Below are 54,955 nucleotides of genomic sequence, written 5' to 3'. Positions count from 1 at the left end.
CGCCGCCCCTGAGGCTGCCGGCGGGTACGGTGCCCTCGGGTGGGCATTCGTGCCGCAGGACCTGGCATGTCGCCGCCTGGAACCTTGCGGAGACATCGGTGGGCAGGCCCGATGCCAGCAAGGCGCCGACAAGGACCGCGACCAGCAAAGACACGACCAGATACGACAGGGCTCCCTCACCACGGTCGGTATTCGCCGACAGATGACCTCGCCGGGTCAAATATCCGATCACAGCGTCCTTCCAACCCGCCGTTCGGGCCGGTCAACGAAGCGCCGACGGTGTCCGGGCACCCTTGAGATAAAGCCGGCCGGCGGTCACACCCCGCGTCGGGCCCGCGGAGCCCATCAGCCGGGTTGGAATTGATCTGAAATCAATTGCCCACCACCGCAACCAAGGTACTGATCGAGATCCCGGCTTTCCAGAGCCTCAGGACCCAACCGAATTTAGGACCTTCGTGGAAGGTCCTGGCCACGGCGGGGATAGTGCGCGAGGGCGGTGGCCGAGCTGAGTCACACCTCGACCACCGCCGGAGCGATCGGCCTTACAACAGGATCCCGATGAGCGCGGCCGTCAGTGCGCCGAGAGACAGGTATCTCGCGGTTTGAAAGAGCACGCTATGACCCCTGATCGACACGTCGGCGATCCGCGTCGCGTTACGTCCGACGGCCGGCAGGAGATACGGAACCGAACGCGCGACTGCGAAGACCCCGATGACGGTCAGGCCCATCAGGACGTCGCCGAGTATCACCGGCGTGATGACGGCGATATGGAACACCCCATAGGGGGCGTCGGTCAGGAAGCCGAAGCCCAGCGAGCGTCCCCACCGTTGCGCGGCGGTGGAGTCGTTGCCGTTGACCAGCTCGGTCGGCACCAGCCAGCGGAAGGACAGCTTGCGATGCCATCCGCCGACGAGTTCACTGAGCGTGACGCTCGCGAGCACCGTCACCGCGATCGTGCGACGCACATCGTGATCCAGTGGCAATGACCAGGACAGCGCCGACAGCGCGACCACGATGACCGCGAGTATCCCGGCGCCGACGGCCAGTCCGCCGACGAAACTCGAGATCCATCCCTTCGGCGACGCGTACAGCGTGCCCGCAGCATTCATCCCTCAAGCCGTACCGAAGGAAAGGACGCCGGCGATGCCCGCCAGCAGGATTGCCATGTACGTCATCTGCCCGCCGCTCAGAAATGGGTGGTCGACTTGCAGCCGCACACCGCGGAGGTGCACACGATCGGCCCGATTCCGCCCCAGACGCAGTCGCGGCACCTCGTCCGGCTGCCAGCGGCCGTGCCGCTGTACCACCAGCCGCTGCTGTACGGGCACATTCCCGTACCGCATCCACGGTGATCGCTCGTGGTACAGGTACGCCAGCCGCTGGGACAGGTGGAGTCGGCGCCACACCCGCTGCAGTAACGCCCGTTGGGCGGATAGCAGGTGCCGTGGTGCGCCTGGGCGGCACGGACGTCGACCCCTACGACGACGCCGGCCACGGCGGCCGCAACGCCGCCGGCCCTCCCGAGGAACGCCCTGCGCCCGAAGCGCCGGGTCGCTCTCGCTGCGATCAGCTGGAATTTCTCATCTCGTCGCGATGACTTCATGGTCCCTTACCGCCTCCTCATTCTCCTCGGCGAAATTGATCTCTTTGATCGGAGCCAGTACGTCGATGAGCTGATCGCGGCCGTTGAGCAGTCCCTTCGCCGTCACGACCCCGCGGCCGTCTATCACGAACGCGAAGGGGTTGACCTCCACGTCGTAAGCGTGGGCGATCTCCTCGGTCGCGCTCACGACGGGGCCGCTGATACCGCGTTTGTCGGCATAGCCGGTGACGTCCATGACATCTCTTCCGAAGATGAAGTGGACCACCGGGATCTCGTAGCGATCCTCTACGTGCTTGATGTCCGGATAGATGCGCGCGCATTCACGGCATGTCGTCGATCCGAAGAACAACAGCTTGGGACGACCGTCATGAGGGTCGACCACCTCGCCGGTGCGCGCGTCGAGCAGTTGCAGTTCGGGCAGCCGGCGCCCGACGGAGATGCCGCTGTCGTTGGCGCCTCTCGCGGTGCCCATGACGAATACGCCGAGCTGCCGGAACAGCACGGCCGTGAGGATCAGATTCACGGCGGTCACGGCGAGGCTGATTCCGGCGATCACCGCGATGACGATTGACATGCACTGATCCCTTCAGGTGTCGTTCGGCTGGGAAGTGGGCTGTAGGTCCGGGAACCCCATGGCCCAGGGTCGGTACCGATCGGCTCGCTCGCGGTATTCCTCGAGCAACGGTCGGTAGATGGGCACGGTCACCATCGCGAAGAAGGCCACGATGGCCATCGTCGAGACGAGGTAGAGCCGGATCGTCAGCGGCGGCGCATTCTGGTCCGCGAACGTGGCGGCGCAGGCCATGGCGGCGAACCCCAGGTCGGCGAAGGCGAGACCGAACCCGAGCCGCCCGGATCGGGATCTACCCCAGCAACCGCAGTCGGCGGGGCCTCGACGAATCCGCAGCGTCAGCACCGCGATCCCCATGAGGGCGTACAGCATGGCGATCAGGTAGAGCACGACGGAGGTCGGCTTCACCACGAACGCCGTACAGAGCAGTGCCTGGACGAGGGTGAGACCACGGTCGACCGATGTCGGCAGGATCGAGCGCGGTTCGTCGCCCCAGACCCAGTCCCAGCTCTTGCCGGCGATCGAGGCGATCAGAGGCGCGCACACCAGCATGGCGAGTGGATAGAACATCCGAAGAGACCGGCTGCTATGCCACGGTGACGGTCGCGGTGACCGTCGTACTCAGCAGTTCTCCCGATACGGGGTAACCCTCCACCGCGCGGACGATACGACGAAGAGCGGGAAGATCATCGATGTGCCCGATGACAGGCGCAGCGGGCCTTACATCCTGGACTTCGGAGAGGAACACGGCGAGCTCGGGCTCGGTGAGCATGCCGCCGTCAGGGGCGGCGCAGATGACGATTTCTCCGGCGCGGTAGGTGGCACCGTACTTCCCCTTCATGGCGGGGTCGGGTCTTCTCGGCGGCTCGGGGAACTCGGCGGCCGAGTCCGTCGCGCTCTGGGTCTCATTGCCGAAACGCTGCAGGAGGTCGGCGAGAGGCGATCGACCGATCTGCATCTGCAGAACGAACTCGGGAGAATACCGGGTGATGGTGGAAACCGCATCCCCGGGCGACCGCATCAACGATCGGGCGACGAACTCGTCGAGTACCCGCGCTTTGCGTACCCGGATCGTTCCAACGGACTTGTCTGTGGCACCCTCTACGATCATCTTACGCACCCCTTCATCCTCGTAATTCAGGCCTTTCGGGGATATCACTAAAATAATGCGATTTTGCGGTTGCGCAGCGGTTGCACAGCGGCTGCGGCACGGTTTCGCATCGGTTGCGCAGCGAGGTTCGGGCACAGCTGAACCGCCCTTGGCGTGTCGTGGTCATCTACTCCGCCGAGGTATGGGAACAGGTACTTACTCGGGGAGCTCCAGCATGGGTTCGCCACAGGATTGACACTCGGCGTAGATATCGAGGTCGTTGAGGATTTCGGCGTACTCGGGGTGGCCCTTGAGGGCCGCGACGGCGGCGAGCAGGTAGCGGGTGCTGATCTGATCGTGCTCCGCCGCGGCCAGGGTCTCGGCCAGAAGGGTCAGGACCTCGGGGAGGGCCAGCCGATAGGCATCGGCGATGTCGCCCGGCAGGTCAGCCGGGGTCTCTCCGTATTCGCCGGAGCACATGGCCATGAGCCCGACGACGTAGAGGTAATCGTCACGCTGAGCCGGAGGCAGGCCGCGCGCGATGGTGACGAGGTAAGGCGCGGCGGCGTAGGCGGCCGGCCAGGCCGTGCCCTCTGAACACAGAAAAGGCCACAGGTCGTCGAAGCGCTCGCTGTCCGTCGGGTGGGCCAGCAGGTGACGCAGTTCGTCGGGGACGAAAGGGCCGCCCTGCCCTTTGGACCAGTTCCGGTGGTCGAGGGAGAGCCAGCGAGGGTCATCCAGAGGCAGCATGGGCGGGAGTCTAGGCGGGTGTGATCACCCCCCTTGCCGTGCTCCGCACCCGCCGGGAGGAAATCGAGGGCGCCTTCGAGTCCGGCCACTGTTCTAGGAGAGGGGCGTACGCGTCGTTGGGCGGCATGTGCGGTTTGACAGCGGTCGCGGCGGTCACCCCGTCGCTGATGACTGCTGCGGAAAGAACCAGGCGGGGGGCGCCTCATCCGATGAGCGGTCGTGGTCGGCCGCAGCGAAGTCGCCGCAGGCGACCACGCACCCGAGGTTGAACGGCATCCCACCGGACCCGGATCCGACGTTCGTCGGCAGCGACGGGACAGTGGCGCATCCGACGGCACCGGCAAACGGACCTACAGCCCGCTGATCCTTCCGGTCGGAGCGCACTCCGAAACGCTCGACACCTTCGGCGGCGGATCCGGCACCGTCGCCTTCCACGGCCGGCCGACCACATCCGTATTCGGCAAAGCGGTCACCCACGGCTGCATCTGAGCCCACGCTGCTTGTGACCACGGTGACCATGATGGCCGGCACCGGCGCCACCGCGAGCACCCACCAAGCTCGAAGTCACCGACCAGGTGCAGATCGCCGTCTGTGTCCACGACGCCGGACTCGTCTGAGCCGGTTACGTCCCAGCGGGTGCGGATCGCAGCGCGTCGGAAAGCTCGGTGGCGGGTTCGGTGATCCGCTGGTAGGTGGTTGTGGTCTCCTGGGCGATGCGCTGCCAGGGGTAGCGGGAGCGGGCGCGGTCGAGGCCGGCGATGCTCATGGCGCTGCGGTGGGTCGGGTCGGCGAGGAGGCGTCGAAGTTGCTGGGCCAGTTTGTGTGGGTTGCCGGGGGAAACGTGTATTCCGGTCATGTTGTCGTGGATGGTGTCGAGGTGGCAGCCCACGGCGGTGGCCACGACCGGGATGCGGCAGGCCATGGCCTCCAGCGACACGGTGGCGGACGGTTGGTGCCGTTGCAGGGTGAGGACCAGGTCGGCTGATCTGAGCAGCTTGGGGACGTTGTGGTGGGTCACTCGGCCGAGGAAGATCACTCGGTTGATGACGTCGGCCTGTTTGGCCAGGAGTTGTAGTCGGTGCACCTGGGGGTCGGCGTCAAGATCTTCGAGTGGCGGTCCGCCGGCGATGACCAGCTCGGCGCCGGGTACCCAGGCGAGCGCCTCGATGGCGGTGTCGACGCCGTTGTTCTCGGTCAGGTGGGAGAGCATGAGCAGTCGAGGTGCGGTGCTGCGTGGGTAGGTCGGCCCTTTGGGGGTGAATGTGGTGATGTCGACGCCGTAGGGCACGGTCGTGATCGGCAGCCGTGAGATGCCCATGCGCCTCAGTTCGGCGGCCTGCTGGGAGCAGGTGGCGATGACCGCGTCGGCGGTACGGCCGATCGCCCGCTCCAGCCGGATCCGCGGTGCCAGGTCGGTGTCGGTGGCCTGGTGGTTCTTCTTGTGGCGGGGCTCTGTAATGCCCAGGGTGTGGTAGGTCTGCACCACCGGGATGCCCAGGCCGTGTGCGCCGGCCAGCGCGGCCAGGCCGCTCGTCCAGTGGTGTGCGTGGATGATGTCGGGCCGGGAGTTGTTCCACTGCCGAGCGAGGTGGCGGCCGAACTCGGGCGTGTGCGCGAGCAGGTCGTCGGTGGCGAGCGGCCGTGGCGGGCCGGCCGGAACATGCTCGACGCTGACGCCGGCCGCCAAGCGCACCCGGTCGTGGGACTCCGGGGAGTCGCAGCGGGTGTAGACGGTCACGTGGTGGCCGTGGCGACCCAGCTCGCGGGCGAGCTCGGCGACGTGGACGTTGTGCCCGCCGCCGGCCCCGCCGGGTCGGTGTTCGGTCAGCGGGCTGGCGTGCGCAGAGATCATGGCTATCTTCAACGGACTTCCTCCTTGAGGGTCCGAGTAACGCAGCAACCTGGGGCAGCGAATACCGCCCGATGGCGGTCCGCCCGGTGCCTTGCCCAAATGACCGGCCCAGAGCGGGTCACGGGGGTGACCGGCGGGGGGTCGTGGGGGTGGGCCAGTGGACGTCGGTGGCCCAGCCGAGGCGTTCGAAGAGGTGGATGAGTTCGGCGGACAGGTCGATCTGGCCTGGTCGGCGGCCGTGCCGGGCGCAGGCCGGGTCGCTGTGGTGGTCGTTGTGCCAGCTCTCCCCGAATGAGGGCAGGGCCAGCGGCCACAGGTCGGTGGAACGGTCGTGGCGGCGGGTCGGATGCGGTCGGGCACTGGTTGGGCGCCCGTCCTGGGCGCTTCATCCGCGCGAGGGATAGGGACGGGCATTGTCATAGCAGTCATCGCTCACCCTCACCCGGCCAGCCGCACCGGACCGGGTGACCTGATCGGTATTCATGAGTGCCCTCATCCGCAAGCGGAACAACCGCTACTGGGGTCCCGAGCCGCCCGGCGATCAGGGTGATCGTGTAAGACCGACGAGCGACCCGGAGATATCGGCGCAGCCCCAGCAGTGCCCGACGACCCTCAGCAAAAACCATCGGTGAAGCGGCGGACACCGGCAATCCGAGCAAAGCCCATCACCGGGGCCGATCACCTCACACCGAAGACCTACGCGGACCAATGCCACCGGTCACAGAGCCGGGTTCATCTGATGTCTGCCGGGGCTCGGTCTTCCGGACCGGTCGAAGCAGGGCCCGATCGTCCGCAAGCCGGACGCTGCCGGTGACGCCCGACCGCCGGGAGGTCGGTTCCGGATTTAGGGTTCTCCGCCAAGAGAGGAATTATCTAATTATTCTAAAATTCTCGTGTAATGCCCCCCTCGTGGGTATCTAGTGAGGAATGTACTCCTCCAAACAGAAAGGGAGGCTCGTATGAGCTTCGTGCAAATCTTGGAATTTGACACCAAAAAGTCTGGAGAGATCCAGTCACTCATGAACGAGTGGCGCGTTGAGATGTCCGGCAAGAGCATGGTGAGGCACGAGGTCGTGGCAAGGGACCGCACCCTGCCGGACCACTACGTGGCGATCATGGAGTTTCCCTCCTGGGAGGACGCCCAGCGCACCAGCAAACTGGCGGAGACCGGGCGGTTCGCCGCGAAGATGGCCGAACTGTGTGACGGCCCCGTGAAGTTCGTCGACTACGACGTGATCCGCGACGAAAGCTGATCAAAGCCGACAAAAGTTGATCAAACGCTGAGCCTCGGCTCTTGTTAGCTGGAATCGCCAAGGTCGACCTGTGCCCTGGCGCGTGGAAATCGTCCGCGCGTCGTGGTGCAGGTCATTTCTGTTTGCATCTTGATCTATCGTTCACCCCGGATGCGGGAGGATATCGACAGGTTGCCGGTGGTCGACGCCGACATCTGCGAAAGGTTCTCGCCACTCTATTTATTGGAGATTATTAAGAGTAGAGTCGGAATATCCGGAAACGACGACATACCCCCTCTCAGGGATTGCCTGCCAGGCCGGCTCACCCAAAGGGATGTCATGCCGATCTTGGATCGCGCCCGTAGAACCCTCTCCGGCTCCACCGCAACGCAGCCGTCCCGGCTGACCCCCACCCAGGTCAATGGCGCTGGGACCCGCTTCACCCGGCTGCGCCACCTCATCCACCGCGTCATCGGCCGGCACCGCAGCTGAGCACCTGCAGTCGATCACCGTCACATCCGGCAACAGCCCCAAGGGCCGTCCCGCCCGGCCCTTGGGGCGCCGCAGTGGTTTGGGCGTTGCCAACGGACGTCAGAAGGTGATCTCCACTTCAGCGTCGTCGGCACCGCGATCGCGGCTGCATCCGACGCTGCCCGGCGACGGGTGCGTGCTATCCACCACCGACCTCGAGATGGGAGCCACTGTGGTCGACTGGCTGTTCATGATCGGCTTGGCCGGAATCGGGGCCGCCCTGATCCTGGGGATCGGTATCCGCATCGCTGCCGCAGCAGGAGCCCTGCTCATGGTCATGATGTGGAGTGCCGTGCTGCCGCCGGCGAACAATCTCTTCATGGACGACCACCTGATCTACGCCCTGCTCATCATCGGCCTGGCACTGACCAGTGCCGGCGACACTCTGGGCCTGGGCCGCAGGTGGAGCAGCACCAGTCTGGTTCGTTCCCGCCCCATCCTCAAATGACGAGTGCGAAGGAGGGCGACCTCGGGGCGCCCTCCTTCGCGCTGCCGTGGACCTCTACGCGGCCGAAACCGGAAGCGCTCGACGAAGAGGTGAGCGTTTCCGGCGGGGGGTCGGTAGCGCACCCGGCACGCCCAGGTTCGCGGCGTCATCGCAGCGCCAGGAGTCAGACCTGTCACCAGCCGCCCGTTCCGGCCGGTACACAACCCGATCTTCACCGCTGTGGCGCCAGCTGTGTCCTAGCCGGCTGGGCCGTGCTGATCGTGCTGGCCCGGGGTGGCTCACACCCGGAATCCGGCGCGGCCGGCCTCCGTGCCGCCGGCGCCCGGCGGGTCGACGCGCAGCCGGCGGGCTCGGCTGTCCCAGTCGGCCACCCGCAGCGGGATTTGGGGGATGGGGCCCGCAATCGTCGACGAATAACGCCTGAGACCGGGGTACGGCCACGATGACCAGGAAGGTGGCCCGTCATGCCAGAAAACAAGGAACTGATCATCCGATTCCACCCGGTGGGAGGCGAAGACGTCACCATCGCCACCGCCGACTTCGACGACGCGACACAAGCGCTGGAGGCCATCACCCGCGCCCTGGACCACCAACACAGCCTGACCCTGACCCAGGCCCGCTACAACCGCGAGACCGACACCAACGCAGTGGTCATCAATCTGGCCAACGTGGTCTCAGTACGCGTGTCCAGCAAAGACAGCGCCGCCACCGGCCAATACCTCTAACGACCGGCGGTTGCGGTGAGCTACTCAGTGAGGCAGCGCCGGCAGGCCCTACTGTGTCGTCGTCAACGTGAGAACGGCCGCCAGGCACGCCGTGGAACGCCGCCTGCAGCGAGGCCACCGCCGCGTCCGGGTCATCCCCGCTGAGATATGAATTCACGTCGTTGGTCCTTCCAGACGTTGGGGTGTGCACACCGTCCGCGCCCGCTTCCGGCGTGCACACGTCGAGGTGCCACATCACGCCCACGGCTACGAGCCGCCGAGCGCAGGCGGCAGAACGGGCAGGCCGAGCGCGCGTCTGCGGTCCCGCTCGGCCTCGAGATCGGCCAGGCCCGCCGCCACGGCCTCGGGCGGCATCCCGTCCGAACCGTCCGTCACCAGGCCCCCCGGTCGGTCGGAGGCGCAACCGGCGGCCGGTCGCCACACCACGGTGTCAGTGACCGCGTCATAGACCCCGCGGGCGACGAGCCGCTCGTAGACGTACCCGATCCGGGAAAAGCACGGCGTCACCAGATGAATGAGCCCACGAGCACCGCCAGGCGCAAGCCGCAAAGCGTCGCCAGCGCACACGACCGCGCGGGCGTGCTCATCAGTGACACCCAAGCCGCTCAGGGAGCATCGACGTCTTCGATGCCGTTGGAGTGCAGATGAGCAGATGCCTCAGGTCCGTTCAGACGGCCGCTGCCTGGTCTCCTGGTCCTCTAGCAGGGCCGCGTCCAGCGAGACGAGCCCCTGCTGCAAACCGAAGATCGCCGCTTGGGTGCGGTCCTGCAGGCCGAGCTTGGTCAGAATGCTGGAGACGTACGACTTCACCGTTTCTTCGCTGAGCGTGAGCGTACGGGCGATTTCCCGGTTGGAACGCCCCCTCGACAGGGCCGCCAGCACCTCCCGTTCCCGGGGGGACAGCACCCGCATCGGGCCGTGATCCGGCTCGTCTCGTACGCGCTGGACCAACAGCGCCGCCACGCCCGGGTCCAGCACACTGCCGCCCACGGCGGCAGCGCGCACGGCCTCGACCACCCGTTCTACCGCCGTCGTCTTCGGCAGGTACGACAGGGCCCCGGCGCGGACCGCGTCCATCGTCCGGTCGTCGGCCAGAAACGAGGTGAGCACGATCACCGCTGGTTTCGCAGAGCGCTCCCGGAGAGCACGCAGCACCCCCATCCCGTCCAGACCGGGCATCACCATGTCCAGCAGCACCACGTCGGGCTCAATCGCCTGGATCGCGGCCACGGCGCTGTGCCCGTCTGCGCACTCCCCGACGATCTGGATGTCCGATTCCTGCTCCAGCACGAACCGGAGCCCCTGCCGGACCACCTCGTGATCGTCCACGATCAGTACCCGGATCACGACACGCCTCCTGGAATCCGTACCCGCACCGTTGTGCCACACCTGGGAGCACTCGCCACGTCGAACGTGCCGCCGAGTTCGGTGACCCGCTCACGCATCAACTCCAAGCCCATCCCGTGCCGCTCGCCGACCTGCGCCGGATCGAAACCCCGTCCTTGATCGGATATCGCCATCACCACATGGCCCTCGACCTCCGCGACGCTCAGCTCGATGACCTTGGCCGCACCATGCCTGGCCGCGTTGCCGAGCGCCTCCTGCGCCACTCGCAGCACGGCGAGTTCGACCGCCGGCTCCACCTGAAGCTCCCCGATATCGGCCGAGATCCGGATGCCCAGTCGCGCCTCGTAGGACCGGCACAGTTCGCCCAGGGCCGCCACCAGCCCGGCGTCGTCCAGCGTGACGGGCCGCAGCTCCAGGAGCATCGCCCGCATCTCCCGCATCGTGCGATCGACGGTGCGCTCCATCGACTCGGCCTGACGCCGCAGCGCCGACTCGGCCGGCAGCGCCCTGCGCATACCTCCCGCCAGCAGGCTCAACGAGAACAGATCCTGGGACACCGAGTCATGAAGCTCCCTTGCGATCCTGCTCCGTTCGGCCCGCCGCGCCTCGGCGCCCGCGGTATCACGCTCCAGCCGAACCGCCGACTCGAGCCGCTCCGCCATCCAGTTGAACCCTTCCTCCAGCCGGCCGACCTCATCACCGCCCGTTACCGGAACCCGGGTCTGTAGATCACCATCCGCCATGGTGACCGTGCTTTCCGCCAGGCGCCTGATCCGCCGGATGAGACGTCCCGTGCTCAGCAGTCCGAACAACAAGCCCACCGGAAGCAGCAGGACCAGAACGATCAGACCCGGCATCAGGAGACCCTCGACCGGGCCTGTGCTCTTGACCGCGGGCTTTCGTCCAGACTGATCGGTCTTCACCGTGTCCTCTGCGGCAACGCCTTTCGTTTCTTTCCGGGGCTTCTCCAGGGGTAGGCGCAGATGGACCACACCGATCACCCGGGCACCCGTGTTCGGCCCCGTAGTGATCATCACCGGGCGGGTCGCCCACTGGCCCGACTCGCCACGGCCGGTGCGAAGGGACGAGCCGACGGTCCCGGCGGGCAGCGCGGATCCGATCGGCAGGACCTTCGGCGTCGTGCTCGCCACCACCCGCCCATCCGGCGTGGCCACCGCCTCGATGGCCTCCCACGGCCCGTCAGGGAACTTGCGCCGTTTGGCCTCCTGGACCACCGCGAAGTCCGCGAACCCCTGCTCCACCGCAGCGGCCAGCAACACCTCGTCCGATCGCCATTTCCGGCGGTGGGCAAGACTCGTCGCGATCTCACCCAACCTCGTGGCGTCCTCCGCGGTGCCGCCCCTCGTCTTCGCCAGGGCCGCGTCATCCGCCGCATGGGCCGCTCTGTCATCGGCCTCGGCCGCCTCTTCGGAGGCGGCGCGCATCTGGGGCGCGACCAGCGTCAGCAGAACCCCTTCCACCAGCAGAACGGCCGCCGCCGAGACCACCATGTACGACGCCGCCATCCGAGATCGCAGACCGAACCGGGCGAACATGCACCGCCTCCACCATGTAGGGGGGTCACCTGAGATTACCTAGACGGTCCGTAGGGCGTCGGTCGGAGGAACCCGGGCTGCGCGCAGAGCCGGATAAAGCCCGGCGAGTGCGCCTGCCGTGATGGCCACCGCGAGGCCGCCCCAGAGCGCTTGTGGGGGGATGAGGATGGCCCAGCCCCGGTTGTAGGCCATCACGGCGGTGACCGTGGAGCCGAAGAGAAGACCGGCCGCACCGCCCAGCGCGGACAGGACGAGTGATTCGGTGAGGAACTGCGCGGCCACGTGAAGACGCGCGGCGCCGAGGGCACGGCGCAGCCCAATCTCGGAGCGTCGCTCGAGTACCGAGATGACCATCACGTTGGCGATGCCGATGGCGCCGACGAGCAGCGCGATGGCGCCGAGGCCGAGGATGAGGGCGGCACCGGATTCCTTGGCGGCGAGTTGGGCGGTCAGAGCGTCCGAAGGGCGGTTGACGTCGACCCGGGCGGGATCGACGGGGCTGGCGGTCGGGGCGAGGACCTCGAGGACGTCGGAGACATGGTCCGGGTCGGCGCGCAGGTAGACGCGGCTGGGGCGGCCGTCGTAGTCGAGGAGCCGGGTGGCGGCGGCGAAGGAGACCAGGGCCGATCGGTCGATTTCCGGGGCGAAGGGGAACGGCCGGAGGATCCCGGTGACGGTGAACCAGTGCCCGCCGAGCCAGACCCGGGTGGAGGGGCCGACCTGCTTGATGCCGAGCGTCGTCGCGGCCTCGTACCCGAGGACGGTGACGGGATAGGGCCCCGGGTCCAGGAACCGCCCGGTCAGCAATGACCCGTCGAGGGTGGACAACAGCGTGGCATCGCAGGCTCGTACGACCCTCCCGCCGGTCTGGCCCGGCGGGACATGGTCGTTGAGGTAGACCCTGGCGCCCGTCAGTTGGGCGGTGGGCGCGACGGACAGCACCTTGGGCACCTGGCGGATCATCGGCGCGGCCGTGGCCTCGAGCTGGGTCTCGGCCCCGTCCTGGCTTTCGCCGTTGACGACGGTCAGCAGGTTGGTGCCCAGCTGGTCGAGCTGGGTGAGGAGGTTGGACTGGCTGGAGCGGGTGATGCCGAGGACCGCGACGATCGACGCGATGCCGATCGCGATGCCGAGCCCGGAGAGCAGGGCCCGCAACTTGCGGGAGCGCAGACCAAGCGTGCCGGTCGGCAGCAGATCCGCGGCCCGCAGCGTGCTCTTGGGGACGGTGTGTTTCACCGGTGTGCCGGTGCGCTTCACGGGTGTGTTCGTCATGTGATGACCCGACCGTCCCTCAGCTCGATACGGCGACGGCATGCGGCGGCAACGGCCTCTTCGTGGGTGACGATGACGAGGGTGGTGCCCTCGTCATTGAGCTCGCGGATGAGATCGAGGATCTCCGCGCCGGTGGTGGAGTCGAGGTTGCCGGTGGGTTCGTCGGCGAAGACGATCGCGGGGCGGCCGACGACGGCACGGGCGATGGCGACCCGCTGGCGTTCACCACCGGACAGCTTCGTGGCCCGATGGTGCATCCGATGCCCGAGGCCGACCCGGTCGAGTGCGTCGGCGGCGGCCACGCGGCGGCGGGCGGCGGGCACCCCGCGGTAGAGCAGTCCGGTTGCGACGTTGTCGAGTGCCGTCAGTGCTTCGAGGAGGAAGAACTGCTGGAACACCACGCCGACCCGGTAGGCGCGCAGCCCCGCCAGACGCCGGCTCGACAGTGACTCCACGCTGTGCCCGTCAAGGCGGACGGATCCGCTGGTCGGCTTGTCCAGAGCGGCCATCAGATGCAGCAGAGTCGACTTGCCGGATCCGGAGGCGCCCCGGACGGCGACCATGTCGCCCTGCTCGATGGTCAGACTCACCCCGCGTACGGATTCCACGGGAGGTTCGCCGGGGTAGGTCTTCCGTACGTCGCGCAGCTCAAGAACCGTCACGGGGCACCTCGACCTTCTGGCCCTCGGACAGGCCTGGTCCTTCGACCTCGACCAGCCCGGCGGTCTCGTCGAACAGGCCGGTCTCGACGGGCACGTGCCGCGTCGCGGTGCCGTCGACGACGATCACCTTGTACTTGCCGCCCGGCAGGGCGCGCAGCGCCGTCATCGGCACCGCGAGTACGTCCTCGTGGGCCTCCTCAGTGATCGCGACCTGGACCTCGGCCTGGTCGAGGAACCCGCGGATCTTCCCGGTCACCTTTATCGTGATCGGCGCGATCGATTCGTTCTCGCCGCCGGAGCCGCCTCCGTCCGGGCCGTTGCCGGAGTCGTCTCCCCCGCCGGACGTCGGCACCGCGACCGCGCCCACCACGGTGATCTTTCCCCTGACGGTGCCGCCTTCGGGCAGGGTGACGACGACCGGGTCGCCGACCCGCACGCGGGGGATCTCGGCGGGCGACAATTGTGCGGTCACCGCCCGCTCGGCGCTGGTGCCGCGTTCGACCCGGGTGCCGGGCTGCACCCGCGTGCCGATCTTGAGGTCGTGCGTGCTGATCCGTACGGCGGCGGGCGTGAACACGATCTGCCCGAGCGGCACGGTGCCGGTCACCGTCAGACGGGCGTCCTTCTGCCAGGCCCGGATCGCCCAGTAGGTCGCGGTGGAGAAGTGCCTGTCGACCGTCATCGCGGCCCCGTAGCCCAGGGCCTTCAGGTTGGTCTCCAGTTGCCTGACATCGGTGCCGTCGGTCATCCCGGATGAGAACGCCCGCCACGCCGGCCGCCTCCCGTACAGCAACACCACCGGGGAGCCGTCGACCTCGTAGGCGGCCTCGCCGCGTTTCACCACCTGGCCGACCGAGGGAAGCCGGGTGAGCGTCCCCTGGCCGGTGGCGATCACGTCATAGGTTCCTGCGTGCCCGAGCGTGCCGTTGACCTGCCTGCGTTGGGCGACGTCGGTGCGCACCACCGCCGCGGTACTGGTCGTCACCCCGGTCACCGGCCGCTGCCCGCTGTCAGCGGCGCGGCCGCTGGTCACCGCCCAGCCCGCCGCGCCCGCGATCCCGGCCAGCGCGATACCCGTGGCCGCGGCGGCCCTCATTCGCCTCATGTCATTTCCCGCCGGAACCGGGTGGTGCGATGCGGATCTTTCCGCCGGGCACGTACTTGATGCAGGCCTGTTGCTGGGTCTCGACCTGCTTCATGCCGTTCGGAGGGTTCAGCCGGGCCGGCACGGCGAAGCCGCCGTATTCGTCGGGATCCGGCCAGTCGGCGACACCCTGCTGCCGCATGCACTTTGCGAACTGGCGCAACTTCGCCATCTCCGCGGCGGACACCTTCTGGGTGTCCTTCTTCCGGTGGAGCGCCTTTGCCTGCCTCACGAGCGAGTCGCAGGAGGTCTTCGCCCTTCTGGGGACGCCCTGTGAGGGAAAGTCCCACTCGCCGGTCTCAGGGTTTTGAGTCGGATCGGGGAAGTTCGGATAGCCGTTGGCGCGCATGCACGTTGAGACCGCGCGCATCGCCGCGGCCTCGTTCGGGGTCGGGGAGGCAGAGGGACGTCCACCGGAGCCGCCGGCGTCGCCGCCGGAGCCACCGCCGCACCCCGCCACCAGCGCGGTCGCCGCGCACCAGGCGATGAGAAGCTTACGTAGAGTCATGCCCCTACATTCGGCTCTACGGCCCGTCCGGCGCCTCCCCGAAAAGTGGTGACCAGGACACCCAATTCGAGGGGCTCGACCGCTGAGAAAGGTCAGCATGCCCAGGAGCCTCCCCGAGTTCGACCGTAAGATCCTGGGTCTGTTGAAGGCTACGTACACGGCGAGACCCGCCGCGCCCTGCCCAGATCCGCAAATCGATCATCGATTGACATAGCACGCATGCTGGGGTCACGATTTCCCACACCCACCAGAAGTCAGAGGAGCGACCATGGAGGAGACGGCCAGGCAGCGCATCGGTTATGTACCGCTCGAAGCGATGGACGAGCGGATGCAGGAGGAGATTCACCGGTGCGCCAAGGAGGGCACGCCCCGACCGGAGAGCTCGGCGGTTCGGGCGAACGCTCCGAACGCGTTCTGGGCGTTCGCCGACTCATGGAAGGCGCTCTTCCACACCGGTGTGTGCGACCACAGCATCAAAGAACTGTGCAGGGTCTACATCTCGCGCACTGTGAAATGCGAGTTCTGCGGCAACCAACGCTCGATCAAGGCGACCACCGCGGGTCTGCTCGAGCAGCAGTACGACGAACTTCTGAATTTCGAGTCCTCGGCAAAGTACGACGCGCGGCAGAAGGCTGCTCTTGCCTACGCCGAGGCAATCGCATGGCGCCTGGACACCGACGATGCCTTCTGGAAGCGCCTCCACGATCACTTCTCGGAGGCCGAGCTGGTCGAGTTGGGTTGCTTCGTCGCCCTCACCTTCGGGCAGCAGAGCTGGATCCGGCTACTTGGCATCGATCATCACCAGTACATGGCTGGGACGGACGCCTCGATGGCGCCCGGTTTCGAGACCGCGGAGTCCGCAGCGAAGACGAAGGCGTCACCGGACTACTGGGCGAATCCGGGCTGATGTACGACGGCTCACATTGCCGATCAGCCTGTGGGTGACCGAAACAATGGGGTCCGCTCCAGAGGCTCGGGATCGCCGAGACGGCTGCCCGAGCTGCCCCGTGGGTTGGCGATCGTGTCGTGTATGCAAAGTGCCCGACCACCGGTGAGATCGGCTCCACCGTGGCCTGCGCGAGTAGAGGGACTGTCCGGCTCAGCCGGCGGGCGGATCGTCAACCTCGGCCACCAGGGACACCACCTCGTCGAGGTGAGCCGCGGTGGTCAGGTGGCCGAAGCCGGAGAAGACCCGAACGTCGAGGTTCATGGTTCGGCGCACTGCCTGTGCCAGTCGTTGGGGCGGCAGGAACCGGTCATGTTCTCCGACCCCGACTACACACGGCCGCTCGGCGCGACGGGCCAGCAGTTCGGTGGGCAGGGGCGGGGGGGCCAGAGTCGTGCGGCAACAGGTGGCCATGAGGGCCATCCACTCCACCTCGGTCTCGGGCGGGTCCGCGCCGGGGGCGACGAACAACCGGAGCATGCGGCGGGTGTGTTCGGCTGTGGGACGCAGCAGCCAAACGGCCGAAGCCAGTGCCAGTTTCGGGTCCACACTGAGACGGATGAAGCCGGCGGGTGAGACCAGCGCCCGCGCCGTGATTCGTGGCGAGCCGGCGGCCAGCGCCACGGCGGCGCCCAGCGAATTGCCCACCAACACAACCCCGTCGGCATCCATGGCCGCCAGAACCTCATCCAGCGCTCGGCCGTACCAGGCCAGCCGGGCCCGGCGAGGCCGGCGCGGATCGCTGAGTCCGGGCTGACCCGGCAGATCCACCACTGCGGTCGGCCAGTGGACCGACAGCGCCTGCAGCCACGGCAGAGCCACCGCAGCGTTGGAGCCGGTTCCGGGCACCATGACGACCCGCGGCCGTCCGGTTCCGGCGGAAGTGAGTTCCACCCGGCCGACGCTGGTGTCCAAGGTCGCGTTGGTGAGTGGGAAGTCCGCTCGCGCCAAGGCTTCCGAACACCATTTCCGCACCGCGCGTTGACCACGTGGGTTCTTGTAGACGGTCGGCATTGCGCCAGTGTGTCCGGCGGCTCGTGGTCCGTCCAGCCCTGATCAACCAAGGCGGGTCATACCGCGTACATCGCGAACGCCGACAAGGTAAGCGCGCAGCGACGCGCCGATCCATCCGGTGGCTGTGGCTGTGCGGCTGAGGGCGGTTGGTCGAACGTCCAAGGATCCCAACACAAAGGGGGACGAGGCCGATGAACCGCACCATGGGAAACGCTCCCTCCGGATGGATCGACCAGATCTTCTCGAAACCCGACGCCACTCCGATGTCCCGCCGCTCAACCCTGGCCGGCCCAGAACCACACCGATCCGTTCGACATTGGAGGAACTCACCACCCGGCCGTGAGCTCTCCCTTCCGATGTGGCCGCATCAGCGGAGCACGAATCCGGTGCCGAGGTCGTCCGCGGGGTCGAGTTCGAAGCGGTGCTCGCCGGTCCGATACGCCATTCCCGTGACCTCGGGGACGACAGCGGGACGGCCGTCGACGTTGAGCTCCTCGGTGATCCGGGCGTGGAACCGGGTACCGACGATCGAATCGTGAATAAAGGTCTGGCCCCGCTTTAGTTGATCGGTTGATGCGAGAACAGCGACCCGTGAGCAGGTCCCCGAGCCACATGGGGAGCGATCGACCTGGCCATCGGCGAAGACGGTGATGTTGCGCTGGTGCGGGTTTCCGTTGTCGTCGGTGCCAAGGTCGTCGAACAGGATGGTTCCATAGATTCCGCTGAGGCGATCATCGACGGGATGGCGGGCGTGTTCGGTACCGTTCAGCGCCCATTTCACCTCGCGTCCGATCGCGATGAGATCGGAGTAGTTCTCGGGAGTGACGCTCAGTCCGACGCTGTCGGCCCGCAGGTGTGCGTAGATGGCGCCGCCGTAGCCGACGTCGACGACGAGGTCACCACGCGAGGTCGGGACGGTGACCTGCTCGCCCAGACGATAGCTGGGGACACTGACGAAATCGACGCCGGTGATCTGCTGCCCGGTCGTGTGCACCCGGGTCGTCACTCTGCCCGAGGGAACGTCGACGACGACGGCGGTGGTGCCAGAGGGATCAAGGGCGACCCGGCCGGTCTGTACGGCCCAGACACCGAGCGCGATGGTGCCGTGCCCACAGGCGGTCGAGAATCCGTCCTTGTGCCAGAACAGCACCCCGAAGTGAGCACCTGCGTCGTCGGGCGGGGTGATGAATCCGCCGTACATGTCCGCGTGCCCGCGGGGCTCGAAGCACAGCAACTTGCGCAGGTTGTCCACCTCGGCGTCGTCGATGGCGAACATGCGACGGTCCGCGACGGTGGCCCCCTCGATGGCGACCGGAGGATCGGCGACGATGCGGAACGGTTCACCACCGGTGTGGTAGTCGGCGGTGGCTACTCGATACGTTGTCATGGCGTCCTTCTCAATGCCCTCGTTCGTGCCCCATGGTGCGCCGGATGTGACCGCCCGGCCACTGACGACGCTGTGCAGGGCAGGTCAGAATCGCACACCAACGGCCACAATCCGGTATTACTCAGGTCGGAGTGAGCGCCGGCACGCTGACGCTGACTGTGAGACCACCGTCGGTGTTCGGTGCGGCGGACACCTTCGCGTCGTGGGCGTCGGCGATCGCGGCGACGATGGAGAGCCCGAGCCCGACGCCGTCCGATGTGCCTGTGCGAGGCGCGTGCAGCCGCCGGAACGGCTCGAACAACTCGGGGACGCGGTGGGCCGGGACGCCTGGACCGGTGTTACGCACGGTCAAGCCGACGTCGGGCGAGGTGCGGATCAGAACCCGCCCGCCGCGGTGGTTGTGCTTGATCGCGTTGTGCACGAGGTTGCCGGCTAGCCGCGCCAGCAGCACCGGGTCCGCGCTCACGGTCACCGGCTCGAGCTCCACCTCCAGTGCCACGCCACCGGAGTCCGCCAGATCGCGATGCTGGTCGGTGATCTCAACGATGATTCTTTCGAGTTGGACGGGCTCACGGTGGTCGAGGCCACGCTCGCCCTGGGCCAGCATCAGCAGCCCCTCGATGAGCTTCTCGGTACGCAGGTTCGCCTGCAGGAGCTGCTCGCGGGTCTCGGGGATCCGGTCAAGGGAAGGATTTTCAAGCCCTATCTCGATCGCCGCTCGCTGGATCGCCAAGGGGGTGCGCAACTCGTGCGAGGCGTTGGCGACGAACTGGCGCTGGCCGACCGCGGCGCGCTCCAGCCGTTCGAGCATCGCGTCGAAGGTGTCGGCGAGTTCCTTGAGCTCGTCGAGCGGGCCGGCGAGGGCGATCCGCTCGTCCAGGTTGGACAGCGACAGCCGCCGCGCGGTCGCAGTGATGACCTGGAGCGGTCGCAGCACCCTGCCGGCCAGCCACCAGCCGACGGCCACCGCGATGACCGCCAGCACGACGACCGCGATCCAGGTCACGGCCCACTGGTAGGCCAGTACGCTCTGCCCGACGTCCTGGGCCTTCTCCTGCGCCTCCAACTGCTTCAGCTTCTCGAGCTTCGGATCGAAGGACTTACCGCCACCGGAAACCGGGCCGGTGTCCGCCCCCACGTGGATGGTCGTCTGAATGGGGTTGCTGAGACCCACCGCGAGCTTGTCGACGAGCACCCGCTTGAGCAGCACGTTGACGACGATCAGCAGACCGGTCACCGTGACGATGAACAGCCCGGTGTACAGGGCGGTGAGCCGCATCCGCACGGTCCACAGCCGGGATCTCATCGCGGACGGCCAGGCCCTCACAGCCGGTATCCGCCCTGCACCGTCATGATCACCGGGGGTTCACCGAGCTTGGCCCGCAGCTTGCTCATGGTCACCTTGACCACTGTGGTGAAGGGATCGGTGTGCTCGTCCCAGGCGCGTTCCAGCAGCTGCTCGGCGGTCACGACGGCGCCTTGGGCCCGCATGAGCACCTCGAGCACGGCGTACTCCTTGCGGGACAGCGGCAGGAAGCGGCCGTTCCGGGACACCTGCCGATGCGGCGCGTCCAACACGATGCCGTTCCGTTCGAGCACCGGCGGCAGCGCTGGGGCACGGCGCCGACCGAGCGCCTGGACGCGGGCCAGCAGTTCGGCATAGGCGAAGGGCTTGGGCAGGTAATCGTCGGCACCGAGGCCCAGCCCTGCCACCCGTTCGCTGACGGCGCCCGCCGCCGTCAGCATGAGGATGCGCACGTCCGCCCCGTTCTGGGCTAGTTCCCGGCAGACCTGGTCGCCGTGCACCAGCGGCAGGTCCCGGTCCAGTACCAGTACGTCGTAGTCGTTGACCCCGAGCCGCTCCAACGCCGCCGCGCCGTCGTGAACCACGTCCACCGCCATGGCATGCCGGCGCAGACCGTCGGCCACCAGACCGGCCAGCACCCGCTCGTCCTCGGCCACCAGTATGCGCATGGCTCGTTCATAACGCGGATCGCATAACACCGCGGTTAGCGTTCACGGTCACCGCCCCGAAACCGCCGGGCGGCCAGCCTGCACGCATGATGAGATCTCGACACGCCGCAGCGGCCCTGCTGACCGCCCTCGCCCTGGCCGGGCTCACCGGCTGTGACTCCGGCGACGAGCCCGCCGCGCGGCAGAACGGAATCCAGAGCAGAGCCGATGCCCGGGATCAGCAGCTGAAGTTCGTCCAGTGCCTGCGCAAGCAGGGCCTGTCGGTGGCCGACCCGACCCCTGGCGGCCGCGGGTTGGAACTTCGCGGCGATGAGACCAAGATCCAAGCCGCCATGAAGGCATGCAGGCAGTACGACCCGAAGGGGGACGTCGATCCGAACGACCCGGCGGTCATCGACCGGGTGCTCAAGAACCAGCAGTGCCTGCGCAGACACGGCATCGACGCGCCCGACCCGCAGCCGGGGCAGCCCCCGCAGATCCTCGATGACAACGAAGAGAAAGTGGAACAGGCGCGCGACGCCTGCCGTGAGGAGCTGCGTCGCACGAAGAGCAACAACGACAAGGACCCGAAATGACGGCGCTGGACACCGCGCCGCAGGACACGGCCGACATGCCACCCTCTACCCGACGGCGACGGCGCCTGCTGCTCGCGGGTACGAGTGTGGTCGCCCTCGGCACTGCGGGGCTCGGCGTCGTCCTCGGGGACGGCTCCGGCGATGAGGCGCCGGCCGCTCCCACGACCACGACGGCGCCCGTCGAGCGCACCGACCTGGCCGAGCGGACCGAGGTCGACGGGACGCTCGGCTATGCCGGAAGCTTCGCGATCGTCGGCGCCCGGCCGGGCCGGCTCACGTGGATGCCCACCGTGGGGCGGGTGATCCGCCGGGGCGAACGGGTGTACGGGGTGGACGGGCACAGCGTTCCGCTGTTCTACGGTTCGTCGCCTCTGTGGCGGACGCTGGGGCCCGGGATGAGCGATGGCAGGGACGTCCGGCTGCTGGAGACCAACCTCGCCGCGCTCGGTTACGGCGACGGCATGACCGTCGACCGTCATTTCAGCTACGCGACCAAGGCGGCGATCATGGAGTGGCAGGACGACCTCGGGGTCGTCGAGGACGGGATGGTCGAGATCGGGGACGTCGTCGTTCAACCCCGCGCCCTGCGGGTGACCGCGGCGAGCGCCGTGCCCGGCGGGTCCGCCCGCGGCAACCTGATGACGGCCTCCAGCACCACCCGCCAGATCACGGTGAACCTACCGGTGGGCCGGCAGACGCTGGCGCGCAAGGGAGCACAGGTACGGGTCGAGCTGCCCGGCGGCAAGCAGACCAGCGGCCGCATCTCCTCGGTGGGCAGTGTCGCGACGAGCGAGAGCACCGATGAGGAGGGGCCATCGCAGCCAGGTCAGGGCACCCAGACGGCCACGATCCCGGTCTTCATCACACTCACCCGCCCCTCGGCCGCCGGTCGTCTCGACGGCGCGCCCGTCACCGTCGGCTTCAGCACCGGCCTGCATAAGGGCGTACTGGCCGTACCGGTCACCGCCCTGCTCGCCTCGCCGGGTGGTGACTACGCGGTGTCGGTGGTGGACGCCCCGGGCCGTACGCGGCGGGTCCCCGTACGGCTCGGTGCCTTCGCCGAAGGAAAGGTGCAGGTCACCGGTCAACTGACCGCCGGAATGAAGGTGGAGGTGCCGGTCACATGACGGCTCCGGTGGTGGCGCTCCGGGCCGCCTCGAAGAATTATCCGGGTGGCGTACGGGCGCTGCGCGAGGTGTCGCTGGCCATCCGGCCCGGCGAGTCGCTGGCGATCGTCGGGCCGTCCGGCTCCGGCAAGTCCACCTTGCTGCACCTCATGGGCACACTCGATCGGCCCAGCTCCGGGCTGGTCACAGTGCACGGACATGACATCGCCGGGCTGCGCGACGAGCGGCTGGCCGCGATCAGAGCGCACTGGATCGGCTTCGTGTTCCAGCAGTTCTTCATGACCGGTCACCTGTCGGCGCTGGACAACGTGGCGAATGGGCTGCTCTACCGCGGCCTGTCGCCTCGTCGACGGCGCGCCCTGGCGAGCGACTGGCTCGTACGGGTCGGCCTCGGCCATCGCCAGGACCATCTTCCCCATCAGCTGTCCGGCGGAGAGCGGCAGCGGGTGGCCATCGCCAGGGCGGTCGTCGGGCGGCCCTCGCTGCTCCTGGCCGACGAGCCGACCGGCAATCTCGATTCGGCCACCGGCGCCGAGATCGTCGAGCTGCTGCGTGATCTGCACCGGGACGGCACCGCCGTCGTGGTCATCACCCATGACATGGCAGTGGCCGCCACCATGCCACGGCAGGTGGAGATCCTGGACGGACAGATCCGTTCCGACTCGGGCCCCACCGCGGACGACACGGCATACCTCGGCGCAGGACCGGGCCCGGAGGCTCTCTCATGACGGTCATCACCCGTATCACCGACTCTGTACCCCTGCCCGACCCGGCGCGGCTGCGCTCCGGCGATCTGCTGCGGGTCGGGCTCGGCGGGCTGCGCGGCCGACCGCTCCGCGCGGCGCTGTCGGCGCTCGGCATCGCCATCGGGATCGCGGCGGTGGCCGCCGTCCTCGGCATCAGCACGGTCAGCCGTGCCGGGCTGATGCAGCAGATCGAGACCCTCGGCACGAACATGCTCACCGTCGCGCCGGGTAAGACACTGTCCGGCCAGACCGCGTATCTTCCCCGGGACGCCGTCGCAATGGTGCGCCGGATCCCCGGGGTGACATCCGCGTCGGCGGTAGGCACGGTGCCCGGCGCCACCGTACGCCGCACCGACAAGATCCCGGTGGTGGAGACGGGCGGGATCGCGGTGCAGGCCACCAGGCTCGACCTGCTCGCCACCCTCGGCAAAGGCGATGGCCCCGCGCTCAAGACCGGCAGGTTCCTCAACGAGGCAACAGCACGCTACCCCGTCGTCGTGCTGGGGGCGATCGCAGCGGACCGGCTCGGCATCCGGCACGCAGGCGACCAGGTCTTCATCGCCGGCCGCTGGTTCACCGTCAGCGGCATCCTCAACACACTCCCCCTGGCCCCCGCCATCGACCGATCAGCCCTCATCGGCTGGCCCCACGCCACCGGCCTCGGCTTCAACGGGCACCCCACCACCATCTACGAGCGCTCCACCGACTCCACCGTCAACGCGGTCCACGCCGTGCTCGCCGAGACCGTCTCCCCCGAACACCCCGACGAGGTCGACGTGAGCAGACCCTCCGAGGCGCTCACCGCACAACTCGCCGCCGAGTCCACCTTCAACGGGCTGCTCCTCGGGCTCGGTGCCGTCGCCCTCCTCGTCGGCGGGGTGGGCATCGCCAACATCATGGTCATCTCCGTACTCGAACGCCGCCAGGAGATCGGGCTGCGCCGGGCCCTCGGCGCCACCCGCCGCCAGATCCGCCTGCAGTTCCTGGCCGAGTCGGTGACGCTCTCGGCCCTGGGCGGAGCGATCGGACTGCTGCTGGGCCTCGGCACCACCTTGGGCTACGCGATCTACCGCTCCTGGCCGCTCGTCCTCCCCGTAGAAGCCATCGCCGCCGGTACGGCCGCCTCGGTCATCATCGGAGCCCTCGCCGGCCTCTACCCCGCTCGCCGAGCCGCCCTGCTCCCCCCGACCCAGGCCCTGTCGTCCCCCTGAGCGCCACTGCTGAACGCTCCCGCGACGCGTGCATGAACGGCCGGGGCACCGTCGAGAGATTGAGTTGCTCGCCACACTGAGGCACCGCGCGGATGTGGCCGAGCTTTACGATCTACGACTCTTTGGTCCTTACCCAGAGTCGTTCTGCGGGGTGCCCGAATTCGCACGTCACGTGGCGCCTGGCTCCTACCGTCGAATTCTGTCCTGTTTCGACGGTATATCTCGCGGTGGTCCATGTCCTGGAGTGGTTGATATTGTGCCAGGTACACCGACATGAGCGCTGTATCACCATTGCGGAGTTTAGGAGCGTTTGACGTAATTCCATTTTGGATGATTTCTCCGCGGCGGCCCGATATGATCACCCAGTCTCTGCGTCCCCACTGAGAGTGCATATCTCCGGCGACGGCTAAATTCCCACTCGCCAGTGACATGTCGTGGGGTTGCGTACGAAACGTCGCAACGCGGCCTACATGGTTAGCGTGCCATTTCATCCTGCAACGAAAGGTTCCAACATGCGTCCTTCCATCATGCGTGCCACCGTCTTGGGTGCCACCGCGTTGGCCCTCGTCCTCGGGGTCTCCGGCTGTGGCGGTGATGATGTGGACAAGGCGGCTATGGTGAGCAAGCTCAAATCCGAGCCGGACTTCAAAGAGGTCCCGAGCGACGTCGCCGACAAGGTCGTCAACTGCATGGCCGACGTGGCACTGAAGTACGGCGACAAGGCCGATCTCAAGAGTTATGTCGACGGCAAGATCAAGATGGACGCCGTCAAAGGTGTCGGCCCGAACGACAAGCAGTCGGAGGCCGAGGCCGGAAAATGCGCCGAGATGGCGGTCAAGTAGCACTGGCGGAATGATTCGACCTACGGGCGCGCTCCTCGCGGGCGCGCCCGTAGGCGTCGTGGACTCACCCGTTCGATGAGCGCGGTCATTCAGTAAGGCCATTTCAAGGTCGCCTGGGCGTTGATGCGCAGGTTCTGCCGGCCGTACTCGAAGGTGGCGGCCTTGGCCAGGCCGATCACACCGTGCTTGGCGGGTCTCCAGGCCAGGCCCACGGGCCGCACCCGCGGCTTGACGGCGATGCGGGCCAGTGCCTGCTGGTGGTCGGCGGTGAGCGGGTCGAGCACGAACTGCCGCACCGCCCGCACGTGCGTGGGCGCGGCGGCGACGACCACCTCGTAGCCGATGTCGGTGAGGGCGGCGATGTCGAGAACCCGTGACCGGCTCCGTCCCCGCTATGAACGCGACCACAATGGGTCGCATCAGCACCGAGGAGAATCACAATGGCCAAGTACTTGCTGCTCAAGCACTACCGCGGCGCTCCGGCTTCGGCCAACAACGTTGCCCATGGACCAGTGGACGCCGGAGGAGATCTCGGCGCACGTGCAGTACATGGACGACTTCGCCGCCCGGCTCGAGGGGACCGGCGAGTTCGTCGACGGTCAGGCGCTCGCCCCCGAGGGAGCGTGGGTCCGCTACGACGGTGAGGGGCGCCCGCCGGTCACCGACGGACCGTTCGCCGAGACCAAGGACCTCATCGCCGGCTGGATGGTGATCGATGTCGACAGTTACGAGCGCGCCGTCGAGCTGGCCGGGGAACTGTCGGCCGCCCCTGGAGCGGGCGGCAAGCCGATCCACGAGTGGCTCGAGTTGCGCCCGTTCCTGGCCGCGGCGCCCACCATCACGGAGTGACCTCTCAGGTGAACGAGGCCCTGCTGAGGAGCCTCACGCCGAGCGTGCTCGGGATCCTCGTCCGCCGCGGAGCCGACTTCGCGGCGGCCGAGGACGCCGTGCAGGACGCGCTGGTCGAGGCGGTCCGCGTCTGGCCGGCCGACCCGCCGCGGGATGCGAAGGGCTGGCTGGTCACCGTGGCCTGGCGCAAGTTCCTCGACGCGACCCGCGCGGACGCCGCCCGCCGCCGGCGCGAGGACCTCGTCGACGAGGAGCCGGCGCCCGGGCCCGGGCCCGCGGTGGACGACACGCTCCAGCTCTACTTCCTGTGCGCCCACCCGTCGCTGACGCCGTGTCCGCGGTCGCGCTCACGCTGCGCGCCGTCGGCGGGCTGACCACCCGCCAGATCGCCCAGGCCTACCTGGTACCCGAGGCGACCACGGCCGGTGGGACACCGAGTCGATCGCCGAGGGCATCGAGATCCTGCAGGCGGCCCTCGCCCGCGACCGGCTGGGCGAGTTCCAGGCCCAGGCCGCCATCGCTGCACTCCACGCTGACGCGCTCACCGCCGAGGAGACCGACTGGGTGCAGATCGTCGAGTGGTACGACGAGCTCGCGCGTCTGACCGACAGCCCGGTCGTCCGGCTCAACCGCGCGGTGGCCGTCGGCGAGGCCGACGGACCGCGCGCCGGCCTGGCGGCGCTCGCGGCGCTGGACGACTCACTGCCCCGCCACGCCGTGGTGGCGGCGTACCTCCACGAGCGCGACGGCGACCTGGCGACGGCGGCACGGCTGTACGCCGAGGCGGCCCAGAAGGCACCCAACCTCGCCGAGCGCGACCACCTGACGCGCCAGGCCGCCCGGCTCAACGCCCGCCGGTGTCGCTGACGGGTCGCGCTCAGCATCAGCCGCACCGTCGCGGGATCAAACAACCGGCTCCCGGCGAGCCACAACGATCAGTTGGGCACGCATAAGCTGGATCAATGGATACCGAGGCGGTGCGATCGTTCGTCCGCGCGGCCGAGCTCGGACAGCTGCAACACGCGGCCGACGAGCTCGGCGTGACGCAACAGGCCGTGTCGAAGCGGATCGCAACCCTCGAGCGCGGACTCGACGTCCGGTTGTTCACCCGCACCGCCCGAGGGGTCGAGCTGACACTCGACGGCCAAGCCTTCCTCCCGCACGCCCGGAACATCATCACAGGTGTCGATCGCGCCATCACCGCGATCAGACCGGGCTCGCGGGCCCTTCGGATCGACGTTCTCGGCCTGCGATCCGCGCAGGCCGTCATCCTGCACGACTATTGGCGGTCGCATCCCGAAACCGACCTCGACGTGGTGACCATCCGGGTCAACGACCCGCGCGCGGCGGTCGCCGCCGTCCAAGCAGGCGATATCGACGCCTCGTTCCGCACGGTCACCGACCCGGCCACGCTGCCGCGTGACGTGCAAATGATCCACGCGTTCGACTCCCCGCTGGAACTCCTCGTCGGCCCGAGACATCCGCTCGCCTCCGCACGGAAACTGACACCACCCCAGCTGCGCCGGCACCGGATCTGGGTGCCGGGTATCGCGCCACGAAGCGAATGGGCAGAGTTCTACGGTCAGCTCGCCACCGACTTCGACCTCCGCATCGACGCGGCGGGCCCGAACTTCGGCAACGAGGTACTCCAAGACACCCTCGCGGACTCCGCGGACGTGGCCACCCTCGTAGGCGCGCGCGACCGGTACATCTGGCCGACGAGCTACGACCTACGCCGCATCCCGATCGTGAATCCGACGCTCGCGTACCCGCTCTCGCTCATCTTCCCCAGAACGAATCCACACCCAGGACTCCGGGCAATCATCGACCACTTCGGAAGCCTGACACCGCTCCCCGAGACAACCTGGCTCCCATCCTGGGCAACGAAACCACGCCGCAGCGACGGAGACATCGAACACACCCGACGCTAACGGTCGATCAGCTCCTCTTCATGACGCACGCGGCGCGGACGATGGTGGCGGCGGGGCCACTGATGGCGGTGCGAACGCTCCGGCACCCTGGGCGGCACGTGCCGTACGGCATCGTCCGCGTACGGCGAGCACCACCGCCGCCGCGATCGCCAGCGCTCCCACGGCGATGAGGCCGGAGAATCCCACCAGCACGCCCGTGTCATACCGGACCGCCTTGATCTGGACCGGCCCGGGGCCGAAACGGGTTCTTTCCGATATCGCGCCCGCCGACGCCGGTGCGTACGCCGACCGGCCCTCCAGTTTCGCTGCCCGGTCGAGGCCGGCCGGATTGATGACACCGAAGCCGACGCTCGTGTCGTAGCCGGCCTTGGGGTGGTGCGCCGACTCCGCGATCGCGCGTGCGACCAGTTGCGGCGGCAACCTCGGGTACTCCGAGATCACCAGAGCCGCTGTGGCGGCCACGAAGGTCGTCGCCGGGAGCGGCCCCCTCACCCTCCAGAGCGACTCGCCCGGGCCGATGGACGGCAGGTCGATGCCGGGCGCCGAGACCAGCACCCCGCTGTTGACGCCACTGAATTTCGGCAGCCGTTTGCCGTTCACGCCGATCGCCCCGACGCCGATCACGCCGGGTGAAGCGGCCGGCTCCGAGGGCTCCTGCCAGCCCTCCACTGGATCGTTGCCCGCGACGAGGACGGAGCCCTTGCGCTGCGCGTAGAGCACGGCGGCCCGCAGTTCCTCCAGCTCCGAGTCGTCGCCCCAGAACGGCAGCGCCCATATGACCTGCGCACCTTGATCGGCCGCGTAGCGGATGCCCTCGGCGTAGTACCTCGCCATGTTGGCATCATCGAACCAGCTCTTGGCGCCGCGTTCCTCGCTGGAGGGCATGACGCGGACGGGAAGGATCTTCACCCCCGGGGCGAGCCCTCTGATCCCGAGAGGCGACCTGTACGAAGGACCGCTCCCCGCCAGCAGGGTGGCCACCAAAGTGCCGGTGACCTTCTCGGCTCCCTTGGGCTTCACGAAGGCCCTGCCGGGCTTGACCTTGCCGCGCAGCGTGTCGATCCGGCCGTCCACGCCGTCGGCCACGATCGCGACCGTCACGCCACGACCCATGGTGACCTGTTGAGCGGCGCGGATGTCACGACCGAGCCGCCGCACCCACTCCAGCGAGTCGGTGTGCGCGGGGACGGCCGGCACGGAGGCCGGAACGAACACCAGCAGGCATCCGGCGGCGGCCGCCGCCGCACGGTGCACGACCCGGGTCAGCATCGCACGCTCCTCGTCCGGCAAGGGTCATCGGCAGTCATGAACCGATCCACGACCTCGGTGGTGATCTGCCGGGCGAACTCGAACATGTCCTCCTGGCGGTGGTCCTCCTTCAGCGTGCGGCGGCCGTCCGCCCAGCCGGACACGCGGAAGAACACGTAGGGCGTCCTCGCCTGGCTGAGCGCGAGCACCTGTCGCTGCCCTGCGTCGAAGCGCTCCGCGGCGGTCTTGGGGAACCGCACGGGCAGCAGGCCGTAGCGGAGGGTTGCGGGTCAGCTCATGGCCCGACCGCTATGGCACCGGCGGACACGGCCGCGATTCCGGCGACGATCAACGCGGCGATGACGGTGGCACGTCCCCTCCAGCGCGTCCGGCGCGCGCCCTGTGGAGACGCTCCCGGGGGCGCCTCCGGCAGCGGTTCGGGGATCGAGACCGGCTGTTCCCCGGATGGGCCCGGCGGCATAGAAGTTTCCGACACGCTTACTGGACGTGTGGCACGTCATATTAGGTTACATGTCATAAATCACATGCGGCGGGAGCCGACCGCGGCGAGCTGTGACCTGTCGTTCATTCGGGTTATAGCGTCCGTGCGCACTTGGCGTCGAACGTTTCATGGGCCTCGCTCCGGTTTACGCCACTCAGGGTCCGCGCCCTGCTTTTACCCTCGCACAGGCACCCCGGCTTACCAATACGCCAGATCGCGTACCACATATAACGCCAGACGGTGACGACCTTCAGGGGAGTCGGCGCCTATTTTCGACTCGGTAAAGGGACACGAAGACAGGCCCGGCCGCGGCTTGCACCCTGCTTGAGGAACTACCACTGCGCGAGCCGGTGAGATCCGGTCTTCGATCCTCAGCCAAGCCGATCAGGAACGAGGAGTCACTTGCGATGCAGCGCATATTCGCGACGCTCACCACGACGGCTGTTCTCGCCGGCGTCGCGCTGACGGGCTGCGGGTCTTCGGACGGCGGACCTGCGGCGCCGGCACCGGACCGTGACCTCACGCGCGCCGAGGAACTGCGGATCTCCGACGCTGAACAGCGGCTGGTCAAAGGCTGCATGAATCGGCGGGGTTTCTCCTACTGGGACTGGGAGCCGATGACCTTGGAGGAGAGCCGTACGGTCGGCTACGTCCAGGACGACGTCGCCTGGGCGCGCAAGCACGGCTACGGCAGCCGCATCGATGCCAAGGCCACCTGGGCCAGGATCAACAATCCCAACGGCGCCTACACCCGCACGCTCTCGCGCGAGCGCCGCCGGGCCTACGACCAGGCCCTGGACGGCGGCCCGGACGCCCCGGTCCTCACCACACAGATCCCCGGCGGTGGCACCATCAGCCGCCGTGCGGGTGGCTGCGCGAGCCAAGCCCAAAAGCGGCTCTACGGTGATCTTGCGACCTGGTTCCGCATGGACAAGGTCGCCGACAACCTCCGTCGCCTGTACGTACCGGAAGTACTGCGCGACCAGCGCTTCCAGCAGGCTGTGCGGCTCTGGTCGGCCTGCATGCACCGGGCCGGCCATCCCTATGCCGACCCGGCCCAAGCCCGCGAAGCGGCGCGCAAGGGGACCCGGGAGCAGACCGGCGCAACCTTCGACAAGGCGTTCAAGACCGAGACCGAGATCGCGGCAGCCGACGCCACGTGCGCCCGCCAGACCTCACTCAAATCCATCGGCCAAGCCCGGCAGGCCCACTACATCGAGAAACTGACCGGCGAGTACGGCGACGAACTCGCCACCCACCGCCGCCTCCACTGGGCGGCACTGGCCCGCGCAGAGAAGATCGCCGGCCCCCGGCCCTGACCGCACCGGCCCCCGGCCCATCGGCAGTCGCATCCGCCGAGCACAGACTTCCACGGTGACCGGCCGCGGATCAGCACGCCTCCGTGGAGGCGTCCGAACAAGGAGGAATCATGCACAAGATGGGAACGGCTGTCGCCGCACTCGCACTGGCCGCCGCCGGATTGACGGGCACGGCCACAACAGCCCAGGCGGAGAATGTGCGCGCGCAGGAGGCGGGCTGCAGCACCGCGTGGCCAGGGCGCGACGGGTACGTGCGCGCCTGGAAAGACGTCAACTGCGGCGGCACCCTCCTCGGCGCAACCCAGGGCAACGATGCGAACTGGGCCGACGGCTCCGGGGCGTTCAGCGGCAGCGACAACGACAACGCCTCCTCGGTGATGAACAGCGGCTACCTCGGCGGCCGGGACGTGGTCGCCTTCTACATCATGTCCGAGCACCGCGACGAGTCCGGTTACGGCTGCCTCGCCCCGGGTGAGCTCTACGCCGACTGGCTGGGCGACAACTACTACTACAGCTCGACCACCGGCCGCACCGACATCAGCATGGAGAACAGCATCTCGTCCCATCTGTGGGTGTACTCCAGCGGCTGCTCCAGTAGTAGCTGGATCACCTGACGACCGACCCGAACCCAGGGCCCGCCGACGCAGAAACGGCGGGCCCTGCAGCGGAAGCTCGCGAACCACGCCCAGGAGGCTTCACGCTGCTTTCTCCTCGGCCGGGTACCGCTGCCATGGTGGCGGACCGGCTCCGCTCCACCGGGCTCGCCGTGACCACTGGCGTGGGCGGGCACAGGGTCGTCGGCGTCCTCGAAGGCACGTACCCCAAAACGGGTCCATATCCACGCACGGGCCGTCGATGTCAGCGGTTGTGCGGAGCTACCAGGCCGGATTCGTAGGCGAGGACCACGAGTTGGGCGCGGTCGCGGGCGTGGAGCTTGGTCATGGCCCGGTTGATGTGGGTTTTTGCGGTCAGTGGGCTGATCACCATGTGGTCGGCGATCTGGTCGTTGGACAGGCCCTGCGCGACCAGGACGACGGCTTCGCGTTCGCGGTTGGTCAGCTCTTTCAGCCTTGTGTCGGCGCCTGTGCGGGGCGGCTGGGTGACGTACCGGTCGATCAGTTTGCGGGTGATCGACGGTGAGAGCAGGGCGTCGCCGCGCGCGGCAACCCGTACGGCGTGCAGGAGGTCTTCTGGCTGGATGTCCTTGACGAGGAATCCGGCGGCGCCGGCGAGCAGCGCGTCGAAGACGTATTCGTCAAAACCGTAGTTGGTCAGGATGACGACGTGTACTCCGGCCAGGGCCGGGTCGGCGGCGATGCGCCGGGTCGCCTCGATGCCGTCGACGACCGGCATCTGGATGTCGATGAGTGCGATGTCGGGCAGGTGTTGCTTGGTGAGGGCCAGGCCCTGCTTCCCGTCGGCGGCCTCGGCCACCACCTCGATGTCGTCTTCGATGTCGAGGAGCGCGCGGAATCCGCTGCGAAGGAGCGGCTGGTCGTCGACCAGCAGGACACGGATCATGACGTTGGGCCCACCGGGAGTTCGGCCTGGACGGTGAAGCCGCCCTCGCCGCGCGGTTCCGCGCGCAGGCGACCGCCGAGGGCGGTGACTCGTTCGCGCATTCCGAGCAGTCCGACGCCGGGCATCGGGGCGGTGTCGGGGGTGGCCTTGCCGTCGTCATCGACTCGGATGGCGAGGGTGTCCGGTTGGTAATCGATTTGGACCGACGCGGTAGCGGCGGCGGCGTGACGGGCGATGTTGGTGAGCGACTCCTGAACGATCCGGTAGGCGGTCCGGCCCACCGCGGCCGGCATGTCGTGTCGTTGCCCGTCGATCGTCAGCGTCGCGTCCAGGCCGGTCGCACGGGCCCGTTCCACCAGTTCCGGGATGTGGTCGAGACCGTGCGGTGGGGTCTTGTCGTCGTCGCGCAGCGCCTCCAGGGTCGCTCGCAGCTCCCGGTTCGCCTCACGACCGGCCTCCAGGATCGCCAGCAGGGCCTCCGGCACCTGTTCGCCGCGCTTGCGGGCCAGGTGGACGGCGACTTCGGCCTGCACCTTGATGACCGAGATCTGGTGGGTGAGCGAATCGTGCAGCTCCCGCGCGATGTGCAGCCGCTCCTCGCCGGCGCGGCGCCGCGCGGTCTCCTCCCGGGTGCGCTCGGCTTCGTCCGCCCGCCTCTCGGCCTGCCGCAGCGCTTCCCCTGCAGCGCCGGCGGCGATCAGCCAGGCCAGCTCAAGGGCGCCTCGGGCTTGCGCGAACGCCTCGCCCGTGTCGTGCAGGGAGGCCAGGGCCGCGAGCGGGAGAGCGGCCAGCAGGGCCACGGACGCCGCCACCGTGATGATGCGGTGCCCCGCCCGCACGGCGGCGTACACCGCGAACAGGAACGCCACGGCGGGCACGTCGAAACCGGCCGCCTGGTAACCCACCGCGCACAGCCCGGTGACGGCCAGGACGGGAACCGGAGCCCGACGACCGGCAGCCAGCGCCAGGCCGCCGGCCACCAGCAGCGCGTAGCCGAGCAGGTCGAGGTTCGTGGCGGAGTGCTGCTCGGACAGCCCGGTGACCAGCAGGATCGCCGCCACGCAGACGGCGATCGCCCAGTCTCTGATACCGGCCCGATCTGTGCCCATATGCGCACCTTAGCCGGATGTCGCTGCGGGCGACTCCTGCTCGCGGACGAGCGGACGCCTACCGCGCACGCAGTACCTTCGCGGCGCCTGCGGCGTCTGCGGCAGCCGGATGCGCCATCGGCGGCAGCGCGAAGTGCGTCCGTCTGCACGACGACCGGCCGTGCCCCCGGCGGCCATGATCAGCGACACCAGACCATCGGAAAGAGACGTACGAAAGGAGAGGACATGAGGGAATCAGACCATGCCCCCCTGGCAGCGCCCGAGCGCTCCGCCGGGCGGCGGCATACGGATGGAGCTCTGGCGGGACTGGCCCGGTTCTGTTACCGCCGCCGCCGCTTGGTCCTCCTGACCTGGATCGTCGGCGTGATCGCCGTGGCGTTCGCCGGCTTCGGCTACGGCGCCGCCTCCGACAATGACTTCTCCGGTGGAGACTCCGATTCCGCCAAGGCGCAGGTTCTGATCGAGAAGCACTTCCCCGAGCAGCAAGGGGACACGCTGACCCTTGCGATCAAGGCAGCGAAGGGGATCGACGACCCCGCCGCCCGGCAGAAGATCGAGAAGGTCCTCGCCGATCTGGACGCCTCACCCATTACAGGACCGGTGACCTCGCCGTATCAGGACGAGAATTTGGTGACGAAGGATCGTCGTATCGCCCGTACGACCATCCCGCTGACCGACAAGGAGGCGACGAAGGCCGAGGTCGAGCCCCTGGTGACCACGGTCAAAGAAGCCTCCGGTGACGGCGTGACGCTGGGGCTGGGCGGGGAAAGGGCAGAGAAGGCCGAGACACCTCCGCAGGGTCCGGCCGAGAGCGTGGGGGTCCTGGCAGCAGCGGTGATCTTGTTCATCGCCTTCGGGTCACTGGTGGCGATGGGCCTGCCGATCGTGACCGCACTGATGGCGATCCTCGCTGGCATCGCCCTGATGAAGCTGGTGGGGCACGTGGTCCCCTCGCCGGATTTCACTGTGATCCTCGCCGCCATGATCGGGCTCGGTGTCGGGATCGACTACGCACTGTTCATCCTGACCCGCTACAAGGACAGCCTGCAGGACGGCGACGAGCCCGAGAGCGCCACTGTCAAGGCCATCACCACCGCAGGTCGCGCGGTGCTGTTCGCCGGCACGACCGTCGTGATCGCGTTGCTGGGCCTGATCGTCATGGGACAGAGGCTGATGACCGGAGTGGCCGTCTCCACGTCGGTGATCGTGCTGGTGACGATGATCGCCGCGGTGACCCTGCTGCCGGCGTTCCTGGGCTTCACCGGCCACAAGATCAACTCGCTGCGCCTGCCCCGCCGCACGTCCCGCCGGCAGAGGGCCGACGGTGTCCCGTCCCGGGAGCGCCGCACTCTCGCCGAGCGCTGGGCAGGCGTGGTGCAGCGCAGGCCGCTGGTCGCCGCGGTTCTGGCCGGAGGGGTCCTGCTGGTGCTGGCCGCCCCCATGCTGTCGATGCGGCTGAGCCTGCCCGACGCCAGTGTCCAGCCCCACGACAGGAGCAGCTACACCTCACACAAGATCGTCTCCGAGGGCTTCGGTCCCGGCTACGGCGCACCCCTGATCTTCGCCACCGAGGTCGACTCCAAGGACGCCGATCTGCGTCCCGTCGTCGAAGCGGTCGGCAAGACCGAGGGCATCGCCTACGCCACGCAGTCTCGGATCAGCAAGGACGGGCAGGCCGCCACCTTCATGGCCTTCCCCAAGACCGGATACCAGGACGAGGCGACCGCGGACCTGGTGCACGAGCTCCGCGACGACGTGCTGCCCAAGGCACCCGGCGGCGAAGGGGTCTACGTCGGCGGCCCGAACGCCAGCACGATCGACTTCGCCGACGAGGTCGGCTCGCGCCTGCCCCTGATGATCGCGGTCGTCATCGCGATGTCCGTGGTGCTGCTGATCGCGCTGGTCCGGTCGATCACGATCGCGCTGCAGGCCGCCGTGATGAACCTGCTGTCGATCGGCGCCGCCTACGGCGTGCTCGTCGCGGTCGTGCAGTGGGGATGGCTCGGCTCGGCCCTCGGTTTCCCCACCGAAATGCCGATCACGACCTGGGTGCCGATGATGATGTTCCCGGTCCTGTTCGGCCTGTCCATGGACTACGAGGTCTTCCTGATCTCGCGGGTCCGTGAGGAGTACGAGCGCACCGGCGACACCCGGAGGGCCGTCACTCTCGGGCTGGCGCGGACCGCCAAGGTCATCACGGCCGCGGCCGCCATCATGATCGCCGTCTTCACGACCTCCCTGCTCGGCCCCGACGTCGCGGTCAAGCAGGGAGGTCTGGGCATGGCCGTCGCCGTGCTCATCGACGCCACCATCATCCGGATGGTCCTCGTCCCCGCGGTGATGGAGCTGTTCGGCAAGGCCAACTGGTGGATGCCCGGACGCCGGGCACCGAAGGCGACTTCGGCTCCACAGGCCGGCGTCGAGGAAGCGGCCAGAGTCTGATCCTTCCTCGAGTCGGAGTGCGGGAAACCCTCAGGCGGGGTTCCCCGCACTCTTTGCGTGGGGCGGCCGGCGAACTCCTGACCAGCACCCACCTGCCTTTGATCGGTGTGCGGGCGCACCCTGGGGTCAGGCGGGTCGGCGGCGTGCTGGGACGCTGCCTACGGCCAAGACCGCGGCGAGGGCGGCCGCGGCGGTGAGTGCGGTGAACAGGTGGGGGTAGCCGCCGAGGCTGGCGGCGAGTGCGGCGCCCGCCCAGGGGGCCAGGGCGCCGGCGGTGGTGATGGGCGCGGCCAGGATGCCCGATAGCGCGCCGTAGGAGGTGGTGCCCCACCGGTCGGAGATGGCGGTGGCCTGCAGCAGGGTGGCGATTCCCCGGGTCGTGCCTGCTAGGACGGCGACGGCGATGAGGAGCGTGACCGGGCCGGGGAGGACGGCGAGGGTCGCGGTGGTGGTCGTCGAGAGCGCCAGGATCCAGACGGTGCGGGCGCGGACTGTGGTGCGACGAACCAGCGTGCTGTAGCCGAGGCGGCCGGCGACCTGGCCCAACCCGCCCAGTCCCAGCGCCCAGGCAGCGGTGGTGGCGCTGGCGCCGCGCTCGATGAGCAGCGGGATGAGGTTGGTCAACACCGCGAACATGGCGAACGCCGACAAGGTCAGCGCTGCCGTCAGCAGGACGAACGGGCGACTGCGAAGCACGTCCTTCACCGCACCGCCGGCACTTTTAACGTGGAGGTCAGGGCGGACCGGTGGCCAGGATCGGCGCAGCGCGAAGGCGTGCAGCGGGATGGTCAGAACGGCGAGGACGGCAGCAAGTACGAGATAGACGCCGCGCCAGGGCAGGTGGGTGGCGAGGGCGTCGGTGAGCGGGGCGAACACGGTACTGGCCAGCCCTGCGACGAGGGTCAGGGTGGTCAGGGCGGTGACGTGGCGCGGCCCGTAGTAGCGGGTGAGGGCGGCGAACGCGGGCTGGTAGAGCACCGCGGCCATGGCGGCTCCGGCCAGCAGCCATGCGGCCGTGAACCACCACAGGTTCGGGGCGAGGGCCACGCCGGCGACAGCGGCGGTGGCCACGACGGAGCCGGTGGTCATGACGGTCCGGGGGCCGCGCCGGTCGAGGACGCGGCCGAGCGGGATGCCGCCGATCGCGGCCAGTACTAGCGCGGCGGAGAACGCGGCGGTGGTGGCTGTGGCGGACCATCCGGTGTCGCGGGTGATGGCCGGAGCGAGTACAGGGAAGGCGTAGTACAACACGCCCCAGCTGGTGATCTCGGTGACGCACAGCGCCGCCAGGACTGTGCCCACCAGTGGGCGGTCACTGCGGGAGGTACCGGCGGCCTGGGGCGCCGCCGGTACCTGCGTGGGTGTGTCCGAACTCAATGGTCAGGCATCGGCGCGGCGAGCTCGGTGCCGGTGGGTTCGGCGTCACCGGAGTAGCCGTGCCGGCGGCCGGTGGCGAACCCGGCGCCTGCCCCGGAGCCCACGCCGAGCGAGACCGGCTGCGGGCCACCGCCGCAGCAGGAGGAAGCAGCCTCACGGGCCGGTTCGCCGACGGGTTCGGCGACCGACTGGGCGGTCTGCTCGGTGGGCTCGATGGAGCAGGAGGTACCGCAGCCGTCGGCCTGGTCGATGCCGAGCATGTCTTCGGTGATCAGGTCGGTGGAGCACACGCCGGTCTGGGGCAGGTCGAGTTCGACGGCGTCGGCGGCCTCCCTGTCGCCGGCCAGCGCGGCGACCACCGAGCGGACCTGCTCGTATCCGGTGGCCATGAGGAAGGTCGGAGCGCGGCCGTAGCTCTTCATCCCGACAATGTAGAAGCCGGTCTCGGGGTGGGCCAGGTCGCGTTCACCGTGCGGCGGGACGGTGCCGCAGCTGTGGAAGTTGGGGTCGATCATCGGGGCGAGCTTGACCGGCGCCTCGGTGGCCGGGTCCAGTTCGACGCGGACCTCGCGCAGCATGTCCAGGTCGGGCCGGAACCCGGTCGCCGCCACCACCGCGTCGGCGGTCAGGACCTGGTTGCCGTCGGGGGTGGAGCCGGTGACCTGGACGGGCCCGGCGGCCGGGCCGCCGTCGGGGGCGTTCAAGGCGGTGATGGTGAAGTTGCGGACCAGAGTGATCGCACCTGAGTTCACCGCCTCCTTCAGCCGAGTACCCAGAGCGCCGCGGGCGGGCAGGCCATCGGCGTCGCCGCCGCCGTACAGCCGCGCGGCCGAGGCGCCGCGCACCGCCCAGGTGATGTGGGTGCCGGGTTCGGTCCGGGCGAGTTCGGCCAGGGCAAGCAAGGTATTGGCGGCCGAGTGGCCCATACCCACCACCAGGGAGTGCTTCCCGGCGAACCGGACACGGTCACGGCCGAGCACGTCGGGCAGCGGGCCGGTGAGGTGGGACGCGGCCTGCTCCTCCCCCGGCGCGGACAGACCCGAGTGCCCCAGCGGGTTGCCGTGCCCCCAGGTGCCCGAGGCGTCGATCACGGCCCGGGCCTGGATATCGCGGACGGCACCGTCGGCGTCCACGGTGCGCACCAGCAGCGGCCGCTCATCGCGCCCCACGGTGCGGGTGGCGTCCACGCCGTGCCGGGAGACCGCGATGACCGTGGTGTCGGTGCGGATCCGGCCGGCCAGTTCGGGCAATGTGGCGAGCGGGGCCAGGTAGTCGCGTACCAGCTCGGCGCCGGTCGGCAGCACCTCGGTCGGCGGCGGTGTCCAGCCTGTCTTGTTCAGCAGGCGGCGGGCGGCGGAGTCGGTGTTGTACCGCCACGGCGAGAACAGCCGGACGTGCCCCCACTGCGATATCGCCGCCCCGACCTGGGGACCGGCCTCCAGGACCGTGAAGTCCAGGCCGCGTTCGGCCAGGTGCGCTGCGGCGGCCAGCCCGATCGGCCCGGCGCCGATCACCACAACAGGCAGCCCATCGGCGGCGGCGTCCTCGACACAGCCGCAGCCGGCGTCGGCCTTGGCATCCAGCACGGTCACCGCGGGGTCCTGGGACTGCTCGGTATCGGTGCAGCAGGCGCTGACTCCGCAGCAACTGCCCTTGGCGACCGGTGCACCCTGGAGTCCGGCGGGCTCCTGCGGTTCGATGTTGGCACTCATGGATGTCTCCTTACTGAGGCTGATCGAGAGCGGGTCAGAACCGGGCGCGGTAGGCGGCGTGCGTGACGCGGTCGCGATGGGCGGCCGAGCGGCAGCCGCTGGTGCAGACCTCGCCGCCGCAGCACTCGTCGAAGGTGACTCGCCCGGCCCCGGCAGCGGTGCCGGCAGGACGGGTGGAACGGCGGACCGTGATCCGGGTGAGCAGCGACCGCATCCCGACCTCCTTGATTCGAAGTTCGTCTAAGTAGGCGCGAGTTTGCCTTGCGGGATAGATGGATGTCAAATTAGAGGCATGTCGAAGTCGTTGGGCCTTGAGGACGTGTCCACCCCGGTGTGCTGCGCGCCACTGAGCGGCCCGGTGATGGGCGCCGGCGAGGCGACCGAGCTGGCCGGGGTGTTCAAGGCCCTTGCCGACCCGATCCGGCTGCGGCTGCTGAACCTGATCGCCTCGGCGGAAGGCGGGGAGGCCTGCGTGTGCGACCTGACCGTGCCGTTCGAGCTGACCGCGCCGACCATCTCCCACCATCTGAAGGTGCTACGCCAGGCCGGCTTGATCGAAGGCGAAAGGCGCGGGACCTGGGTGTACTACAGGGTGGTCCCCGAGGCACTCACCCGCCTGTCGGGCCTGTTCGCGCTGCCGGCGCTCACGGCGGCCTGAGTCATCTCATCGGCGGGTGCCGGCTGGGGCGTCGGCTTGTGCCTGCTTGCGCAGCCGGCTGAGGACGTGGCGGGCGTCGGCTCCGACGCCGCGCAGCGTGGCTGAGGCGAAGGAGCGCTGCCATTCCAGTCCGACGAATCCCAGGCCCGGATGGGTGGGTGACACGCCACCGTGGTGGCGGGGTTGCCCGTCGGCGTCCAGGGCGTTGCTCAGGCCGGCGAGGTAGTCAACGCCGGGCCGGTACCCGGTGGCCAGCAGGATCGTGTCGGCCTGCTCCCGGGTACCGTCCGCCCACACCACCTGTGCGCCTTCCAGGCGGCTGAACATCGGGCGGCGGTCGGGATTGCCGGTGGCGATGGCCTTGCGGTAGGTGCCGGTGTCGAACACCGGGGCACCCTTGCCGCCCGTCAGCAGCGGCCTGGCCCATCCGGCGGTGTCCAGCCCGGTCCATTGCAGCCACAGATGCATGTCACGGCCGAGCACCCGCTGGGCCATGAACCGCAGCGGATGGCGTGTCGCCAGGCTCACCCGCGCGTGCCCGGCGAGTTCGATCGCGATCTGGACCGCCGAGTTCCCGCCACCGACGATCACGACCCGCTGCCCGTCCAGCGCCTCGGGGCGCCGGTAGTCACAGGAATGCAGCACCGTGCCGGCGAAAGAGCTCAGCCCTGGGAGCTCGGGCCGGTGCGGGCGGCTGAACGCCCCGGTCGCGGCGATCACCATCGGCGCCTCGAACCTCTCGCCGCCGGTGGTGGTGACCTCGAACCCGCCGGAGGCGGGCGCGGCGATGCGCTCAACGCGGTGGCCGGTGCGAATGTCGGCGTCCAGCGCGGCGGCGTAGTTCGTCAGGTAGGCCACGACCTGGTCACGGGTCGGGTAGCCGTCGGGGTCGCCAGGGAACGGCCGCCCGGGCAGCGCGCTGCGGCGGGCCGGTGAGAACAGGGCCAGGCTGTCGTAGTAGTGCGGCCACGACCCGGTCATGGACCGGGTGGCCTCCAGCACCACAGGCGTCAGGCCCATGGCGCGGGCGGTGTGGGCGGCGGCCAGCCCGGCCTGGCCGCCCCCGATGATGAGGAGGTCGGTACGGTGCGACATGACGAGAACATATCATCATTTCGCGAAATGACGATATGTTCGGGGTGGGAGACTGGCCCAATGCCGGGCACGAGATCGAGGACCGGCGGGGCGGCAGGCGAACGGGCAGGGAGAGCAAGTGATGGCACGGTGACCGAGACAGAGCCCATCACAGTGGCCGGCACGGTCGCCGGCACTGGCCCTGCGGGGTGTGCGGGAGTCGACCAGCCGAGTGACAAGCTGCGCGACTTCCTCAAAGGGCTGGCCAGCGAGCAGCGCCAGCAGATGATGGAACTGTTCACCGGCGGCGTCGAGCTGACCGTCGGGACCGTCGCCGAGCGGCTGGGCATCGGCCAGTCCACCGCCTCCCAGCAACTGGCGCTGCTACGCCGCGGCGGCCTGCTGACCTCCCGCAGGGACGGCAAACAGGTCCACTACCGGGTCGACGTGGCGGCCGTGGAGAAGTCTCTGGACGAGTTGCGCGACTACCTGCGCCGCTGCTGCCCGCCCGAGGACGTCTGCTAACTCGGTGGGTTGTTGCCGGCCGGTCGGTTCCGGCTGGTGCACGGCGGTCTCGGCGATCAGGCACCCGCCGGGGAATGGCCAGGGCCACCCGTCTCAGGTACGCGGAGTGGGATCGGTCGCCGCCAAGCCACGCCTGGGAGAGCCTCGCCTGGTCGATCGGCGACGTGCGGTCGCACGATGGTCAGGTGGCGGCTGGCTTGGTGGCTTGAATGATCGCTGAGTGCATGCCGTCGGCAAGCTGGTGGGTGGGCCGAATGGTGATGTCGGTGAAGCCGGCGGTGGTCAGGTGGTCCTGATATTCGGCGAAGGTGAGGGCCCCGGCGATACAGCCGACGTGCTCACCACGGGCGGCGCGGTCGGCATGGGTCAGGTGGTCCTCAGCGACGACGTCGCTGATGCCGATCCGGCCGCCCGGCCGTAGCACCCGCTGTGTCTCAGCGAACACGGACGACTTGTCGGTGGACAGGTTGACCACGCAGTTGGAGATCACAACGTCGACGTGAGCGTCGGGCAGTGGGATGGCCTCCATGTCGCCTTTGAGGAATTCAACGTTGGTAGCGCCTGCCTCACGGGCGTTGCGGCGGGCGAGGTCCAGCATCTCGTCTGTCATGTCGAGCCCGTAGGCGTGGCCGGTGGGGCCGACCCTGCGAGCGGAGAGCAGCACATCGATGCCTCCGCCAGAGCCGAGATCCAGGACGGTCTCGCCTTCGTTCAGATCGGCGACGGCCAGGGGATTGCCGCAGCCGAGGCTGGCGGCCAAGGCGGCTGAGGGCAGGATGTTCCGGTCGGCCGCGGCGTATTGGGTGGCGCCGAATCCTTTCTCGAGCTCGCCGGCCGACGGGGAGCAGCGTTCATCGTCCAAGGACGAGGGGGCGCAGCAGTCGATGGTGGTGGGATCGGTGACGGCGAGCGCGGCGGCGGCGTAGCGGGCGCGGACCTGCTCACGCACGTCATTTTCACCGGGCTCCGGCGCGTTACCGGGGCCTGTGCTGGCGGTGGTGTCGCTCATGTGATGGCCTCCTTGGCAGGGTGGTTCGGCGGAGCGGTGCGATCGGACCGGCTGGTCACGTTGGGTCGTTCATGGCCTCACGGCCTACCGTCGTCTCTTCGGTCAGGCACAGCGCCAGATCCAGCACCAGCGGGATACAGGGATCGGCGATCGAGTAGAAGATCCGGTTGCCTTCCCGGCGGGCCGCCACGATCCCGCGGTCACCGAGCCTTTGCAGCTGGTTCGACACCGCCTGCGGCCGCATCCCGACCTGCTCGGCCAGCTCACCGACGGGAACCTCCCCGTCGCGGTGCAGCGCGTGCAGCAGCCGCAGCCGAGTGTCGTTGCCGAGCACCTTGAACAACACGACCAGCTGACCGGCCTGCTCGGCGGTGATGAGCGGCCGGTCGGCCAGTGCGGGCTTGCCCGCCCGCTGCGCCGGCGACAACGCCGGCGAACAAGCCTGGACTTCTTCCGTCATAGAACCACTATCACACGAGTATGTGTGATTGTGTAGACCTCCACTAAAGGGTGATTCAGCTCCTGGGAGGTTCAGCGGCGAGCAGTGGCCGCCAGCCGCACCTCAGCATTGATCACGGTCTGGCCGCTGTTCACTCGGGCCGCAGGCGGAGGGTGCCGGCGCCTGAGTAGCCGGTGCTGCTTGGAGGAACTGGCGGACGTAGGGCGCCGGTCCCCCGCCGGCCAGATAGTTGTCGAGCTGCTCGCTGCGCGCCGCAACGGCCTGGACGAGAAAGTTCAGCAGTGCCTCGGAGGTCACCGAGGTGGTGGTCGTCCCGCGCCATTCCCATACCCGGGTGTCCGTCTCGTCGGGGTGGGAGGGGCGGAGCTCGATGCCCGCGGCGCGGATGGTCGGCGACGCCACAATTCTCTGGTCGACCGCTTCTGCCCAGGTCGCGACAACGCGCGGTCGGATCTCGACTGCGATGCCGAGTCGCTCTGCGAGTGGGCGGACGATCTCGACGGCATCGGCGAGCATGGTGAGGGTCGTATCGCACGAGCCGCAGGACGCCTGTCCGTCCATGGTCACGGTCCAGTACTCCACGGCAACCCGGATCCCGGGCGCGGTGCCTTCAGGTGTTGGTGCCTTGGGGGTGTCGATGAGGGTGGTCAATGGGGTTCTCCGTCTTGGGTGGCACTCGGGTCGCAAGCGTCAGAGCCGTCGAAGTCGTCGCGGGCGCGTTCAAGGGTGTCGGCGATGCCGCGTAGAGCCTCGGCAAGGCCGTCGAACTGGATCTCGTACAGGACATTGCGGCCCGTCTTGGTCGCCCGCAGCACACCGGCGGCCCGCAGGAGCGCTAGATGCCGAGATACGACCGACAGGTCGATGTCGAGGCAGTCGGCAAGTTCGGACACTGAGCAGGCGCGGCATCGTTCGGCGAGCAGATCAAGGAGGCGAACTCGGGTTGGGTCCCCGAGGGCGCGGAAGAGTTGGTGGGAGAGAACCGCGCCGAGGTCGCCTGCAGACGATTGACCCTTGTTCATTTGCACAAATATGCAAGTATTTTCTACTGCCGTCAAGAGTCGGGACGGCTCTCCCACCTCCGAGACCGCCGCTACGGGTGCTCCGAGTAGGACGGATAGGAGTCCGTTTGCGGTGGTGCCCCATCGTTCGGCGACGGCAGTGGCGTGCAGCAGCGGAAGGTTGCCGCGCGCGACGTCCGCCGGGATGGCGCGGGCGATCAGCAGCGGTGTCGGTCCACTGCCGGACCGCCACCGTCGGCTAGTGCCGCATCAGGCAACGTTCGCCCTGTTGTGAGCCGTCCGGCTGCTGTCGCCGGCAGCCCCCTGGCGGCCACAATGATCGCGTGGCTGAACGTGTGCGGGTGCGGGAGATCGATGATGACGAGGGCGGACGGCTGCTGCGGATTCTCCGCAGGGGCGCTGGCTCGGTGGTGACCTGGCGGCGCGCGCAGATGGTGCTGCTGTCCGCGCAGGGCATGCCGGTGGTGAAGATCGCCGAGGTAACGTTCACCAGCGCGGACCGGGTCCGGGACGTGATCCATGACTTCAACACCGACGGCTTCGACTCCTTGTATCCGAAGTACAAGGGAGGCCGACCGAGAACCTTCACCCTGCCCGAGCGGCGCGAGATCAAGAAGATCGCCAAGTCCAGGCCGGTCGAACACGGTCTGCCGTTCTCGACCTGGAGCCTGACCAAGCTGGCCGATTTCCTGATCGCCGAGGGGGTGGTCGACGACATCAGCCACGAGGGCCTGCGGGTCCTGCTCCGCGAGGAGGGCGTCTCCTTTCAACGCATGAAGACCTGGAAGACCTCCCGCGACCCCGACGACGCGACCAAGAAGGCCCGGGTCGAGCACCTCTACGCGATCGCCGACGGCGAGGTCATTCCTGAGGAGGGCGAACCCGGAGTCGTCTTCAGCATGGACGAGTTCGGACCACTCAACCTCCAGCCCCACCCCGGAAAGCAGTGGGCCGAACGCGGTGGGAGACACAAGGACCCCGACCGCGAACCGAGACCCCGCCGACGGGCGACCTACACCCGTCCGCACGGGGTGAGGCACCTGCTCGCCGCCTACGATCTGGGCAAGGACCAGCTCTACGGCCACATCAAGAAGACCAAGAACCGATCCAAGTTCCTGGAATTCTGCCGCTACCTGCGCTCGCTGCACCCAGTGGACGTCCGCATCGCGATCGTCTGCGACAACTACTCGCCGCACCTGACCACGAAGCGGTGCCAACGTGTCGGGACGTGGGCGGCGGCGAACAACGTGGAGATCGCCTACACCCCGACCAACAGCTCCTGGCTCAACCGAATCGAAGCCCAGTTCACCGCCCTGCGCTACTTCACCCTCGATGGCACCGACCACGCCAGCCACAAGGTTCAGGGCAGCATGATCCGCCGCTACATCATCTGGCGGAACAAAAACGCCGCCGACGAACGCCTCCACGAAGTCGTCAGCAGGGCAAACGTCGCCTGACTAATTGTCGTCGCGACACAGGCAGAAGGGGTGTCCAGCAGGGTCGAAGAGCACTCGTACATTTTCCTGCGGCTGGAACTCCGCCACGATGGCGCCCAGGGCGACGGCCTCGGCTACCGCCGAGTCCAGGTCGCCGACCTGGAAGTCGAAGTGCATCATCGGGCGCTGGTCGCCGTCGGCCGGTGGCCACACCGGAGCCCGATAACCCTCGGCCTGCTGGAACACGAAGAACGGCCCTTGCGGGGAAGCGGCCACGATGGCTGTTCCCGGCTCTTCGTGCCCGATGTGCCAATCGAGGAGCTCGGCATAGAACCTCGCCAAGCCGCTGGGGTCCGGCGCTTCGATCGTGGTCCCCCACCACATGCCGCCTGTTCGAGATCGCATGCTTGAGCCTATCCGAGGCCCCAGGCACACCGATGTCGCCCGTAAGCGCCGCAGCCTGCGCAACACGACAGGGCGAACGTTGCCTGATGCGGCACTAGTGCATGCGCAGGCCGGGTGTCTGAACGGAGTCTGTGAAGCTCAGGACCGGCAACTCAGACCAAGAGCGCGCGGACCGCCTCGAGCTTGTTGGGGGCGATGGTGAAGTAGGCCCAGCTGCCGCGCTTGTCGCGGTTGAGGACGCCCGCGTCGAGGAGGATCTTCAGGTGGTGGCTGACGGTGGGCTGGGTGAGGCCGAGTGGCTCGGTGAGGTCGCAGACGCAGGCCTCACCGTCGGGGCTCGACTGGATCATGCTGAGCAGCTGCAGGCGGGTGGGGTCGGAGACGGCCTTGAGGGTGCGGGCGGCGCGCTCGGCGTCTTCTCGGGCGATGGGCACGAGGCCGGCGTGAGTGTGGCACGCCTCCTCCGCGGTGTCGGGAGGGTTGATCGTCTGCAGCACTCTGCCATCGTTCACATCTTGAGTGTATGAAAGGTGAACGAACGACGACTTCAAGTGAACGACTGCCATGTGGCGAGCGTCACTGCGGGCAGGCGAGGCGGTAGCCGACGCCCCGGACGGTCAAGATGATGGTCGGGTTCTCCGGGTCGTCGCCGAGGCGTTCGCGGAGCCTGCGGATGTGTACGGAGATGGTGTTGGTGTTGGCCGTGTCGGTTCTCCAGACGTGGGTTTGTATCTGCCGGCGGGCGACGACCCGGTCGACGTTGACCATCAGATAGTGCAGCAGCTCGAACTCCCGTAGCGGCATGTGCACGAGGGCGCCGCGGACCCGCACGATGTGAGCGACCGGATCGAGTTCGACCGCGCCGCAGGTGAGAACAGCGCCGCCGGTTTCACCCGCCGCCGCTTCGGCATGGATTCCCAGGATGAGAGGGAGAAGCTCCGGTAGCCGGTAGGGGCGGGCCACGCAGACGTTCGCCCCGGCGGCCAGGGCCTTCACCGCCTCCTCGGCGTTGTCGGCGCCGACGCCGAGGATGACCGGGATGGGCAGGCTGGCCCGGACGGTGCGCACCAAGGTGGTGGCGTCGACGGTGGGAACGTTGGCGCTGACCAGGAGCACGTCGGGGTGCAGCGCGCCGGTGCGCAACAGCGCCTGGGCCCCGTCGGTGCACACGGCGACTTCGATCCCGCGTTGGGCGAGGGCGAGGACGAGTTCGTGGCCGAGGGCCTCGTCGGGGTCGGCGACCAGCAGCAGCGGTACGTGCGCCTTGTCCAGTGCGCCGGGAAGGTGGGCCACCTCCGCGGCTTGTTCGTTCACGTCGGTTCAGGCCCCCGTTTTCTCAGCCGAACCGGCCGGTGATGTAGGCCTCGGTGCGTTTGTCGCCGGGGGTGGTGAAGATTTTTCCGGTGAGGTCGTACTCGACGAGCCGCCCGTGGCGTACGCCTTTGTCGTCGACGTCCGCGGTGAAGAACGCGGTGCGGTCGGAGACCCGGGCGGCCTGCTGCATGTTGTGGGTGACGATGATGATGGTGTAGCTCCTGGCCAGCCGCTTCATCAGGTCCTCGATCTTGGCGGTGGCGATGGGGTCGAGCGCGGAGCAGGGCTCGTCCATCAAGATGACCTCGGGTTTGATGGCGATGGTGCGGGCGATGCACAGCCGCTGCTGCTGGCCGCCGGACAGGGCCAGGGCGTTGTCCTTCAGTTTGTCCTTGACCTCCTCCCACAGGGCGGCCTGGGTGAGGGCCTCCTCGACGATGTCGTCCATGCCGCGGCGGACGCCGTTGACGCGGGGGCCGTAGGCGATGTTGTCGTAGATCGATTTGGGGAAGGGGTTGGGTTTTTGGAAGACCATGCCGATCCGGCGACGGACCTCGATCGGGTCGACCTCGTCGGCGTAGAGGTCCTCACCGTGGTAGGCGATCTTCCCTACGACCCGGGTGCCGGGGATGAGGTCGTTCATCCGGTTGAAGCAGCGCAGCACCGTGCTCTTGCCGCAGCCGGATGGGCCGATCATCGCGGTGATCTGCCGGGTGCCGACGGTCATCGCGACTTCCCGCACGGCCTCGTAGTCGCCGTAGAAGACGCGCAGGTCGGCCACCTCGAACACCGGGTCGACCAGGTCAGGAGCGTCCCGGTGTTCGAAGCGCTTGACGGGCCTGGCCAGTCCGAGGTCGTCGTCGTAGGTGCTGGTGTCGGTCACGTGCTCTTCTCCTGAGGGGGTCATAGGCCTTACCAGCGCTTCTGGTAGCGGTTGCGCAGCCAGATGGCCAGGGAGTTCATGGCGAGCAGGATCGTAAGCAAGATCACGATCGCCGCTGAGGCGAGGGTGTGGAATTCGGCCTCCGGCTGCTTGATCCAGTTGAAGATCTGGATGGGCAGCACGGTGTAGGCGTCGGTGAGGCTTTCGGGGTTGAAGGTGATGTGGGTGACGGCGCCGAGCAGCAGCAGCGGCGCGGCCTCCCCGATCGCCCGTGACAGCGCCAGGATCGCGCCGGTGGCGATGCCGGGCACCGCGGCGGGCAGCACCTGCCGGGCGATCGTCTGCCACTGCGTGGCCCCCAGCGCCAGCGAGCCCTGCCGGATGGAGCCGGGTACGGCGCGGATGGCCTCGCGGGCGGCGATGATGACCACCGGGAGCACCAGCAGCGACAGGGTCAGCGCCGCCGTCAGCAGGGTGCGGCCCAGCCCCATTCCGCGGGCGATGATCCCGAGCCCGAGGATGCCGTAGACGATGGAGGGCACTGCGGCCAGGTTCTGGATGTTGAGCTCGATCAGCCGGTTGTACCAGCGGTTGCTGTCGGCGTACTCCTCCAGATAGATGGCGGTCATCACCCCGATCGGGATGCAGAAGGCCGCCGTCAGGCCGATGACGTACAGGGTGCCGACGATCGCCGATTGGGCGCCGGCCCGATCCGGGTAGAGCTTGGAGGGGAAGTTCTCCCACAGCCGCGAGTCAAGCCGCGCCCAGCCCTCGTTGAGCACGTAGAACAGCAGGACGGCCAGGAACACAACGGCGACGACGAGGCTGGCGAGCAGCACCGCCTTGAAGGCCGGCTCGAGCGGCCGGCGGCGGCCGCTGAGTCCCGAGGCGCTGGGTGCCTCCGGTGCCTCGCGGTCCAGGACGGCGGTCATTCGTACACCTCCCGGTACTTGCGGACCAGGCGGATGCTGACGGCGTTCATCGCGAACGTCAGCAGGAACAACAGCGCGCCGACGGCGAAGATCGTGGTGTAGTCGAAGGAGGAGGTGGGCAGGTCGCCCTCGCCTGCGGCGGCGATGTAACCGGTCATCGTCTGCATCGCCTCCAGGGGGTTCCAGGTGAACTGCGGCTGTAGCCCGGCGGCGATCGCGACGATCATGGTCTCGCCGACCGCGCGGGAGATCGCCAGTACGACGGCGGCGACGATGCCCGACAGCGCGGCGGGCAGCACCACCCGGATGGCCACCAGCCGCTTGGTGGACCCGAGCGCGTAGGCGCCTTGGCGCAGGGACTGCGGGACCGCGGCCATGGCGTCCTCCGACAGCGACGCCACTGTCGGGATGATCATCACGCCCATGACCAGGCCCGCTGACAGCGCGTTGAAGATGTCCGGGCCCTGGCCGCCTGGCCAGATGTCACGCAGCAGCGGGGTGACGAAGCTGAGGGCGAAGAACCCGTACACCACCGTGGGGATCCCCGCGAGGACCTCGAGCACCGGTTTGAAGACCGTCCGGACCCGCGGGCGCGCGTACTCGCTGAGATAGATCGCTGCCGCAAGGCCCAGGGGAACGGCGACCACGATGGCGATCAGGGTGATGAGCAGGGTCGCGGTGACCAGCGGCAGCACGCCGTACTTGGGCGGTTCGAACAACGGTGACCACTGCGTGGTGGTGAAGAACTCGCCCAGGTTCACCGTCTTGAAGAACCGCAGCGCAGGCGGCAAGAGGGAGATGACGATGCCGACGGTCGTGGCGACCGACACCATCGCGGCCGCGAGCAGCAGCGCCTTGATGACCGCCTCGCCGTACCGCGGGCGGCTCCGCCGCAAAGACCCAGGGGTCCCTGCGGCGGAACGTGCGGAGTCCACGGTCACTGACCCGCCTGCTGCTTGAGCGTGGCCAGCGCCGACTTCAGCTTGGTCTCCTGCTCGGGGTTGAGCGGCACGAACTTGGCCCGCTTGGAGATCTCGGCGTGCTGTTCCACATAGAACTCCACGAACGCCAGCACTTCGGGGCGCTTCAGCGCCGATGCCGCCGGATAGATGAACAGCGGCCGCGACAGCGGCTTGTAGGTGCCGGCCTGGGCGGTCTGCACGCTCGGCGCGATGCACCCGTCACCGCCGTCGATCTCGACGGCCTTCAGCTTGGCGGCGTTCTCCTCGAAGTAGGAGTAACCGAAGTACCCCAGTCCGCCCTTGGACCCGGCGACGCCCTGCACGGTGACGTTGTCGTCCTCGCTGGGCTGGTAGTCGGTGCGGCTCTTGCCCTCCTCACCGTTGATCTCATCGGTGAAGTAGTCGAAAGTCCCCGAGTCGGTTCCGGCGCCGAACAGCTTCAGCGGCTCGCTCGGGAACGACGGATCGACCTGCTTCCAGTTATCGACCTTGGAACCGGGCTCCCAGATCTTCTTCAGCTGCGCCACCGTCAGGCACTTGGCCCAGGTGTTGTCCTTGTGCACCACGACCGTGAGGGCGTCGTTGGCGACCGCGAACTCCGAATAGGCGATGCCCTTCTTCTGGCAGGCCGCCTTCTCCTCGTCCTTGATCGGACGAGAGGCATCAGAGATGTCGATCTCGCCGGCACAGAACTTCTCGAACCCGCCACCTGTACCGGACGTGCCCACCGGGATCTGGACGCGTCCCTGCTCCTCCTTGAACAACTCCGAGGCCACCGTGCTCAGCGGCGCGACCGTACTTGAGCCGTCGATCTTGACCGTGCCCGACAGCCGCTTGCTCTCCCCCGACCCGCCGCCGGTGTCGTCCGAACCGCCCCCACAAGCCGCCAGCGCCGCGGCCAACGCCACCACAGCCGACGCGGCAAGCGTGGACCTGCGCAATGGGATGCTCACCAGAATCGTTTCCCTTGTACTCGTGTCGGCCCGCACCGTCACCGCCGCGGGGGTCGCCCAAACCGGCGACATCGTTGAGCACATAGAAAGCCGTCTATATGAATCGAGAGTGAACAACGACGGTCGCATCACGAAACATCGACAGCCGTCTATCTCATCCGCGTTCGCCGTGAAGATTCCGGGCTCGAGCGAGCGTCCAGGGCCTACCGGTTCTGCGCAGGGAGGGGGCAGCCTCGGCGGCGAGACGCGTATCGGCTGTGAACGAGGAAGGAGTCACCGGGGCATCACCACAGCGCGGACCAATCCCAGCACCGCAGCTCACTTCAGGCCCTGACATCGCCGGTGAGCGCTCTTCTCAGATCTCGAAGGCTTCCGCCGGGTCGAAAACGGGCACGGCGGCCGACAGCTCCACTAGCAGCTCGCGCACCCGCATGTCGATGTGATCACGGATGGCGCGCACCGCCTCGATGGCGGCGCCATGAGGCTCGGCGATGTTCCAGTCCAGGTAGCGGGTCGCCGGGAAAACCGGGCAGGCGTCACCGCAACCCATGGTCACCACGACATCCGCGGCGGCCACGACCTCGTCGGTCAATGGTTTGGGATACTCATCGGCGGCGTCGAGCCCGATCTCGACCAGCGCTCGGCGCACGACCGGATCGACGTGAGTGGCGGGTACGGTCCCCGCGGTTCGCACGTGGACCCGCCCGCGGGCGTGACGCGACGTGAGTGCCGCGGCGATCTGTGAACGGCCGGCGTTACGAGTGCACACGTACAGCACCTCGGGGACGGCCTTGGTGTGCAATCCCTGCCGCTGCGCGAGCGCGCTGAGGCGTTGCCGGGCAAATCGCTCGGTCAGCACCGGCAGATATCGCTTGACCGCCGATGACCGGTACAACAGCTGGTAACACTCGCGGACGTAGCGGTCAACCGTCTCGACTCCCAGCGTGCCATCGAAGCGCAGCGCGAGAACGCGAGCGATACGTCCGAGCAGCTCATCGGCGTCGCAGTACTTCTCCTCCACGCCCGCACTCCTTATCACGGCCGGCCGGTAGCGGTTGAGGAGTGAGGCCGGCACCCGCAACATATCATTTTGCAATGATGTCAGTCGATACTGATATATCGCCATGGAGAACGGCCGAGGCAGGGGCGGTGCCGCTAACGGGTGGCGGCTGCGGTGGCGTAACGCTTGCGCCAGGCGAGGGAGACGTAGACCAGGCCGACCAGGACCGGGACCTCGATGAGCGGTCCGACGACGCCAGAGAGGGCCTGCCCGGAGGTGACGCCGAAGGTGGCGATGGCGACGGCGATGGCGAGTTCGAAGTTGTTGCCGGCGGCGGTGAAGGCCAGGGTGGCGGTGCGGTCGTAGTTCAGGCCGATGGCTCTGCCGAGGGCGAAGGTGCCGAACCACATGAGCGCGAAGTAGACCAGCAGCGGAAGCGCGATCCGTGCGACGTCCAGCGGCTGGGAGGTGATGGTCTTTCCCTGCAGGGCGAACAGGATGACGATCGTGAACAGCAGGCCGTAGAGGGCGAACGGCCCGATCTTCGGCAGGAACGTCGACTCGTACTTCTCGCGGCCCATGGACCTCTGGCCGAAGTGGCGGGTGAGGAACCCGGCCAGCAGCGGGATGCCGAGGAAGATGACGACGTTCAACGCGATCTTCCACATCGAGATGTCCAGGTGCTGGCCGTCCCCCAGGCCCAGCCGGCTCGGCAGCAGGTCGAGGTAGAACCAGCCGAGCAGGCCGAAGACCAGCACCTGGAACACCGAGTTCAGCGCAACGAGCACGGCGGCGGCCTCGCGGTCGCCGCAGGCCAGGTCGTTCCAGATGATGACCATGGCGATACATCGCGCCAGGCCCACGATGATCAGCCCGGTGCGGTACTCGGGCAGGTCGGGCAGGAAGATCCAGGCGAGTGCGAACATCACCGCAGGCCCGACGAGCCAGTTGATGACCAGCGAGGACACCATGAGCCGCTTGTCGCCGGTGACCGCCTCCAGCCTGTCGTAGCGGACCTTGGCCAGCACTGGATACATCATCACCAGCAGGCCGACGGCGATCGGCAGGGAGATCCCGCCGACCTCGACCTTGGCCAGGGCGTCGTTCAGTCCCGGGATCAATCGGCCCAGTCCCAGGCCCACCGCCATGGCGGCGATGATCCACACCGCTAGAAAGCGGTCCAAGGTGGAGAGCTTGCCGACGACCCCGGTCGCGGCGTCTTCCGCCTGGTGGGTGATGGGTTCGGACTTGGTCACGGGCAGGCCCTCTTGATGTCGGTGGCAACGGTGGCGCGGGCGGTGGCGGCAAGCTCCGCGAAAGAGCCGGCCAGGGATTCGATGACATCCGGCCGCAGCCGGTAGTAGGTGAACCGGCCGCACGGCTCGGTGTCCACCACGCCCGCCTCGCGCAGCACCCGCAGGTGGTTGGACAAGTTCGTCTGCCTGGCACCGGTCTCGGCCACCAGGTGCGTGGTGCACAGCGTCTCGTGGGCGAGCAGGGTCACGATCTTGAGCCTGAGCGGGTCGGCCAGAACCCGGATCATATCAGTGTCGACTGACGTCATCATGTACTGATACTCTCACATCAGCGGCGGCTGATGCCACCCGCTGTGTCCTTGTGAGACGAGAGAGATCCCGATGCCTGACAAGTCCTCCGTACTGTTCGTCTGCGTCCACAACGCCGGACGTTCACAGATGGCCGCCGGATTCCTCACCCACCTCGCGGGTGACCGCGTCGAGGTCCGCTCCGCCGGTTCCCTGCCCGCCGACCAGGTCAACCCCGCCGCGGTGGAGGCGATGCGGGAGGCCGGCGTCGACATCGCCGACCAAAAGCCCAAGGTGCTCACCCCCGAGGCCGTACAGGACTCCGACTACGTCATCACCATGGGGTGCGGTGACGTCTGCCCCATCTTCCCCGGCAAGACCTACCTCGACTGGGCCCTGGACGACCCGGCCGGTCAGGGCGTTGAGGCCGTCCGCCCGATCCGTGACGAGATCGAGCGCCGTATCAAGGCTCTGATCGCCGAGATCGACGCCGCGCAGGAGAACTGACCACCATGGCCACCACTGCCACCTCTGCCAATGGTGACGTCCGCGAGGTCATCGTCATCGGCTCCGGCCCCGCCGGTTACACCGCCGCCCTCTACACCGCACGCGCCACCCTTCAGCCCCTGGTGTTCGAAGGCTCGGTCACCGCGGGCGGCGCGCTGATGACCACCACCGAGGTCGAGAACTTCCCCGGCTTCCCCGGCGGCGTCATGGGCCCCCAGTTGATGGAAGACCTGCGGGCGCAGGCGAAGCGATTCGGCGCCGAGCTGGTCACCGACGACGTCGTCGCCGTCGACCTCAGCGGCGACGTCAAGACCGTCACCGACTCGGCCGGGACCACCCATCGGGCCAAGGCCGTCATCGTGGCGACCGGCTCCGGCTACCGCAAGCTCGGCCTGCCCAACGAGCAGGAACTGTCCGGCCGCGGGTTGTCCTGGTGCGCGACCTGCGACGGGTTCTTCTTCAAAAACCATGACATCGCCGTGGTCGGCGGCGGGGACACCGCGATGGAGGAGGCCACCTTCCTGTCCCGCTTCGCCCGCTCGGTCACCGTGATCCACCGTCGCGACACGCTGCGCGCCTCCAAGGCGATGCAGCAGCGCGCCTTCGCCGACGAGAAGATCAGCTTCGCCTGGAACAGCGAAGTCACCGAAATCCACGGCCAGGACAAGCTCAGCGGCGTCACACTGCGCGACACCCGCACCGGCGAACGCCGCCGGCTGGCGGTGACCGGGCTGTTCATCGCGATCGGCCACGACCCGCGCACCGAACTGTTCACCGGCCAACTGGACCTCGACGACCAGGGATACCTCAAAGTCCAGGCGCCCTCCACCCGCACCAACCTCCCGGGCGTCTTCGCTGCCGGAGACGTCGTCGACCACACCTACCGGCAGGCCATCACAGCCGCCGGAACCGGATGCGCCGCCGCTCTGGACGCCGAACGCCACCTGGCCGCCCTCGCCCACCATGCCTCCGCCGTCCAGGCACGCCAGGCCGAGCCCGAGAAGGCAGCCGCGGCCTTGTGACACCCAGTGGGTAGGCGACCTCCCGTGCGCTGAACCTGCCCGAAGTTCGCGAACCAGCGCTGTGACCACCTCGGCCGAGGTGACCCGACTGCGCATCAATGCGGTCCAGGCGATCCGCTCCGGTGA

The 54,955-nt window shown here is 68.2% G+C and carries 61 protein-coding genes and 3 pseudogenes (1 of these 64 cut by a window edge); 21 read left to right on the top strand and 43 right to left on the bottom strand.

Annotated elements, in window-relative coordinates:
- From HKK72_RS42110 to HKK72_RS12100, 7 genes are all read right to left on the bottom strand, one after another.
- On the bottom strand, positions 1-232 hold the beginning of the coding sequence (locus HKK72_RS42110) for an ADP-ribosyltransferase (protein ID WP_187234416.1). It extends 1,199 nt beyond the left edge of the window; the window shows 232 of its 1,431 coding nt (coding positions 1-232); it begins with the start codon at positions 230-232; its stop codon lies off the left edge, out of view.
- Between the two features lie 310 nt (positions 233-542).
- Positions 543-1,109: a hypothetical protein gene (locus HKK72_RS12125; protein WP_187234415.1), complete on the bottom strand. Its 567-nt coding sequence runs from the start codon at positions 1,107-1,109 to the stop codon at positions 543-545.
- 3 nt (positions 1,110-1,112) lie between these two features.
- The gene (locus tag HKK72_RS12120) at positions 1,113-1,406 is read right to left on the bottom strand and encodes a hypothetical protein (RefSeq protein WP_187234414.1); all 294 of its coding nucleotides are present in this window, start codon (positions 1,404-1,406) and stop codon (positions 1,113-1,115) included.
- Positions 1,407-1,580: 174 nt separating this feature from the next.
- Entirely contained in the window at positions 1,581-2,177 is a 597-nt protein-coding gene (locus HKK72_RS12115) for a TlpA family protein disulfide reductase (RefSeq protein WP_187234413.1), read from the bottom strand.
- A 12-nt stretch (positions 2,178-2,189) separates the two neighbouring features.
- A complete protein-coding gene (locus tag HKK72_RS12110; RefSeq protein ID WP_187234412.1) occupies positions 2,190-2,744 on the bottom strand; it encodes a hypothetical protein in 555 nt (184 codons plus the stop codon).
- Positions 2,745-2,760: 16 nt separating this feature from the next.
- Positions 2,761-3,333, bottom strand: coding sequence for a hypothetical protein (locus HKK72_RS12105; protein WP_187234411.1), 573 nt, complete (start codon positions 3,331-3,333; stop codon positions 2,761-2,763).
- Between the two features lie 147 nt (positions 3,334-3,480).
- Positions 3,481-4,014: a hypothetical protein gene (locus HKK72_RS12100; protein WP_187234410.1), complete on the bottom strand. Its 534-nt coding sequence runs from the start codon at positions 4,012-4,014 to the stop codon at positions 3,481-3,483.
- A gap of 219 nt (positions 4,015-4,233) precedes the next feature.
- Between HKK72_RS12100 and HKK72_RS40855 the strand changes: the two genes are divergently transcribed.
- Positions 4,234-4,503: a L,D-transpeptidase gene (locus HKK72_RS40855; RefSeq protein ID WP_261986737.1), complete on the top strand. Its 270-nt coding sequence runs from the start codon at positions 4,234-4,236 to the stop codon at positions 4,501-4,503.
- A gap of 133 nt (positions 4,504-4,636) precedes the next feature.
- Here the strand turns inward: HKK72_RS40855 and HKK72_RS12090 are convergent, their stop codons facing one another.
- Positions 4,637-5,866 (bottom strand): glycosyltransferase, encoded by a 1,230-nt coding sequence (locus HKK72_RS12090; protein WP_222720607.1) that lies wholly within the window; start codon positions 5,864-5,866, stop codon positions 4,637-4,639.
- 118 nt (positions 5,867-5,984) lie between these two features.
- Positions 5,985-6,197: pseudogene (locus tag HKK72_RS40850) on the bottom strand (hypothetical protein); the annotation flags it as partial.
- Positions 6,198-6,825: 628 nt separating this feature from the next.
- Here HKK72_RS40850 and HKK72_RS12085 point away from each other — a divergent pair.
- From HKK72_RS12085 to HKK72_RS12075, 3 genes are all read left to right on the top strand, one after another.
- Complete coding sequence (locus HKK72_RS12085) at positions 6,826-7,119, top strand: hypothetical protein (RefSeq protein WP_187234408.1); 294 nt, start codon at positions 6,826-6,828, stop codon at positions 7,117-7,119.
- A gap of 400 nt (positions 7,120-7,519) precedes the next feature.
- Positions 7,520-8,077, top strand: coding sequence for a hypothetical protein (locus HKK72_RS40845; RefSeq protein WP_261986736.1), 558 nt, complete (start codon positions 7,520-7,522; stop codon positions 8,075-8,077).
- A 464-nt stretch (positions 8,078-8,541) separates the two neighbouring features.
- Positions 8,542-8,802 (top strand): hypothetical protein, encoded by a 261-nt coding sequence (locus tag HKK72_RS12075; protein ID WP_187234407.1) that lies wholly within the window; start codon positions 8,542-8,544, stop codon positions 8,800-8,802.
- A 246-nt stretch (positions 8,803-9,048) separates the two neighbouring features.
- Here HKK72_RS12075 and HKK72_RS12070 read toward each other — a convergent pair whose 3' ends face one another.
- The 7 genes from HKK72_RS12070 to HKK72_RS12040 all read right to left on the bottom strand — a co-directional run bounded on the left by HKK72_RS12070 (position 9,049) and on the right by HKK72_RS12040 (position 15,291).
- Positions 9,049-9,309 carry a hypothetical protein gene (locus HKK72_RS12070; protein WP_187234406.1) on the bottom strand — a complete coding sequence of 87 codons (261 nt, stop codon included), beginning with the start codon at positions 9,307-9,309 and terminating at the stop codon, positions 9,049-9,051.
- A gap of 150 nt (positions 9,310-9,459) precedes the next feature.
- Positions 9,460-10,149: a response regulator transcription factor gene (locus HKK72_RS12065; protein WP_187234405.1), complete on the bottom strand. Its 690-nt coding sequence runs from the start codon at positions 10,147-10,149 to the stop codon at positions 9,460-9,462.
- A complete protein-coding gene (locus HKK72_RS12060) occupies positions 10,146-11,705 on the bottom strand; it encodes a HAMP domain-containing protein (protein ID WP_187234404.1) in 1,560 nt (519 codons plus the stop codon). The genes HKK72_RS12065 and HKK72_RS12060 overlap by 4 nt, the downstream gene beginning before the upstream one ends.
- 39 nt (positions 11,706-11,744) lie before the next feature.
- On the bottom strand, positions 11,745-12,977 hold the full coding sequence (locus HKK72_RS12055; RefSeq protein WP_187234403.1) for an ABC transporter permease: 1,233 nt from the start codon (positions 12,975-12,977) through the stop codon (positions 11,745-11,747).
- Entirely contained in the window at positions 12,974-13,639 is a 666-nt protein-coding gene (locus tag HKK72_RS12050; RefSeq protein ID WP_187234402.1) for an ABC transporter ATP-binding protein, read from the bottom strand. The genes HKK72_RS12055 and HKK72_RS12050 overlap by 4 nt, the downstream gene beginning before the upstream one ends.
- Entirely contained in the window at positions 13,626-14,744 is a 1,119-nt protein-coding gene (locus tag HKK72_RS12045; protein ID WP_187234401.1) for a peptidoglycan-binding domain-containing protein, read from the bottom strand. Before HKK72_RS12045 ends, HKK72_RS12050 begins: the two co-directional genes overlap by 14 nt.
- A 1-nt stretch (position 14,745) precedes the next feature.
- Positions 14,746-15,291 carry a hypothetical protein gene (locus HKK72_RS12040; protein WP_187234400.1) on the bottom strand — a complete coding sequence of 182 codons (546 nt, stop codon included), beginning with the start codon at positions 15,289-15,291 and terminating at the stop codon, positions 14,746-14,748.
- 268 nt (positions 15,292-15,559) lie between these two features.
- Between HKK72_RS12040 and HKK72_RS12035 the strand changes: the two genes are divergently transcribed.
- Positions 15,560-16,198: a carboxymuconolactone decarboxylase family protein gene (locus HKK72_RS12035; RefSeq protein ID WP_187234399.1), complete on the top strand. Its 639-nt coding sequence runs from the start codon at positions 15,560-15,562 to the stop codon at positions 16,196-16,198.
- A 192-nt stretch (positions 16,199-16,390) separates the two neighbouring features.
- Here the strand turns inward: HKK72_RS12035 and HKK72_RS12030 are convergent, their stop codons facing one another.
- The 4 genes from HKK72_RS12030 to HKK72_RS12015 form a co-directional block, all read right to left on the bottom strand.
- Complete coding sequence (locus tag HKK72_RS12030) at positions 16,391-17,131, bottom strand: alpha/beta fold hydrolase (protein ID WP_187234398.1); 741 nt, start codon at positions 17,129-17,131, stop codon at positions 16,391-16,393.
- Between the two features lie 487 nt (positions 17,132-17,618).
- Entirely contained in the window at positions 17,619-18,638 is a 1,020-nt protein-coding gene (locus HKK72_RS12025; protein ID WP_187234397.1) for a proline racemase family protein, read from the bottom strand.
- Positions 18,639-18,759: 121 nt separating this feature from the next.
- Entirely contained in the window at positions 18,760-19,944 is a 1,185-nt protein-coding gene (locus HKK72_RS12020; protein ID WP_261986735.1) for a sensor histidine kinase, read from the bottom strand.
- A 17-nt stretch (positions 19,945-19,961) separates the two neighbouring features.
- Positions 19,962-20,612, bottom strand: a complete 651-nt coding sequence (locus HKK72_RS12015) for a response regulator transcription factor (RefSeq protein ID WP_187234396.1) — start codon at positions 20,610-20,612, stop codon at positions 19,962-19,964.
- 86 nt (positions 20,613-20,698) lie between these two features.
- Between HKK72_RS12015 and HKK72_RS12010 the strand changes: the two genes are divergently transcribed.
- From HKK72_RS12010 to HKK72_RS11990, 5 genes are all read left to right on the top strand, one after another.
- The gene (locus HKK72_RS12010; protein ID WP_187234395.1) at positions 20,699-21,187 is read left to right on the top strand and encodes a hypothetical protein; all 489 of its coding nucleotides are present in this window, start codon (positions 20,699-20,701) and stop codon (positions 21,185-21,187) included.
- Positions 21,184-22,314, top strand: a complete 1,131-nt coding sequence (locus HKK72_RS12005) for a peptidoglycan-binding protein (protein ID WP_187234394.1) — start codon at positions 21,184-21,186, stop codon at positions 22,312-22,314. The genes HKK72_RS12010 and HKK72_RS12005 overlap by 4 nt, the downstream gene beginning before the upstream one ends.
- Positions 22,311-23,042, top strand: a complete 732-nt coding sequence (locus HKK72_RS12000; protein ID WP_187234393.1) for an ABC transporter ATP-binding protein — start codon at positions 22,311-22,313, stop codon at positions 23,040-23,042. Before HKK72_RS12005 ends, HKK72_RS12000 begins: the two co-directional genes overlap by 4 nt.
- Positions 23,039-24,271: an ABC transporter permease gene (locus tag HKK72_RS11995; protein WP_187234392.1), complete on the top strand. Its 1,233-nt coding sequence runs from the start codon at positions 23,039-23,041 to the stop codon at positions 24,269-24,271. Before HKK72_RS12000 ends, HKK72_RS11995 begins: the two co-directional genes overlap by 4 nt.
- A gap of 512 nt (positions 24,272-24,783) precedes the next feature.
- Positions 24,784-25,113 (top strand): hypothetical protein, encoded by a 330-nt coding sequence (locus HKK72_RS11990; protein ID WP_187234391.1) that lies wholly within the window; start codon positions 24,784-24,786, stop codon positions 25,111-25,113.
- 89 nt (positions 25,114-25,202) lie between these two features.
- Here the strand turns inward: HKK72_RS11990 and HKK72_RS39825 are convergent, their stop codons facing one another.
- The gene (locus HKK72_RS39825) at positions 25,203-25,445 is read right to left on the bottom strand and encodes a hypothetical protein (RefSeq protein ID WP_222720606.1); all 243 of its coding nucleotides are present in this window, start codon (positions 25,443-25,445) and stop codon (positions 25,203-25,205) included.
- Positions 25,446-25,553: 108 nt separating this feature from the next.
- Between HKK72_RS39825 and HKK72_RS11980 the strand changes: the two are divergent.
- The 3 genes and pseudogenes from HKK72_RS11980 to HKK72_RS11970 all read left to right on the top strand — a co-directional run bounded on the left by HKK72_RS11980 (position 25,554) and on the right by HKK72_RS11970 (position 27,893).
- Positions 25,554-25,962 (top strand): annotated as a pseudogene (locus HKK72_RS11980) (YciI family protein).
- 8 nt (positions 25,963-25,970) lie between these two features.
- Positions 25,971-26,829, top strand: a pseudogene (locus HKK72_RS11975) (sigma factor).
- Between the two features lie 95 nt (positions 26,830-26,924).
- Positions 26,925-27,893, top strand: coding sequence for a LysR family transcriptional regulator (locus HKK72_RS11970; protein WP_187234390.1), 969 nt, complete (start codon positions 26,925-26,927; stop codon positions 27,891-27,893).
- A gap of 18 nt (positions 27,894-27,911) precedes the next feature.
- Here the strand turns inward: HKK72_RS11970 and HKK72_RS11965 are convergent, their stop codons facing one another.
- A complete protein-coding gene (locus HKK72_RS11965) occupies positions 27,912-29,162 on the bottom strand; it encodes a S8 family serine peptidase (protein ID WP_187234389.1) in 1,251 nt (416 codons plus the stop codon).
- The gene (locus tag HKK72_RS11960; protein WP_187234388.1) at positions 29,156-29,401 is read right to left on the bottom strand and encodes a hypothetical protein; all 246 of its coding nucleotides are present in this window, start codon (positions 29,399-29,401) and stop codon (positions 29,156-29,158) included. The genes HKK72_RS11965 and HKK72_RS11960 overlap by 7 nt, the downstream gene beginning before the upstream one ends.
- 649 nt (positions 29,402-30,050) lie before the next feature.
- On the opposite strand from HKK72_RS11960, the gene HKK72_RS11955 reads away from it, so the two are divergent.
- Both HKK72_RS11955 and HKK72_RS11950 read left to right on the top strand, forming a co-directional pair.
- The gene (locus HKK72_RS11955) at positions 30,051-30,962 is read left to right on the top strand and encodes a hypothetical protein (protein WP_187234387.1); all 912 of its coding nucleotides are present in this window, start codon (positions 30,051-30,053) and stop codon (positions 30,960-30,962) included.
- Positions 30,963-31,072: 110 nt separating this feature from the next.
- Positions 31,073-31,576 carry a hypothetical protein gene (locus HKK72_RS11950; protein ID WP_187234386.1) on the top strand — a complete coding sequence of 168 codons (504 nt, stop codon included), beginning with the start codon at positions 31,073-31,075 and terminating at the stop codon, positions 31,574-31,576.
- A 244-nt stretch (positions 31,577-31,820) separates the two neighbouring features.
- Here the strand turns inward: HKK72_RS11950 and HKK72_RS11945 are convergent, their stop codons facing one another.
- Together HKK72_RS11945 and HKK72_RS11940 are read right to left on the bottom strand one after the other, a co-directional pair.
- Positions 31,821-32,483, bottom strand: coding sequence for a response regulator (locus HKK72_RS11945; RefSeq protein ID WP_187234385.1), 663 nt, complete (start codon positions 32,481-32,483; stop codon positions 31,821-31,823).
- A complete protein-coding gene (locus HKK72_RS11940; protein ID WP_187234384.1) occupies positions 32,480-33,592 on the bottom strand; it encodes a sensor histidine kinase in 1,113 nt (370 codons plus the stop codon). Before HKK72_RS11940 ends, HKK72_RS11945 begins: the two co-directional genes overlap by 4 nt.
- Positions 33,593-33,817: 225 nt before the next feature.
- Between HKK72_RS11940 and HKK72_RS11935 the strand changes: the two genes are divergently transcribed.
- Positions 33,818-36,034 carry an MMPL family transporter gene (locus tag HKK72_RS11935; RefSeq protein ID WP_187234383.1) on the top strand — a complete coding sequence of 739 codons (2,217 nt, stop codon included), beginning with the start codon at positions 33,818-33,820 and terminating at the stop codon, positions 36,032-36,034.
- A 126-nt stretch (positions 36,035-36,160) separates the two neighbouring features.
- Here HKK72_RS11935 and HKK72_RS11930 read toward each other — a convergent pair whose 3' ends face one another.
- From HKK72_RS11930 to HKK72_RS11920, 3 genes are all read right to left on the bottom strand, one after another.
- On the bottom strand, positions 36,161-37,336 hold the full coding sequence (locus HKK72_RS11930; protein WP_315987198.1) for an MFS transporter: 1,176 nt from the start codon (positions 37,334-37,336) through the stop codon (positions 36,161-36,163).
- Between the two features lie 71 nt (positions 37,337-37,407).
- Positions 37,408-39,123 carry an FAD-dependent oxidoreductase gene (locus HKK72_RS11925; protein WP_187234382.1) on the bottom strand — a complete coding sequence of 572 codons (1,716 nt, stop codon included), beginning with the start codon at positions 39,121-39,123 and terminating at the stop codon, positions 37,408-37,410.
- A 34-nt stretch (positions 39,124-39,157) separates the two neighbouring features.
- Entirely contained in the window at positions 39,158-39,337 is a 180-nt protein-coding gene (locus HKK72_RS11920) for a hypothetical protein (protein WP_187234381.1), read from the bottom strand.
- A 78-nt stretch (positions 39,338-39,415) separates the two neighbouring features.
- On the opposite strand from HKK72_RS11920, the gene HKK72_RS11915 reads away from it, so the two are divergent.
- Positions 39,416-39,781 carry a metalloregulator ArsR/SmtB family transcription factor gene (locus HKK72_RS11915; RefSeq protein ID WP_187234380.1) on the top strand — a complete coding sequence of 122 codons (366 nt, stop codon included), beginning with the start codon at positions 39,416-39,418 and terminating at the stop codon, positions 39,779-39,781.
- A 6-nt stretch (positions 39,782-39,787) separates the two neighbouring features.
- Here HKK72_RS11915 and HKK72_RS11910 read toward each other — a convergent pair whose 3' ends face one another.
- A complete protein-coding gene (locus HKK72_RS11910; protein WP_187234379.1) occupies positions 39,788-40,876 on the bottom strand; it encodes a flavin-containing monooxygenase in 1,089 nt (362 codons plus the stop codon).
- Between the two features lie 129 nt (positions 40,877-41,005).
- Between HKK72_RS11910 and HKK72_RS40840 the strand changes: the two genes are divergently transcribed.
- Positions 41,006-41,380: a metalloregulator ArsR/SmtB family transcription factor gene (locus HKK72_RS40840; protein WP_315987197.1), complete on the top strand. Its 375-nt coding sequence runs from the start codon at positions 41,006-41,008 to the stop codon at positions 41,378-41,380.
- Positions 41,381-41,561: 181 nt separating this feature from the next.
- Here HKK72_RS40840 and arsM read toward each other — a convergent pair whose 3' ends face one another.
- From arsM to HKK72_RS11885, 4 genes are all read right to left on the bottom strand, one after another.
- On the bottom strand, positions 41,562-42,389 hold the full coding sequence (gene arsM, locus HKK72_RS11900) for an arsenite methyltransferase (protein ID WP_187234377.1): 828 nt from the start codon (positions 42,387-42,389) through the stop codon (positions 41,562-41,564).
- A gap of 55 nt (positions 42,390-42,444) precedes the next feature.
- The gene (locus HKK72_RS11895) at positions 42,445-42,849 is read right to left on the bottom strand and encodes an ArsR/SmtB family transcription factor (RefSeq protein ID WP_187234376.1); all 405 of its coding nucleotides are present in this window, start codon (positions 42,847-42,849) and stop codon (positions 42,445-42,447) included.
- 102 nt (positions 42,850-42,951) lie between these two features.
- Positions 42,952-43,500 carry a DUF2703 domain-containing protein gene (locus tag HKK72_RS11890; RefSeq protein ID WP_187234375.1) on the bottom strand — a complete coding sequence of 183 codons (549 nt, stop codon included), beginning with the start codon at positions 43,498-43,500 and terminating at the stop codon, positions 42,952-42,954.
- Complete coding sequence (locus HKK72_RS11885; RefSeq protein WP_187234374.1) at positions 43,497-43,871, bottom strand: ArsR/SmtB family transcription factor; 375 nt, start codon at positions 43,869-43,871, stop codon at positions 43,497-43,499. The genes HKK72_RS11890 and HKK72_RS11885 overlap by 4 nt, the downstream gene beginning before the upstream one ends.
- Before the next feature lie 323 nt (positions 43,872-44,194).
- On the opposite strand from HKK72_RS11885, the gene HKK72_RS11880 reads away from it, so the two are divergent.
- Positions 44,195-45,328: an IS630 family transposase gene (locus tag HKK72_RS11880; protein ID WP_187234373.1), complete on the top strand. Its 1,134-nt coding sequence runs from the start codon at positions 44,195-44,197 to the stop codon at positions 45,326-45,328.
- Here HKK72_RS11880 and HKK72_RS11875 read toward each other — a convergent pair whose 3' ends face one another.
- The 10 genes from HKK72_RS11875 to HKK72_RS11830 form a co-directional block, all read right to left on the bottom strand.
- Positions 45,329-45,712 (bottom strand): VOC family protein, encoded by a 384-nt coding sequence (locus HKK72_RS11875; protein WP_261986734.1) that lies wholly within the window; start codon positions 45,710-45,712, stop codon positions 45,329-45,331. It abuts the gene before it with no gap.
- Between the two features lie 152 nt (positions 45,713-45,864).
- Positions 45,865-46,224: a metalloregulator ArsR/SmtB family transcription factor gene (locus HKK72_RS11870; protein ID WP_315987196.1), complete on the bottom strand. Its 360-nt coding sequence runs from the start codon at positions 46,222-46,224 to the stop codon at positions 45,865-45,867.
- Between the two features lie 64 nt (positions 46,225-46,288).
- The gene (locus tag HKK72_RS11865; RefSeq protein WP_315987195.1) at positions 46,289-47,026 is read right to left on the bottom strand and encodes a response regulator transcription factor; all 738 of its coding nucleotides are present in this window, start codon (positions 47,024-47,026) and stop codon (positions 46,289-46,291) included.
- A gap of 22 nt (positions 47,027-47,048) precedes the next feature.
- Positions 47,049-47,873, bottom strand: coding sequence for a phosphate ABC transporter ATP-binding protein PstB (gene pstB / locus HKK72_RS11860; protein ID WP_410050297.1), 825 nt, complete (start codon positions 47,871-47,873; stop codon positions 47,049-47,051).
- A gap of 65 nt (positions 47,874-47,938) precedes the next feature.
- A complete protein-coding gene (pstA, locus tag HKK72_RS11855) occupies positions 47,939-48,841 on the bottom strand; it encodes a phosphate ABC transporter permease PstA (RefSeq protein ID WP_187234370.1) in 903 nt (300 codons plus the stop codon).
- Positions 48,838-49,737, bottom strand: a complete 900-nt coding sequence (pstC, locus tag HKK72_RS11850) for a phosphate ABC transporter permease subunit PstC (protein WP_261986733.1) — start codon at positions 49,735-49,737, stop codon at positions 48,838-48,840. The genes pstA and pstC overlap by 4 nt, the downstream gene beginning before the upstream one ends.
- A gap of 41 nt (positions 49,738-49,778) precedes the next feature.
- Positions 49,779-50,756 carry a PstS family phosphate ABC transporter substrate-binding protein gene (locus HKK72_RS11845; RefSeq protein WP_315987194.1) on the bottom strand — a complete coding sequence of 326 codons (978 nt, stop codon included), beginning with the start codon at positions 50,754-50,756 and terminating at the stop codon, positions 49,779-49,781.
- A gap of 355 nt (positions 50,757-51,111) precedes the next feature.
- Complete coding sequence (locus HKK72_RS11840; protein ID WP_315987193.1) at positions 51,112-51,777, bottom strand: three-helix bundle dimerization domain-containing protein; 666 nt, start codon at positions 51,775-51,777, stop codon at positions 51,112-51,114.
- A gap of 134 nt (positions 51,778-51,911) precedes the next feature.
- Entirely contained in the window at positions 51,912-53,012 is a 1,101-nt protein-coding gene (gene arsB / locus HKK72_RS11835) for an ACR3 family arsenite efflux transporter (protein WP_187234366.1), read from the bottom strand.
- Entirely contained in the window at positions 53,009-53,323 is a 315-nt protein-coding gene (locus tag HKK72_RS11830) for an ArsR/SmtB family transcription factor (protein ID WP_187234365.1), read from the bottom strand. The genes arsB and HKK72_RS11830 overlap by 4 nt, the downstream gene beginning before the upstream one ends.
- 70 nt (positions 53,324-53,393) lie before the next feature.
- Between HKK72_RS11830 and HKK72_RS11825 the strand changes: the two genes are divergently transcribed.
- Both HKK72_RS11825 and trxB read left to right on the top strand, forming a co-directional pair.
- Positions 53,394-53,807, top strand: a complete 414-nt coding sequence (locus tag HKK72_RS11825) for an arsenate reductase ArsC (protein ID WP_187234364.1) — start codon at positions 53,394-53,396, stop codon at positions 53,805-53,807.
- Positions 53,808-53,812: 5 nt separating this feature from the next.
- Entirely contained in the window at positions 53,813-54,829 is a 1,017-nt protein-coding gene (gene trxB, locus HKK72_RS11820; RefSeq protein ID WP_187234363.1) for a thioredoxin-disulfide reductase, read from the top strand.
- Positions 54,830-54,955 lie beyond the last annotated feature (126 nt).

Origin of the sequence: Actinomadura sp. HBU206391 (genome assembly GCF_014323665.1) — a bacterium.
Classification (GTDB): Bacteria; Actinomycetota; Actinomycetes; order Streptosporangiales; family Streptosporangiaceae; genus Actinomadura_C.
The sequence above is the reverse complement of the archived record's forward strand: the minus strand, read 5'-3'. Positions and strand labels throughout refer to the sequence as shown.

What these genes read in the sequence shown, in the direction of transcription:
- HKK72_RS12075 (WP_187234407.1), top strand. Translation starts at nt 8,542, where the DNA reads ATGCCAGAAAACAAGGAACTGATCATCCGATTCCACCCGGTGGGAGGC.
- HKK72_RS11940 (WP_187234384.1), bottom strand. Translation starts at nt 33,592, where the DNA reads ATGGGCACAGATCGGGCCGGTATCAGAGACTGGGCGATCGCCGTCTGC.
- HKK72_RS12000 (WP_187234393.1), top strand. Translation starts at nt 22,311, where the DNA reads ATGACGGCTCCGGTGGTGGCGCTCCGGGCCGCCTCGAAGAATTATCCG.
- HKK72_RS11995 (WP_187234392.1), top strand. Translation starts at nt 23,039, where the DNA reads ATGACGGTCATCACCCGTATCACCGACTCTGTACCCCTGCCCGACCCG.
- HKK72_RS11885 (WP_187234374.1), bottom strand. Translation starts at nt 43,871, where the DNA reads ATGAACAAGGGTCAATCGTCTGCAGGCGACCTCGGCGCGGTTCTCTCC.
- HKK72_RS12045 (WP_187234401.1), bottom strand. Translation starts at nt 14,744, where the DNA reads ATGAGGCGAATGAGGGCCGCCGCGGCCACGGGTATCGCGCTGGCCGGG.
- HKK72_RS11910 (WP_187234379.1), bottom strand. Translation starts at nt 40,876, where the DNA reads ATGTCGCACCGTACCGACCTCCTCATCATCGGGGGCGGCCAGGCCGGG.
- HKK72_RS11925 (WP_187234382.1), bottom strand. Translation starts at nt 39,123, where the DNA reads ATGAGTGCCAACATCGAACCGCAGGAGCCCGCCGGACTCCAGGGTGCA.
- HKK72_RS11830 (WP_187234365.1), bottom strand. Translation starts at nt 53,323, where the DNA reads ATGATGACGTCAGTCGACACTGATATGATCCGGGTTCTGGCCGACCCG.
- HKK72_RS12010 (WP_187234395.1), top strand. Translation starts at nt 20,699, where the DNA reads ATGATGAGATCTCGACACGCCGCAGCGGCCCTGCTGACCGCCCTCGCC.
- HKK72_RS11935 (WP_187234383.1), top strand. Translation starts at nt 33,818, where the DNA reads ATGAGGGAATCAGACCATGCCCCCCTGGCAGCGCCCGAGCGCTCCGCC.
- arsM (WP_187234377.1), bottom strand. Translation starts at nt 42,389, where the DNA reads ATGAGCGACACCACCGCCAGCACAGGCCCCGGTAACGCGCCGGAGCCC.
- HKK72_RS11955 (WP_187234387.1), top strand. Translation starts at nt 30,051, where the DNA reads ATGCAGCGCATATTCGCGACGCTCACCACGACGGCTGTTCTCGCCGGC.
- HKK72_RS12025 (WP_187234397.1), bottom strand. Translation starts at nt 18,638, where the DNA reads ATGACAACGTATCGAGTAGCCACCGCCGACTACCACACCGGTGGTGAA.
- trxB (WP_187234363.1), top strand. Translation starts at nt 53,813, where the DNA reads ATGGCCACCACTGCCACCTCTGCCAATGGTGACGTCCGCGAGGTCATC.
- HKK72_RS12090 (WP_222720607.1), bottom strand. Translation starts at nt 5,866, where the DNA reads ATGATCTCTGCGCACGCCAGCCCGCTGACCGAACACCGACCCGGCGGG.
- HKK72_RS11895 (WP_187234376.1), bottom strand. Translation starts at nt 42,849, where the DNA reads ATGACGGAAGAAGTCCAGGCTTGTTCGCCGGCGTTGTCGCCGGCGCAG.
- pstA (WP_187234370.1), bottom strand. Translation starts at nt 48,841, where the DNA reads ATGACCGCCGTCCTGGACCGCGAGGCACCGGAGGCACCCAGCGCCTCG.
- HKK72_RS12085 (WP_187234408.1), top strand. Translation starts at nt 6,826, where the DNA reads ATGAGCTTCGTGCAAATCTTGGAATTTGACACCAAAAAGTCTGGAGAG.
- HKK72_RS11915 (WP_187234380.1), top strand. Translation starts at nt 39,416, where the DNA reads ATGTCGAAGTCGTTGGGCCTTGAGGACGTGTCCACCCCGGTGTGCTGC.
- HKK72_RS12035 (WP_187234399.1), top strand. Translation starts at nt 15,560, where the DNA reads ATGGAGGAGACGGCCAGGCAGCGCATCGGTTATGTACCGCTCGAAGCG.
- HKK72_RS12020 (WP_261986735.1), bottom strand. Translation starts at nt 19,944, where the DNA reads ATGAGATCCCGGCTGTGGACCGTGCGGATGCGGCTCACCGCCCTGTAC.
- HKK72_RS12015 (WP_187234396.1), bottom strand. Translation starts at nt 20,612, where the DNA reads ATGCGCATACTGGTGGCCGAGGACGAGCGGGTGCTGGCCGGTCTGGTG.
- HKK72_RS40845 (WP_261986736.1), top strand. Translation starts at nt 7,520, where the DNA reads ATGGCGCTGGGACCCGCTTCACCCGGCTGCGCCACCTCATCCACCGCG.
- HKK72_RS12125 (WP_187234415.1), bottom strand. Translation starts at nt 1,109, where the DNA reads ATGAATGCTGCGGGCACGCTGTACGCGTCGCCGAAGGGATGGATCTCG.
- HKK72_RS11950 (WP_187234386.1), top strand. Translation starts at nt 31,073, where the DNA reads ATGCACAAGATGGGAACGGCTGTCGCCGCACTCGCACTGGCCGCCGCC.
- HKK72_RS11970 (WP_187234390.1), top strand. Translation starts at nt 26,925, where the DNA reads ATGGATACCGAGGCGGTGCGATCGTTCGTCCGCGCGGCCGAGCTCGGA.
- HKK72_RS11965 (WP_187234389.1), bottom strand. Translation starts at nt 29,162, where the DNA reads ATGCTGACCCGGGTCGTGCACCGTGCGGCGGCGGCCGCCGCCGGATGC.
- HKK72_RS11945 (WP_187234385.1), bottom strand. Translation starts at nt 32,483, where the DNA reads ATGATCCGTGTCCTGCTGGTCGACGACCAGCCGCTCCTTCGCAGCGGA.
- HKK72_RS12110 (WP_187234412.1), bottom strand. Translation starts at nt 2,744, where the DNA reads ATGTTCTATCCACTCGCCATGCTGGTGTGCGCGCCTCTGATCGCCTCG.
- HKK72_RS12060 (WP_187234404.1), bottom strand. Translation starts at nt 11,705, where the DNA reads ATGTTCGCCCGGTTCGGTCTGCGATCTCGGATGGCGGCGTCGTACATG.
- HKK72_RS12055 (WP_187234403.1), bottom strand. Translation starts at nt 12,977, where the DNA reads ATGACGAACACACCCGTGAAGCGCACCGGCACACCGGTGAAACACACC.
- HKK72_RS11990 (WP_187234391.1), top strand. Translation starts at nt 24,784, where the DNA reads ATGCGTCCTTCCATCATGCGTGCCACCGTCTTGGGTGCCACCGCGTTG.
- HKK72_RS12005 (WP_187234394.1), top strand. Translation starts at nt 21,184, where the DNA reads ATGACGGCGCTGGACACCGCGCCGCAGGACACGGCCGACATGCCACCC.
- HKK72_RS12100 (WP_187234410.1), bottom strand. Translation starts at nt 4,014, where the DNA reads ATGCTGCCTCTGGATGACCCTCGCTGGCTCTCCCTCGACCACCGGAAC.
- HKK72_RS11825 (WP_187234364.1), top strand. Translation starts at nt 53,394, where the DNA reads ATGCCTGACAAGTCCTCCGTACTGTTCGTCTGCGTCCACAACGCCGGA.
- HKK72_RS12115 (WP_187234413.1), bottom strand. Translation starts at nt 2,177, where the DNA reads ATGTCAATCGTCATCGCGGTGATCGCCGGAATCAGCCTCGCCGTGACC.
- HKK72_RS12040 (WP_187234400.1), bottom strand. Translation starts at nt 15,291, where the DNA reads ATGACTCTACGTAAGCTTCTCATCGCCTGGTGCGCGGCGACCGCGCTG.
- HKK72_RS11875 (WP_261986734.1), bottom strand. Translation starts at nt 45,712, where the DNA reads ATGCGATCTCGAACAGGCGGCATGTGGTGGGGGACCACGATCGAAGCG.
- HKK72_RS11920 (WP_187234381.1), bottom strand. Translation starts at nt 39,337, where the DNA reads ATGCGGTCGCTGCTCACCCGGATCACGGTCCGCCGTTCCACCCGTCCT.